The 55,626-nt window shown below is 60.6% G+C and carries 56 protein-coding genes (1 of these 56 only partly in view); 43 read left to right on the top strand and 13 right to left on the bottom strand.

Annotated features, from left to right (window positions below; genetic code table 11):
- On the top strand, positions 1–195 hold the 3' portion of the coding sequence (locus AC1DZ8_RS00280) for a 5'-methylthioadenosine/S-adenosylhomocysteine nucleosidase (protein ID WP_477400254.1). Its footprint begins 441 nt before the window's first position; only the last 195 of its 636 coding nucleotides appear in the window; its start codon lies beyond the left edge, outside the window; it ends in the stop codon at positions 193–195.
- Between the two features lie 9 nt (positions 196–204).
- Here the strand turns inward: AC1DZ8_RS00280 and AC1DZ8_RS00275 are convergent, their stop codons facing one another.
- The gene (locus tag AC1DZ8_RS00275; RefSeq protein WP_477309880.1) at positions 205–522 is read right to left on the bottom strand and encodes a hypothetical protein; all 318 of its coding nucleotides are present in this window, start codon (positions 520–522) and stop codon (positions 205–207) included.
- Positions 523–606: 84 nt separating this feature from the next.
- Between AC1DZ8_RS00275 and AC1DZ8_RS00270 the strand changes: the two genes are divergently transcribed.
- From AC1DZ8_RS00270 to AC1DZ8_RS00260, 3 genes are all read left to right on the top strand, one after another.
- A complete protein-coding gene (locus AC1DZ8_RS00270) occupies positions 607–1,089 on the top strand; it encodes a MarR family winged helix-turn-helix transcriptional regulator (protein ID WP_477309881.1) in 483 nt (160 codons plus the stop codon).
- A gap of 55 nt (positions 1,090–1,144) precedes the next feature.
- Positions 1,145–2,707: a glutamine-hydrolyzing GMP synthase gene (gene guaA / locus AC1DZ8_RS00265; RefSeq protein WP_477309882.1), complete on the top strand. Its 1,563-nt coding sequence runs from the start codon at positions 1,145–1,147 to the stop codon at positions 2,705–2,707.
- A 293-nt stretch (positions 2,708–3,000) separates the two neighbouring features.
- Entirely contained in the window at positions 3,001–4,257 is a 1,257-nt protein-coding gene (locus tag AC1DZ8_RS00260) for a tyrosine-type recombinase/integrase (protein ID WP_477309883.1), read from the top strand.
- Here AC1DZ8_RS00260 and AC1DZ8_RS00255 read toward each other — a convergent pair.
- Entirely contained in the window at positions 4,211–4,507 is a 297-nt protein-coding gene (locus AC1DZ8_RS00255) for a helix-turn-helix transcriptional regulator (protein ID WP_477309884.1), read from the bottom strand. The genes AC1DZ8_RS00260 and AC1DZ8_RS00255 overlap by 47 nt on opposite strands.
- Positions 4,508–5,227: 720 nt before the next feature.
- On the opposite strand from AC1DZ8_RS00255, the gene AC1DZ8_RS00250 reads away from it, so the two are divergent.
- The 13 genes from AC1DZ8_RS00250 to AC1DZ8_RS00190 all read left to right on the top strand — a co-directional run bounded on the left by AC1DZ8_RS00250 (position 5,228) and on the right by AC1DZ8_RS00190 (position 15,308).
- Complete coding sequence (locus AC1DZ8_RS00250; RefSeq protein ID WP_477309885.1) at positions 5,228–5,392, top strand: hypothetical protein; 165 nt, start codon at positions 5,228–5,230, stop codon at positions 5,390–5,392.
- A 1,069-nt stretch (positions 5,393–6,461) separates the two neighbouring features.
- Positions 6,462–6,788: a DUF736 domain-containing protein gene (locus AC1DZ8_RS00245; protein ID WP_477309886.1), complete on the top strand. Its 327-nt coding sequence runs from the start codon at positions 6,462–6,464 to the stop codon at positions 6,786–6,788.
- A 196-nt stretch (positions 6,789–6,984) separates the two neighbouring features.
- The gene (locus AC1DZ8_RS00240) at positions 6,985–7,245 is read left to right on the top strand and encodes a DNA -binding domain-containing protein (protein ID WP_477309887.1); all 261 of its coding nucleotides are present in this window, start codon (positions 6,985–6,987) and stop codon (positions 7,243–7,245) included.
- A 20-nt stretch (positions 7,246–7,265) separates the two neighbouring features.
- Positions 7,266–7,709, top strand: a complete 444-nt coding sequence (locus tag AC1DZ8_RS00235; RefSeq protein WP_477400253.1) for a transcriptional regulator domain-containing protein — start codon at positions 7,266–7,268, stop codon at positions 7,707–7,709.
- Positions 7,630–8,148 carry a DUF2285 domain-containing protein gene (locus AC1DZ8_RS00230; RefSeq protein WP_477309889.1) on the top strand — a complete coding sequence of 173 codons (519 nt, stop codon included), beginning with the start codon at positions 7,630–7,632 and terminating at the stop codon, positions 8,146–8,148. Before AC1DZ8_RS00235 ends, AC1DZ8_RS00230 begins: the two co-directional genes overlap by 80 nt.
- A gap of 111 nt (positions 8,149–8,259) precedes the next feature.
- Positions 8,260–8,541, top strand: a complete 282-nt coding sequence (locus tag AC1DZ8_RS00225) for a helix-turn-helix transcriptional regulator (protein WP_477309890.1) — start codon at positions 8,260–8,262, stop codon at positions 8,539–8,541.
- Between the two features lie 84 nt (positions 8,542–8,625).
- Complete coding sequence (locus AC1DZ8_RS00220) at positions 8,626–9,144, top strand: DUF2840 domain-containing protein (protein ID WP_477309891.1); 519 nt, start codon at positions 8,626–8,628, stop codon at positions 9,142–9,144.
- Entirely contained in the window at positions 9,141–9,686 is a 546-nt protein-coding gene (locus AC1DZ8_RS00215; protein ID WP_477309892.1) for a S26 family signal peptidase, read from the top strand. The genes AC1DZ8_RS00220 and AC1DZ8_RS00215 overlap by 4 nt, the downstream gene beginning before the upstream one ends.
- A gap of 68 nt (positions 9,687–9,754) precedes the next feature.
- Positions 9,755–10,090, top strand: a complete 336-nt coding sequence (locus AC1DZ8_RS00210) for a DUF736 domain-containing protein (RefSeq protein ID WP_477400252.1) — start codon at positions 9,755–9,757, stop codon at positions 10,088–10,090.
- Between the two features lie 3 nt (positions 10,091–10,093).
- Positions 10,094–10,864 carry a lytic transglycosylase domain-containing protein gene (locus AC1DZ8_RS00205; RefSeq protein WP_477309894.1) on the top strand — a complete coding sequence of 257 codons (771 nt, stop codon included), beginning with the start codon at positions 10,094–10,096 and terminating at the stop codon, positions 10,862–10,864.
- A gap of 243 nt (positions 10,865–11,107) precedes the next feature.
- Positions 11,108–12,847, top strand: a complete 1,740-nt coding sequence (locus AC1DZ8_RS00200) for a relaxase/mobilization nuclease domain-containing protein (protein ID WP_477309895.1) — start codon at positions 11,108–11,110, stop codon at positions 12,845–12,847.
- A 23-nt stretch (positions 12,848–12,870) separates the two neighbouring features.
- On the top strand, positions 12,871–14,859 hold the full coding sequence (locus tag AC1DZ8_RS00195) for a conjugal transfer protein TraG (protein WP_477400251.1): 1,989 nt from the start codon (positions 12,871–12,873) through the stop codon (positions 14,857–14,859).
- A 5-nt stretch (positions 14,860–14,864) separates the two neighbouring features.
- Positions 14,865–15,308, top strand: coding sequence for a CopG family transcriptional regulator (locus AC1DZ8_RS00190; protein WP_477309897.1), 444 nt, complete (start codon positions 14,865–14,867; stop codon positions 15,306–15,308).
- 158 nt (positions 15,309–15,466) lie between these two features.
- Here the strand turns inward: AC1DZ8_RS00190 and AC1DZ8_RS00185 are convergent, their stop codons facing one another.
- Entirely contained in the window at positions 15,467–16,792 is a 1,326-nt protein-coding gene (locus tag AC1DZ8_RS00185; RefSeq protein ID WP_477400250.1) for a type II toxin-antitoxin system HipA family toxin, read from the bottom strand.
- Positions 16,792–17,046: a helix-turn-helix domain-containing protein gene (locus AC1DZ8_RS00180; protein WP_284276439.1), complete on the bottom strand. Its 255-nt coding sequence runs from the start codon at positions 17,044–17,046 to the stop codon at positions 16,792–16,794. The genes AC1DZ8_RS00185 and AC1DZ8_RS00180 overlap by 1 nt, the downstream gene beginning before the upstream one ends.
- 384 nt (positions 17,047–17,430) lie before the next feature.
- On the opposite strand from AC1DZ8_RS00180, the gene trbB reads away from it, so the two are divergent.
- The 11 genes from trbB to AC1DZ8_RS00125 are packed head-to-tail and all read left to right on the top strand — an operon-like array spanning position 17,431 to position 27,053.
- Entirely contained in the window at positions 17,431–18,414 is a 984-nt protein-coding gene (trbB, locus tag AC1DZ8_RS00175; RefSeq protein WP_477309899.1) for a P-type conjugative transfer ATPase TrbB, read from the top strand.
- On the top strand, positions 18,411–18,743 hold the full coding sequence (locus AC1DZ8_RS00170) for a TrbC/VirB2 family type IV secretion system protein (protein ID WP_477309900.1): 333 nt from the start codon (positions 18,411–18,413) through the stop codon (positions 18,741–18,743). The genes trbB and AC1DZ8_RS00170 overlap by 4 nt, the downstream gene beginning before the upstream one ends.
- The gene (locus tag AC1DZ8_RS00165) at positions 18,743–19,024 is read left to right on the top strand and encodes a VirB3 family type IV secretion system protein (RefSeq protein ID WP_477309901.1); all 282 of its coding nucleotides are present in this window, start codon (positions 18,743–18,745) and stop codon (positions 19,022–19,024) included. The genes AC1DZ8_RS00170 and AC1DZ8_RS00165 overlap by 1 nt, the downstream gene beginning before the upstream one ends.
- Before the next feature lie 10 nt (positions 19,025–19,034).
- Complete coding sequence (gene trbE / locus AC1DZ8_RS00160) at positions 19,035–21,488, top strand: conjugal transfer protein TrbE (protein WP_477309902.1); 2,454 nt, start codon at positions 19,035–19,037, stop codon at positions 21,486–21,488.
- Complete coding sequence (trbJ, locus tag AC1DZ8_RS00155) at positions 21,485–22,243, top strand: P-type conjugative transfer protein TrbJ (RefSeq protein WP_477309903.1); 759 nt, start codon at positions 21,485–21,487, stop codon at positions 22,241–22,243. Before trbE ends, trbJ begins: the two co-directional genes overlap by 4 nt.
- Positions 22,244–22,254: 11 nt before the next feature.
- Positions 22,255–22,575 carry a putative entry exclusion protein TrbK-alt gene (gene trbK-alt / locus AC1DZ8_RS00150; protein WP_477400249.1) on the top strand — a complete coding sequence of 107 codons (321 nt, stop codon included), beginning with the start codon at positions 22,255–22,257 and terminating at the stop codon, positions 22,573–22,575.
- 2 nt (positions 22,576–22,577) lie between these two features.
- Positions 22,578–23,933, top strand: coding sequence for a P-type conjugative transfer protein TrbL (trbL, locus tag AC1DZ8_RS00145; protein WP_477309905.1), 1,356 nt, complete (start codon positions 22,578–22,580; stop codon positions 23,931–23,933).
- Between the two features lie 3 nt (positions 23,934–23,936).
- A complete protein-coding gene (trbF, locus tag AC1DZ8_RS00140; RefSeq protein WP_477309906.1) occupies positions 23,937–24,626 on the top strand; it encodes a conjugal transfer protein TrbF in 690 nt (229 codons plus the stop codon).
- Positions 24,623–25,675, top strand: a complete 1,053-nt coding sequence (trbG, locus tag AC1DZ8_RS00135; RefSeq protein WP_477309907.1) for a P-type conjugative transfer protein TrbG — start codon at positions 24,623–24,625, stop codon at positions 25,673–25,675. The genes trbF and trbG overlap by 4 nt, the downstream gene beginning before the upstream one ends.
- On the top strand, positions 25,672–26,820 hold the full coding sequence (locus AC1DZ8_RS00130; RefSeq protein WP_477309908.1) for a TraB/TrbI/VirB10 family type IV secretion system protein: 1,149 nt from the start codon (positions 25,672–25,674) through the stop codon (positions 26,818–26,820). The genes trbG and AC1DZ8_RS00130 overlap by 4 nt, the downstream gene beginning before the upstream one ends.
- Positions 26,821–26,828: 8 nt before the next feature.
- Positions 26,829–27,053 (top strand): DUF2274 domain-containing protein, encoded by a 225-nt coding sequence (locus tag AC1DZ8_RS00125; RefSeq protein WP_477309909.1) that lies wholly within the window; start codon positions 26,829–26,831, stop codon positions 27,051–27,053.
- A gap of 76 nt (positions 27,054–27,129) precedes the next feature.
- On the opposite strand, the gene AC1DZ8_RS00120 is transcribed toward AC1DZ8_RS00125, so the two are convergent.
- Complete coding sequence (locus AC1DZ8_RS00120; protein WP_477309910.1) at positions 27,130–28,047, bottom strand: LysR family transcriptional regulator; 918 nt, start codon at positions 28,045–28,047, stop codon at positions 27,130–27,132.
- Positions 28,048–28,216: 169 nt separating this feature from the next.
- On the opposite strand from AC1DZ8_RS00120, the gene AC1DZ8_RS00115 reads away from it, so the two are divergent.
- The 8 genes from AC1DZ8_RS00115 to AC1DZ8_RS00080 all read left to right on the top strand — a co-directional run bounded on the left by AC1DZ8_RS00115 (position 28,217) and on the right by AC1DZ8_RS00080 (position 34,698).
- Entirely contained in the window at positions 28,217–28,450 is a 234-nt protein-coding gene (locus AC1DZ8_RS00115) for a helix-turn-helix domain-containing protein (protein WP_477309911.1), read from the top strand.
- Between the two features lie 268 nt (positions 28,451–28,718).
- Positions 28,719–29,372 carry an ABC transporter permease subunit gene (locus AC1DZ8_RS00110; RefSeq protein WP_477309912.1) on the top strand — a complete coding sequence of 218 codons (654 nt, stop codon included), beginning with the start codon at positions 28,719–28,721 and terminating at the stop codon, positions 29,370–29,372.
- Between the two features lie 12 nt (positions 29,373–29,384).
- Positions 29,385–30,134 carry an ABC transporter permease gene (locus AC1DZ8_RS00105; protein ID WP_477309922.1) on the top strand — a complete coding sequence of 250 codons (750 nt, stop codon included), beginning with the start codon at positions 29,385–29,387 and terminating at the stop codon, positions 30,132–30,134.
- Between the two features lie 51 nt (positions 30,135–30,185).
- Entirely contained in the window at positions 30,186–31,034 is an 849-nt protein-coding gene (locus tag AC1DZ8_RS00100) for a transporter substrate-binding domain-containing protein (RefSeq protein ID WP_477309913.1), read from the top strand.
- Between the two features lie 69 nt (positions 31,035–31,103).
- Positions 31,104–32,357 carry a CapA family protein gene (locus AC1DZ8_RS00095; RefSeq protein ID WP_477309914.1) on the top strand — a complete coding sequence of 418 codons (1,254 nt, stop codon included), beginning with the start codon at positions 31,104–31,106 and terminating at the stop codon, positions 32,355–32,357.
- A gap of 39 nt (positions 32,358–32,396) precedes the next feature.
- On the top strand, positions 32,397–32,882 hold the full coding sequence (locus AC1DZ8_RS00090; protein ID WP_477309915.1) for a helix-turn-helix domain-containing protein: 486 nt from the start codon (positions 32,397–32,399) through the stop codon (positions 32,880–32,882).
- Between the two features lie 795 nt (positions 32,883–33,677).
- Positions 33,678–34,409 carry an ABC transporter transmembrane domain-containing protein gene (locus AC1DZ8_RS00085; protein ID WP_477309916.1) on the top strand — a complete coding sequence of 244 codons (732 nt, stop codon included), beginning with the start codon at positions 33,678–33,680 and terminating at the stop codon, positions 34,407–34,409.
- Between the two features lie 64 nt (positions 34,410–34,473).
- Positions 34,474–34,698, top strand: coding sequence for a hypothetical protein (locus AC1DZ8_RS00080; protein ID WP_477309917.1), 225 nt, complete (start codon positions 34,474–34,476; stop codon positions 34,696–34,698).
- Between the two features lie 61 nt (positions 34,699–34,759).
- Here the strand turns inward: AC1DZ8_RS00080 and AC1DZ8_RS00075 are convergent, their stop codons facing one another.
- The 3 genes from AC1DZ8_RS00075 to AC1DZ8_RS00065 all read right to left on the bottom strand — a co-directional run bounded on the left by AC1DZ8_RS00075 (position 34,760) and on the right by AC1DZ8_RS00065 (position 38,256).
- The gene (locus AC1DZ8_RS00075) at positions 34,760–36,160 is read right to left on the bottom strand and encodes a hypothetical protein (RefSeq protein ID WP_477309918.1); all 1,401 of its coding nucleotides are present in this window, start codon (positions 36,158–36,160) and stop codon (positions 34,760–34,762) included.
- Between the two features lie 8 nt (positions 36,161–36,168).
- Positions 36,169–37,278, bottom strand: coding sequence for an MFS transporter (locus tag AC1DZ8_RS00070; protein ID WP_477309919.1), 1,110 nt, complete (start codon positions 37,276–37,278; stop codon positions 36,169–36,171).
- 186 nt (positions 37,279–37,464) lie between these two features.
- Positions 37,465–38,256 carry a helix-turn-helix transcriptional regulator gene (locus AC1DZ8_RS00065; RefSeq protein WP_477309920.1) on the bottom strand — a complete coding sequence of 264 codons (792 nt, stop codon included), beginning with the start codon at positions 38,254–38,256 and terminating at the stop codon, positions 37,465–37,467.
- 374 nt (positions 38,257–38,630) lie between these two features.
- Here AC1DZ8_RS00065 and AC1DZ8_RS00060 point away from each other — a divergent pair, with 374 nt between their 5' ends.
- Together AC1DZ8_RS00060 and AC1DZ8_RS00055 are read left to right on the top strand one after the other, a co-directional pair.
- Positions 38,631–39,617 carry a class I SAM-dependent methyltransferase gene (locus AC1DZ8_RS00060; RefSeq protein ID WP_477400248.1) on the top strand — a complete coding sequence of 329 codons (987 nt, stop codon included), beginning with the start codon at positions 38,631–38,633 and terminating at the stop codon, positions 39,615–39,617.
- A 109-nt stretch (positions 39,618–39,726) separates the two neighbouring features.
- Positions 39,727–40,668, top strand: a complete 942-nt coding sequence (locus AC1DZ8_RS00055) for a LysR family transcriptional regulator (RefSeq protein ID WP_477400247.1) — start codon at positions 39,727–39,729, stop codon at positions 40,666–40,668.
- A gap of 1,345 nt (positions 40,669–42,013) precedes the next feature.
- On the opposite strand, the gene AC1DZ8_RS00050 is transcribed toward AC1DZ8_RS00055, so the two are convergent.
- Positions 42,014–42,154 carry an EncA/B family entericidin gene (locus AC1DZ8_RS00050; protein WP_477310459.1) on the bottom strand — a complete coding sequence of 47 codons (141 nt, stop codon included), beginning with the start codon at positions 42,152–42,154 and terminating at the stop codon, positions 42,014–42,016.
- Positions 42,155–42,350: 196 nt separating this feature from the next.
- Positions 42,351–42,539: a glycosyl hydrolase 108 family protein gene (locus AC1DZ8_RS00045; protein ID WP_477310457.1), complete on the bottom strand. Its 189-nt coding sequence runs from the start codon at positions 42,537–42,539 to the stop codon at positions 42,351–42,353.
- A gap of 371 nt (positions 42,540–42,910) precedes the next feature.
- Between AC1DZ8_RS00045 and AC1DZ8_RS00040 the strand changes: the two genes are divergently transcribed.
- The 4 genes from AC1DZ8_RS00040 (at position 42,911) to AC1DZ8_RS00025 (ending at position 47,433) form a co-directional block, all read left to right on the top strand.
- On the top strand, positions 42,911–43,078 hold the full coding sequence (locus AC1DZ8_RS00040; protein WP_477310455.1) for a hypothetical protein: 168 nt from the start codon (positions 42,911–42,913) through the stop codon (positions 43,076–43,078).
- A gap of 91 nt (positions 43,079–43,169) precedes the next feature.
- The gene (locus AC1DZ8_RS00035; protein ID WP_477310453.1) at positions 43,170–44,024 is read left to right on the top strand and encodes a PilZ domain-containing protein; all 855 of its coding nucleotides are present in this window, start codon (positions 43,170–43,172) and stop codon (positions 44,022–44,024) included.
- A 266-nt stretch (positions 44,025–44,290) separates the two neighbouring features.
- Positions 44,291–46,438, top strand: coding sequence for a putative bifunctional diguanylate cyclase/phosphodiesterase (locus tag AC1DZ8_RS00030; RefSeq protein ID WP_477310451.1), 2,148 nt, complete (start codon positions 44,291–44,293; stop codon positions 46,436–46,438).
- Between the two features lie 71 nt (positions 46,439–46,509).
- Positions 46,510–47,433 (top strand): GGDEF domain-containing protein, encoded by a 924-nt coding sequence (locus tag AC1DZ8_RS00025; RefSeq protein ID WP_477310449.1) that lies wholly within the window; start codon positions 46,510–46,512, stop codon positions 47,431–47,433.
- A 481-nt stretch (positions 47,434–47,914) separates the two neighbouring features.
- Here the strand turns inward: AC1DZ8_RS00025 and AC1DZ8_RS00020 are convergent, their stop codons facing one another.
- Positions 47,915–49,222, bottom strand: coding sequence for an epoxide hydrolase family protein (locus AC1DZ8_RS00020; protein ID WP_477310447.1), 1,308 nt, complete (start codon positions 49,220–49,222; stop codon positions 47,915–47,917).
- Between the two features lie 668 nt (positions 49,223–49,890).
- On the opposite strand from AC1DZ8_RS00020, the gene AC1DZ8_RS00015 reads away from it, so the two are divergent.
- Positions 49,891–50,466 (top strand): ATP-binding protein, encoded by a 576-nt coding sequence (locus tag AC1DZ8_RS00015; protein WP_477310445.1) that lies wholly within the window; start codon positions 49,891–49,893, stop codon positions 50,464–50,466.
- Positions 50,467–51,199: 733 nt separating this feature from the next.
- Here the strand turns inward: AC1DZ8_RS00015 and AC1DZ8_RS00010 are convergent.
- A complete protein-coding gene (locus AC1DZ8_RS00010; RefSeq protein WP_477310443.1) occupies positions 51,200–51,460 on the bottom strand; it encodes a DUF4242 domain-containing protein in 261 nt (86 codons plus the stop codon).
- Positions 51,461–51,510: 50 nt separating this feature from the next.
- Positions 51,511–55,065, bottom strand: coding sequence for an adenylate/guanylate cyclase domain-containing protein (locus AC1DZ8_RS00005; protein ID WP_477400246.1), 3,555 nt, complete (start codon positions 55,063–55,065; stop codon positions 51,511–51,513).
- Positions 55,066–55,626 lie beyond the last annotated feature (561 nt).

The following is a 55,626-nucleotide window of genomic DNA, read 5'->3' as shown; positions in this document are numbered from 1 at the left end:
GAGACCTTCGCCTGCCTGCGCGCCTGCCAGCTGTTCGATATCCCGTTGATTGGCCTGCGCGGCATTTCCGACGGCGCCGCTGACCTGCGGCATGTCGGCGACTGGACCGAATATCTGCATGTCATCGACGAGAAGCTGGCCTACGCGGTCGGGCGGCTCGAACACGCGATAAGCGACGGTTTGGTGGGCGCCTGACTGTACCGGTCAAGCCGCCAAGCCCGCAGGGTCGCCGAAATCGATGCGCGAGATGCGCCCGCGCACCGTGCCGGTTGCATCGAGATAGTCGATTGCGCCGGTCGTGTGCTCGAGTTTCCAGGAACCTGCGGGGCCATCCGCCCATTCGACCTTGTAGCCGTCGTCCAGCAGGTCCCATTGTCCATGGAAGCGGGTGCCGTCCGGCAGCAGCATGTGTGCCTTTTCAGTGGTTTCGTAGTGGATGAAGGCGCTCTTGCCGCCCATGTCGATGACATGCGTCGTGCCGATCATGATAATGGCCAGCGTGTCCTTGTTCAGAATTGTCATGGTCCGAGGTCCCAGATTTGAGTTCGAAAGCGCTCGACGCGATGGATATCGTCAAGTATCTTGACTATATGGAGTGTCGATAAGATGGTCAAGGAGATTGACGAAAAAAGCAAAGCACTGCCCGATCACGTCGGCTGGCGGCTGTGGCAGGCAAGCCGGGCCTGGCAGGCCGAATTCGCCGCCGCGATGCGCGCCGCCGGCCATGGCTGGTTCACGGAAGCACGCGCCGGGCTGCTGGGGCACATCTCTCGCGACGGGATTCGCCAGGTTGCTCTGATCGATCGCTCCGGGATTTCCAAGCAGGCAGTCCAGCAATTGCTCGACGGGCTGGAGGCAGAAGGCGTGGTGCAGCGCCTGCCCGATCCGCGAGACGGGCGCGGCAAGCTTGTCGGCTACACAAGCAAGGGCCTGGACGCCTTGCGCGACGGTGACCGCATCAAGCTTGAGATCGAGCGGCGCTATGTCGAGCGCATAGGCAAGCAGCGCTTCGCGGCACTGATGGATGCGTTGCGAGCCCTCGATGCAGACTCCTCGAATGCCGGTGACAAAGACGCCGAAGTTCCGTAGCGGTGCGGCCTCGCAACCCATTGCGTCGACTCATTTCTTTCTCTAAAGGCTCGCCATGACGACAGCCAATCATCCCGACACCGTCCTGATTGTCGATTTCGGCAGCCAGTTTACGCAGCTCATCGCCCGGCGCATCCGCGAGGCTGGCGTGTTTTCCGAGATCGTGCCGTTCCAATCGGCCGAAGCTGCCTTCAAGCGCATCAATCCTAAAGCCGTGATCCTGTCGGGCGGTCCTGCCTCGACCACCGACATTGGCAGCCCACGCGCGCCGCAGATCGTTTTCGATGCCGGCGTGCCGGTGCTCGGCATCTGCTACGGCCAGATGGCCATGTGCGTGCAGATGGGCGGCGTCGCCGAAAGCTCCGACCATCGCGAATTCGGCCGCGCCTTCGTCGAGATCGAAAAGGACAGTCCGCTGTTCGAAGGCCTGTGGGCGCCCGGCCAGCGCCACCAGGTGTGGATGAGCCATGGCGACCGCGTCATCTCGCTGCCCAAGGGTTTCGAGGTTTTCGGCAAGTCGGAAGGCTCGCCCTTCGCCATCTTCGGCAATGTCGCGCGCAAGATGTACGGCATCATGTTCCACCCCGAAGTGGTGCATACGCCTGATGGTGCCAGGTTGCTCCGGAACTTCGTCCACAACATTGCCGGCATTGAAGGCGACTGGACGATGCGCGCCTACCGCGAGCACGCGGTCGAGGCGATCCGCAAGCAGGTCGGCAAGGGCAAGGTGATCTGCGCACTGTCGGGTGGCGTGGATTCCTCGGTCGCAGCACTTTTGATCCACGAGGCGGTCGGCGACCAGCTGACCTGCATCCTCGTCGACCATGGCCTGATGCGCAAGGACGAGGCTGCGGGCGTGGTGGCGATGTTCCGCCAGCACTACAATCTGCCGCTGATCCTGGTCGATGCCTCGGAAAAATTCATCTCCGCGCTGGAAGGCGAGTCGGACCCGGAGAAAAAGCGCAAGACCATCGGTCGCTTGTTCATCGAAGTCTTCGAGGAAGAGGCGAAAAAGCTCGGCGGCGCCGATTTCCTGGCGCAGGGCACGCTCTATCCCGACGTCATCGAAAGCGTCTCCTTCACCGGCGGCCCGTCGGTGACCATCAAGTCGCACCACAATGTCGGCGGCCTGCCGGCGCGCATGAACATGCAGCTGGTCGAGCCGCTGCGCGAACTGTTCAAGGATGAGGTGAGGGCGCTAGGCAAAGAGCTCGGCCTGCCCGAAAGTTTCATTGGCCGCCATCCGTTCCCCGGTCCGGGCCTAGCGATCCGCTGCCCAGGCGGCATCACCCGCGAAAAGCTGGAGATCCTGCGCGAGGCCGACGCCATCTATCTCGACGAGATCCGCAAGGCCGGCCTCTACGACGCCATCTGGCAGGCTTTTGCCGTGCTGCTTCCAGTGCAGACCGTTGGCGTGATGGGCGACGGCCGCACCTATGAATTCGTCTGCGCGCTGCGCGCCGTGACCTCGGTCGACGGCATGACGGCGGATTTCTACCACTACGACATGGCCTTCCTCGGCGCCGCCGCCACCCGTATCATCAACGAGGTCCGCGGCATCAACCGCGTCGTTTATGACGTGACGTCGAAACCGCCAGGGACGATCGAGTGGGAATGATTCAGGCTCATCCGAACGCCGCCGAAATTACGCCAATCTCCGACGTAACCATTTGATAAAAATATAAATCCTTTCAGAGACAATCGGCGACAATCGGCACGCAGAGATTGGCTGTGACGGACCCGCTAACGGGTCGCATACATATTGCCCACCCGAAATTTTCTGAGTACCGTCACAGTCAATGAGGCTAGTGACGGTACTTTTTTGTCCCATAAGGCATTGAAGAGAAAAGGAATTTTCTGCCAAAAAGCCTCAAAATTGTACTGACGGTACTTTTTCAGGAGGCAGTAGGCATGCTGACGGATGCCGCCCTTAAGGCGCTGAAACCAAAACAGAAAATCTACAAGATTGCGGACCGTGACGGCATGTACGTCCGCGTCATGCCCAGTGGCGCGATCTCGTTTCGGCTCGATTACAGGCTCAACGGGCGTCGCGAGACGGTCTATCTAGGCAGGTATGGGCGGGACGGAATCTCGCTCGCCTTGGCTCGAGAGAAGTGCATCGATGCGAAGCGCGCTATTCGCGAGGGACGATCGCCGGCCATCGAGAAGCAGCGCGAGAAGCGCCGCTTGAAGGAGGCCAAGAGTTTTGGCGAGTTCGGGGAGAAGTGGCTCACAGCCGCGCCGATGGCCGACAGCACGCGTGCCATGCGGCGCTCGATCTTCGAGCGGGAGCTTCTTCCGGCCTGGCGCAATCGCCTCCTGACAGAAATCACCCCGGACGATCTGAGAGCCCACTGCGGTAGCATCGTCGAACGTGGTGCTCCGGCGACCGCTATCCACGTGAGAGACATCCTGAAGCAAATCTACGGCTTCGCGATTTTGCACGGGGAGAAGGTGGCCAATCCTGCTGACGAAGTTGGGCCCGCGTCAATTGCTACTTTCGTGCCGAAGGACCGCTCGCTTTCGCCCTCAGAAATTCGCGTGATGCTGAAGCAGCTGGAGCACGTCGCCACAATTCCCACGATCCGTTTGGGAATGCGGCTTTATCTGCTCACCATGGTGCGCAAGAGCGAGCTGCAGGACGCGGTGTGGGACGAGGTCGATTTCGAGAATGCGGTCTGGACGATCCCGAAGGAGCGGATGAAGCGCTCGAAGGCGCATAACGTCTACCTATCGCGTCAGGCCCTCGACATCATGATTGCCCTGAAGACTTGTGCGGGAAATTCCAGATACCTTCTTCCATCGCGGTACGATGCGGACGCCCCGATGTCGCGTGCCACGTTTAATCGGATCACCTACGCAGTCGTCGAACGGGCGAAGGCGAACGGACTGCCTCTGGAACCGTTTACGGTTCATGACCTACGGCGAACGGGCTCGACCCTGTTGAATGAGCTTGGCTTCAACAGCGATTGGATCGAGAAATGCTTGGCCCACGAGGACGGGCGCTCATCGCGAGGTGTCTACAACAAGGCAGAGTATGAGCTACAGCGCCGCCATATGATGCAAGAGTGGTCAGACATTGTCGATGCATGGGTAAACGGTAAGAAGCACATCCCGGCGCTCATCCCGCCGTCGATGCCGCTCTTTGAACCTGATCCAGGACTTTGACGGGGCGGGTTTGGCGTTGGGTCACGTTGGGACCGGCAGCGCGCAGAATTGGCGTCGAGCGACGGGCCGCCAACCAGGCCTGAACCTCGCTCAGATCCCAAACGACGCATCGCGGAGTCAAGGCGAAGCGTCGAGGAAATTCCCCCCGCTGCTCCATCTCGTAGATTGTGCTGTCGGCCAGAGGCACGATGTTCCGCAATTCCTTACGCCGAATCGTCCGACTCATTGTCGTGTCTTTCTTTGAAATCATGAAAACCTCCTGTCCGAGCGTTCGAAGAGTCTGGATTCAATCGATCATCAAGAAAAGGCGCATTTGGGAGGCGTCGTGGAAACGGCGAAAATTGAGTACAGACAGGACATACACGCGTCACCGAGCACTCCGCTGCGTCCTCTTCCTGCTTGTCGAAATGCATGGACTGGCCGCGCATTATTGCCAATGTCAGGCGTTTGCCGGAGCGGACCGCCGCGGTCGGGGACAGTCGGTCCCGCGTCCCGGCCTGCGGCCGTCGCTATGCTGACGCTCCTACGGCTGTCCCGTTAACCGCCCGCGGCGGGGGCGAATTTCCTCCCTCCAACGCGCGACAATTGTCCGCTATTGCGGACGCGCGCAGGACTGCGGTTTATACGCCGTTTTTTCATTGGGCGCCGACTGTCGTCGGCGCGGATCGCAAGACAACGCTGGTCGGTCGCCGGCGCATATCAGTGCATTTTGAGCAGGTCGCAGACAAATGCCTGACGCGGCGACACCCACATGGTGCCATTGACTCTTTGCCGGGAAGAGAACAAATGAGGAACATACCACAACCATTTCGCGTTCAAGGACAGATGAGTGCATTGGCGCCAATTGCTGCGATTTCAACCTTCGAGATCGCATTGCGGGCCTGAAGGCGGAAATCCGCGCGAGCGAGCGGTACTCCCTTTCGGCATAGCCTTGATCGATAGACATTTACCCAGGGGGTGGCGTGGCGCTTTGCACGAGGTTGCCGCCGGCGGCAACGAGGCGATCGACGGTGCCGCCGCCTCATTGTTTGCCGCCGGAATTGCGGCCAGGACGCAAGGCAAGGTGCTATGGTGCGTGACGCGCCAGGATCTCTTTGCGCCGGCAATCGCCCACGCCGGTAGGCAGGACTATTGAGCGATCGTTGGGTCCATCAGTAGATCCGCGAAAGCGCGAGACGGCAGAAGATGATGGCATGAATTTCCCTGAAGGGGTCGGGCAACGCCTACGCGACCGGCGCCGGGCACCGAATGAACGTGTCCGTCTTATCTCTCAGAAACAGGCCCTCTACGTGGTGGCCGGATCCTTCGACAAGACTGCGCGCGTTCAACGGGAGCTCGCGAAGGGACCGGCGAGTGTCGTCGAGCTCAATCCGGGGTATCCGTTTCAGGCGGGTCAATACGAACGACGTTGTTCTTCCCGATAAGGAGGTAAGCTTGGCCAAGTGCGTTTTTAGACTGAGCACGAGCCCCATGAAGGGTCGGACTAAGCAATGCGTGCCGCCGTTTCGGCTTCGCCTCCACGGTGATTGCGGCCCTCGGCCGGACAGCTCTTCGTGGTACTCTTCGCCATAAGGTGAAAGATAGCGATCTTTTGTGCCCGTCGCCACCCTCAAAACCGCGAAATCGCTTCGTGGACGGCATCCATTCCATCTTGAAAACACCGCGAGACAGGATCGCGAGAACCCTACGGCTATCATCGTGGAGGGCAGCAATAGTCGGGGGGTGGCGCGACTAAGCTTGATATCGGTATCCGGCCTGGTTGGAGTCACTAATGATCGGCGACATCAGCAAAGCACGCCTGAGACCGGTCAAGCACCGGCACGCTCATTGGCGGGCGATCGGTAATGCGAGAATGCGAGCCAGAGGCAGAGCATGATCTCGTCGACCGTGACAAGGTTGGGCTGCGGGCTGCCGTTCTCCTCGAACGATTCCTGTCGTGGCGAGCACACCGAAGCGGTCTCATCGATGGGTGTTTCTGGTCTGAAGAACGGCTTCGCCTCGGTCGCCTGTGACGCAACGGCGCTTCGCGACTTTCTTCCCCTGCCGGCTGCGCCGTCATTCCTCGCGTTACAACAAAGTCTCTCCCGCGCCATCCTCCGCCTCGCTTCGGCCCATGGGTGCGCCGGCGATCGCCTCCGACCTCTAGACCACCATCGAGCCCGCAATGGTGCGGCTCGAAACAATCAGGATCAAGGAGAACTATCATGGCTACCATCGGCACCTTCAAGAAGTCCGGCAACGAAGAATTCACTGGTGAAATCGTCACGCTCAGTGTCCAGGCCCGCGGTGTTCGCATCATCCCCGAAACCCGCGCCAGCGGCGAGAACGCCCCCAGCCACCGCGTCTTCGTCGGCCGAGCAGAGATCGGCGCCGCCTGGGCCAAGCAGTCCAACGAAGGCCGCAACTATCTGGGTCTCAAGCTCGACGATCCGAGTTTCACCGCCCCGATCTTCGCCAACCTCTTCGACGACGAAGACGGCGAGGGTTATAGCCTGATCTGGTCTCGCCCGAGCCGGCGCAACGCTGAATAACACCGACGGCCAAGCCCCGCCCGATCCATTCGGGCGGGGCTTTCATGATCCAGCCGGCCGCAGCTTTCCGCATCGCCCGAATAGACTGAGCGATGCCGAGATGGCATCGCGCAATGCTCCCAGCGCCCCTCCGCCGGCAAGATTCCGCCTATAAGATTACCCTTCACGTCTCGTCTATCGAGGGTCAGGGCAGCCGATGATTGAGCCATTTGACGACACCGCACCGGCTGGCGACGATCTCACCGACTACGATCGAAGCCACGTCAAGCTCTACATGCGTCTGTTCGACGCCGACGCCGATGGCGCCGATTGGCGCGAAGTGGTCAAGGTCCTGTTTGGGATCGATCCGACAAGGGAACCCCAGCGCGCTCGACAGGTCCACGACAGCCACCTGGCGAGGGCCCGCTGGATGACGCGCACCGGCTATCGCCAACTTCTGCGCCAGACTGATACCTAGCCAATCTTATCCCTCCAGTGATGCCGAAAAGGCATCAGGCACTGCCTCGCAGTGGCCTTCCGCCAATCGCCGGAAGCCGGAATCGATTCGAGCAAGACTTACCTTTCGCAGGGAGCTGCCCGATGAAGCCGAACACGTCGCGTTGGCGGGACAACAACAGTTACGAGTTCTTTGACAGCCTGCCAGTCGAGGGCCTTGCCTGGGAATGCTTGCGCCGCTCAAAGTCTTATCAACGGCATTTTCTGGCGCTCGTTCGTTCGGGGAGTGAAAAAAATCCCCTGCCAAGAGACGCCCAGCAACTCTGGGGGCTGCGATTTCCCGGCCCGACCCGATTTGTCCGCTTTATCGCAAGACGTACTCTGGTCGCCTCTTGCCGATCCAGCGGTGCTCACTATCGTGCCGTCACCGGATTTCTTGTCAATCGAGCCTTCTGCAGCGTTCGTGGGACTCGGCCCGCTTCATGATAGTCCGGAGGGTTCTCATGCCGTCCATGGAAATGGGATCGCTACACAGCTTCTCCTCCATCCCGGCAGCGAAACGGAAGGTCCTCTCGCGGCTCTGATCCCGCTGGATTCCCAAACGCTCGGTCGGATCGAGGCTCTCGTGCGTTTCTGGCGTGGCTATCACAAACGGCCGGTGCCGCGCGACACGCGGGTGACAACGCAGCAACGGCGTCGCTTGCGCCTGATGATGCAGGCCACCGATGGCCGCGCCAATGGCGCGAGCTACCGCGAAATCGCGACCGCCTTTTACGGGACAGCGCGTGTTGGCGCCGCTCCGTGGAAAACCTCGTCGCTGCGCGCGGCCGTCATTGGTCTCGTCAAGGGCGGAGCCGCCATGATTAGCGGCGGCTATTTGCAGCTGCTGCGCCACCGCACGCGTCCCTCGCGCCTGGGGTGGTGATATCACGCCCCCCAATCTTCCTCATCCCTGCGAAGCCGCCTTTCCGCCACCGTGATCGCTGTTCGCCGCTGAACGCCGGCGGCTCGCTTCAGCTCCACGGAGGCCCGATACATGCAACCAGATCTCGCCGCTCTGCCGCCGCGCTTTCTTCGCACCAAGGAGGCCGCCGAATTCCTCAGCCTGTCATCGCGCACGCTTGAGAAGCATCGCACCTATGGCACAGGCCCTGTTTACCGCAAACTGGGCGGTCGCGTCGTCTACGCCATTGACGAATTGCAGGCCTGGGCCGGGCGCGGGACCGTAACCTCGACCACCGATCCCCGTGGCTCCGTGCTTCCCGCAAAGCGCCATCTGGTCGCGCCTTCGGTCCAGACTGGACGGCATGGGCGCTGACCTCGCGACGGCCGCAGCGAGATCGCGCTGTACCGCCGTTTGCTCCGCTGGCCAGGCTTGGGTCCGAAAATCAGGAGACAGACGATGACCGATACCGGGGAAGTTCTTCCGGGTGAACCAGCGCACGTCGCGTTGCAGAACAACAATCTTACTCGTGTCGAGCTGACATGGGTGGCGAAGAAAATCGAGTTCTGGATTCGCTTCGGACCGGTCAATCGAGAGGAGATTCTTGATCGCCGCCGCCGCGTCGTTTGGTTTCGGCCCGGCGCTGCATTTGCTTTCGTGCGCTGGGCATCGAACGGCGTTGGCACGGTCATCTCGCGGATCGATATCGTGCGCGCAGTCGCCTCGGGACAAGCCTATCAGACTCTGCCTTTCGTCCGGCCGGGTGGCGACGTCCTGCTCACGATGCAAGGTTGGCAAAATGTCGAGCGTGTTTTGCAGACGATCGACGCGATCGAGCGTCTCGGGATCGATCCCGCGGCAGTCTCGCCGGCTCATTGGCAGCATGTCCACCACCGGATGACTGCCGGCCAGCAGCCTCGTCCCTATACGACCGATCTGCATCGCGCCTTTCTGCTGCGGCAGCGGGTCCGGCCATGAGGCGATCCGCAATTCTCCTCGCGATGGCATTGGCCAACATGGCTGTGCTGCTTCCAGGTCTCACGGCTGTGCCTTCGAAGCTTGTCTGGAATGCGTCGGCCAGCGTGCCGATCGGCTTCTACTGGATCAACAGCGACCGAGTCTTTTCGACAGGCGATCTCGTCGCCGCTAGGCCGCCCGAGCCGCTGGCAACGTTCCTTGCTGATCGCGCCTATTTGCCGAAGAGCGTGCTGTTGCTGAAGCGCATTCTGGCAGTGTCCGGTCAAACCGTTTGCCGACAAGGCCGGCGCATTGCCGTCGATGGCGTCGAGGTCGGCACAGCCCTTGAGCGCGATCGCGCCGGCCGCGAATTGCAGCATTGGCAGGGCTGCCGACCCATCCCAGTCGGCACTGTTTTCCTGATGAACAGGTCGGTCAGGGACAGTCTCGACGGTCGCTACTTCGGCCTCATCTCGACCGACCGGATTATCGGCCGCGCCGTCCCGCTGTGGACAGACGAGCAAGGCGACGGCCGCTTTGAATGGCGCGCGCGAGCGCGGTGAGCGCGCCGCGGCGGCCCTTTCGGGCCGTCCCGACATCACCGCCGAACAACTGCGAAAGGAGACAGGACATGCCACAGATCGGACAATTCATGCGCAACCAGACCGGCTATTTTGGGCGCATCAGGACACTGAGCCTCGAGGCCGATGTCGCGATCGTCGAAGCCGATGCAAGCGATGCGGAGAACGCGCCTGATTATCGCGTGCATGCTGGCAGCGAAGACGGGCCCGCGATCGGCGCCGGGTGGAAACGCTCCGGTGAAAAGGCCGGCGAGTTCGTGTCGCTTCAGATAGACGACCCGACCTTCACACAGCCGATCCGCGCCAATCTGTTCCAGAACGGCGACGACAAGAGGACCTGGTCGCTGCAGTGGTCGCGTCCGCGCGAGCGCACCGAGAAGGACTGAGTGATGTCCGCGCGCCGTCGGTTGACGAACCATCTGGAGCCACTCGCATGGCTTCGCGTTGGTCGACGCAACGCGTTCGTTCGGCTCGCCGGGCTGTGCGTCTTCTGCATCGTTCCCGCGTTTGCACTGGCGCAGACCCCGACGATCGTCACCCCGTCGGTGCGCAACGACCAGGCCCACATTGCGGAGGCTGCGAAGCGCTTCCGGCTTCCGCCTGCCTGGATCCGTGCCGTTCTTGGCGCCGAGAGCGCCGGCGATCGACACGCCATCTCGCGAAAAGGCGCCATGGGCCTGATGCAGATTATGCCGAAAACCTGGTTCGAACTGCGCGCCCGCTACCGGCTCGGCAGCGACCCGTATGATCCGCACGACAACATCATCGCGGGCTCGGCTTATATTCGCGAGCTGTTCGACCGGTTCGGATCGCCAGGCTGGATCGCGGCCTATAATGCGGGTCCCACGCGCTATGAGGCGTCGCTGCGGGGGCGCCGGCTGCCGCGGGAAACCCGCGCCTATGTTTCCGCCGTTGCATCCGCCATCAGCAGCGGCGGCACGGTGAAAACCAACAGCCCGGCGTCCCCTGCGTCGCTTGGCTGGCGAAAAGCGCCGCTCTTCGTTGCGCAACCGGTCGGCCCACCCGCCGCTGATTCCAAGCCTGTCGAACCTTCGCGTGATGGCGCTCGGAGCGCGTCGGCCGGACGCGTAGCATCCGACGTCGCACCTCGGTCGACCGGCCTGTTTGTCGCGAAAGCAAGCGACGAGACCGAGCCATGAGCCGGTTCAGCACTTTTCGGGTGATTGTTGGCTCCTGCGTGCCATGGCGTGCGCAAGGGATGGTGACAGGGAACACGACCGAAGGATGGCAGGATAAAAGGGCGCACATTGCGCGGCGGTCGGGTGGTTGTTCTTGCTTGAGTTTCTGGTGCATTTCGCACATTGCCGGCCACTGGCGCAATGTGTATGAATCAGTCAAGCTATTGTATTTGTTTTTCTTTTTCCACATTGCGGTGCCGCGCCATGGCCGATGAGCGCGAGTTTCGCATTCGACCTGGGCGCATCCGCTCCACGCGCGCCCAGCAGGCCAGGCCCTTTATCGCGCAGGTGTTGGCCGCGGCGAAAAAGGCCGGCGGCGGTATTTCGCGCTCAGGCCGGATTGGACAGGCAAACCGCTCGCGCTTTGGTCACGGTCAGCGCGCCAGCATCCAGGCCAACCGCCTCATCACCTCGCGGTCGCGTGGCACCGTCGTCAAGGCGCGGGTCGTCCGCCATTCCGTGCGCACCGCCCCACTTGGCACCCACCTCAACTATCTGAGGCGCGAAGGTGTCAGCCGGGACGGGGAGAAGGGGCGGTTGTTTGGGCCGGGGACGGAGAGCGCCGATGGCGCGGACTTCGCCGCGCGCGCCAAGGACGATCGTCACCATTTCCGCTTCATCGTCTCGCCGGACGACGCTCTCGATATGGCGGACCTCAATTCCTTTACCCGCGATCTGGTTGGACAGATGGAGAAGGACCTCGCCACCCGGCTCGACTGGGTGGCGGTCGATCACTGGAACACCGAGCATCCCCACATTCACCTGATCGTGCGTGGGGTTCGCGAAGACGGCCAGGATCTGGTTATCGCGCGCGACTACATCAAGGAAGGCATGCGCGACCGGGCTCGCGATCTGGTCACACAAGAACTGGGTCGGCGCACCGATCTCGATATCCGCCACACGCTCGAAAGCCAGATCCAGTCCGAGCGGTGGACGCAACTCGATCGGCAGTTGCTTCGCGACAGCCGTGACAGCGGGATCATCGATCTCGCGCCATCTCCCCAAGGGCAACCGGACGAGTATCGCGCTTTGAAGATCGGCCGCCTGCGCAAGCTCGAGACCCTTGGTCTTGCCCAACAGGCGGGGCCTGGCCAATGGGCAATCGACGAACGGGCCGAAGCGACACTGCGCGAGCTTGGCGAGCGCGGCGACATCATCAAGCGCATCCACCGCGCGATGAGTGCGGCTGGCATCGAGCGTGGCTCAGCCAATTATGTCCTGGCCGCGGAGAGCCTGGAGACGCCGGTTTTCGGCCGGCTGGTCGAGCGTGGGCTCGATGACGAACTGATCGGCACGGCCTATGCCGTGGTTGACGGCGTCGACGGACGCACCCATCACATCAAGCTCTCCGATCTGGAGGCGGCCGGCGACAGCGCACCGGGATCGATCGTCGAGCTGCGCAAATTCGATGACGCGCGCGGTCAACGCCGGGCCGCACTCGCCGTGCGTTCCGACCTTGCTGTGGATCAGCAGATTACGGCGTCGGGTGCGACGTGGCTCGACCGTCAGGCAATCGCGCGCGAACCTGCCGCCCTGGCCGAGGCCGGCTTCGGCGTCGAGGTTCGCGACGCCCTCGACCGGCGCGCCGAACATCTGGTCAAACAGGGGCTCGCGGAGCGGCAAGGCAGACACATCACCTTCACCCGAAGCCTGCTCGATACACTGCGGCGGGCAGAACTGGGAACGCTTGGCGACAGGCTAGCGGCCGACACTGGGAAGCCTTTCAAGCGCGCCACCAGCGGAGAGTTTGTTGCTGGCGCCTATCGCCAGCGCTTGTCACTCGCCTCCGGCCGTTTCGCCATGATCGACGACGGGCTCGGCTTTCACCTCGTCCCCTGGACGCCCTCACTTGAAAAGCATCTTGGCCAGCACGTCTCCGGTGTCGCGCGTGGCGATGGCGGAATCGAGTGGAGTTTTGGCCGCAAGAAGGGGCTCGGCCTCTGAAAACCAGATGAAAGGAGTACGCCATGTCAGCCACGAAAATCCTGTGGGGCCAGATACTCACGGTCTTCCTGATCGTCCTGGCGACGACCTGGGCGGCGACGCAATGGACCGCATGGCAACTCGGTTTCCAGACCGGTCTCGGTCCACCCTGGTTCGAGATCGCTGGGCTACCTGTCTACTATCCGCCCGCTTTGTTCTGGTGGTGGTATTTCTACGATGCGTACGCCCCTTCTCTCTTCGTCGAAGGCGGCTTGATCGCCGTGTCCGGTGGCTTCCTGTCAATCATCGTTGCCATCGGCATGTCGGTGTGGCGGGCCCGAGAAGCCAAGAATGTCCAGACCTACGGGTCGGCGCGCTGGGCCGAGAAGCGAGAGGTGGAGGCTGCCGGCCTGATCGATAACGATGGTGTGGTACTCGGGCGTTACGATCGCCATTATCTGCGTCACGATGGGCCAGAACACGTGTTGTGCTTCGCCCCGACGAGATCCGGCAAAGGCGTCGGTCTGGTGGTGCCTTCGCTTCTGACCTGGCCGGGCTCGGCGATCGTCCACGACATCAAGGGCGAGAACTGGCAGCTCACTGCTGGCTTCCGCGCTCTGCACGGACGTGTGCTGCTTTTCGATCCGACCAATTCGAAATCGTCAGCCTACAATCCTCTTCTGGAAGTCCGCCGTGGAGAATGGGAGGTCCGCGACGTCCAGAACATCGCCGACATTCTCGTCGATCCGGAAGGGAGCCTGGAAAAGCGCAACCATTGGGAAAAGACCAGTCACGCGTTGCTGGTCGGCGCGATCCTCCATGTTCTCTACGCCGAGCCGGACAAGACGCTTGCCGGCGTCGCCGCCTTCCTCTCCGATCCGAAGCGCCCGATAGAATCGACGCTTGCCGCGATGATGAAGACCGCGCATCTCGGCGACGCTGGCCCGCATCCGGTTGTCGCCAGCGCTGCCCGCGAGCTGCTCAACAAATCCGACAATGAACGCTCGGGCGTGCTGTCCACCGCGATGTCCTTCCTCGGTCTCTACCGCGATCCGGTTGTCGCCGGGGTGACCCGGCGCTGTGACTGGCGGATTTCCGACATCGTCGGTGGGAGGCAACCGGCAACGCTCTATCTCGTCGTGCCGCCTTCGGACATCAACCGGACCAAACCGCTCATCCGCCTCATCCTCAATCAGATCGGTCGCCGCCTCACCGAGGACCTGCATACCAAGACAACCCGCCACCGGTTGCTTCTCATGTTGGACGAGTTCCCGGCGCTGGGCCGCCTCGACTTCTTCGAGAGCGCGTTGGCTTTCATGGCGGGCTATGGGCTGAAGAGCTTTCTCATCGCGCAGTCGCTGAACCAGATCGAGAAGGCCTACGGTCCCAACAACTCGGTCCTCGACAACTGTCATGTCCGCGTCAGCTTCGCCACGAACGATGAGCGGACTGCCAAACGCGTGTCCGACGCACTCGGCACGGCAACCGAAATGCGGGCGATGAAGAACTATGCCGGTCACCGGCTCTCGCCCTGGCTCGGACATCTCATGGTGTCGCGGCAGGAGACTGCCCGTCAGTTGCTGACCCCTGGCGAGGTCATGCAGCTTCCGCCGACCGACGAGATCGTCATGGTGGCAGGTGCCCCGCCGATCAGGGCCAAGAAGGCGCGCTATTACGAGGATGCCGGTTTTCGGGAGCGCCTGTTGCCGCCACCCGAATTGGCGCGATCCGGAGAGGCCAGCCCTGACGATTGGAGCCAGTTGCCGGTCCTGGCTCACTCTGAGGTCACGCAAGCTTCCGGCATGCTGCAGCAGGACGATGGAGATCCGACGGGATCTGAGCGCCGCCTGCAAGCCGAACTCAATCGGGCACAGGCGGTCGAGAAGGCAGCGCCCATTGACAATGAATTCGAGCTGGAACCGGCCGACGATGCCGACGATGATGATGCCATCCGCAACCGGCGCCTCGCGCGCCTCATGCAGGGTGTTGCGCGGCAGGTCTCCCTCGACCCCGATGACGGCATGGAGTTGTAGGCGCCATGACGGCGCGCAAAAGGAAAGTGCAGATTTCCGTCTATCTCGATCAGAGCATCATGACGATGCTTGGCGATTATGCGGCAAGGCGCGGTCAACCCCAATCCATGATTGCAGAGGCAGCACTCGCTTCGTTCCTGTCGCCGGATGCCGATGAACGCCGCGAGGCCGCTATCGCCAAACGCCTCGACCAGGTCGATCGCCGCCTGGCCAGGCAGGAGCGCGATATCGGCATTGCGGTCGAGACACTGGCGGTGTTCGTCCGCTTTTGGCTCGCGACAACGCCGGCGTTGCCCGAGCCTGCCGCCCAGGCCGCACGCGCCAAGGCGGCCGCACGCTATGAAGCCTTCGTCACGGCCCTGGGAAGGCGTCTGGCGAAGGGGCCGAAACTGCGGCAGGAGATTTCCGAGGATATCAATCCGATGGACAACAGCGAAAGCCCGCCCTGACGGATCGCAGGCCAATCATCGGCTAGCTCTGATGGGCATGTTCATCATGATGATGACAATATTCGACGCCTCTGGCGGTCACGCGATGACAATGTTGGCGGACCGATGACGACGATGATGATCAGCCGCGGCAACAGGATGGGCGAGCAAGTCCTTGATCAATCGATGGCATCAGCCTTGTTATCGGCGAGGAGAGCCGTCCGCTTGCCGATGGCTGACTTCAACGAGTCGACGAGCTGTTCAGGAAAACCGCGGGGCAGCGAGATGATCACCTCGTCGGCCTGCTTCTCTACGTTTTCAGCAATGTCATCGAAAATTCTGCGCATGACTGGGGTACCCACACCGGCAATGTCAGCGGTCTGCAGGAAGTGGCGTGGCATGATGTCAGGCACCGAATAGTGCCTGTTCTTGCCGACCGACATTGCCAATTTGAATTTTTTGCGCGGGATCTGTCCGGTATCAAGGCTGGGCTGCGCGGTCAGCACGTCGTAAAGCGGCGTCATGCGGAATCGTCCGCCAGGGCTGAGAAAAATACTGAAATTCTTGGCGTGGCCGTCGGTAGCGCCAATCAGCCAGAACAAGATGCAGGTGCGCAAGAAGGTGGCAATGTCTTCATCGGGCGTATCGCTACCCTTCAAGAGCTCGACAATCTCCCGCATGCCTGGACCGTCATCCGACTGGTACTTACGCGTCGGCGGCACCGACAGCGCTTGACATATATCCTCCTGCGGCAGGCGCAGGAGGCGGCCGTCGCGGGCCCACAGCCGGTCGAAGCGCTCTACGATAAGGGTACGGCGCTCACCGAAGTCAGCGATCTTCGCCTTGGCGGCGGGAACGCCAAACGCTTGCAACAGCTTGAGGCACAGATACTCATTCTCGACGCTGTTGGAGAGATCGATGCCGTTTGGTAGCCGGCCGATCTGGGGCTTCAGGATATGGGTTGTCGCTGCCGTGCCGATCGGTTTGAACCAGCCCCCGTCCTTGCGCAGCAGCGCGGTCTTTTCCTGAGCGCCGGCAATCGAGATGCGAAAGTCCTCATCCTCGCCCAGGCCTAGCGGAGCGGCAGCAAGGTTCTCGATTATTTCGGCGACGTCCTCGTCGCTGACCGGCTTGCCTTCGACACTGCCGGGAGCGCCCGGATCCATGCCATCGGGCAGGAATTGCAGCGCGCCGACGCAGTCATGACCCAGCGCAGCCAGCATGCTGTAGGCGTCCGTGCCGTCGGCGCCGACGCGTTCGGCAACACGCCTGCGTATGGCGTCATTGTCCGGAAGCAGGTTATCGAAGACGTTGGTCACTGGCGTGCCGATATAGCGGTCTTCCCGCAAGGGAAGCGAGAGCGAGATCGGGAAGGTGCCGCGCCAGTCCAGCCATTCGCGCGCGTATTGGAAGTCGATGGCGCCCGTCGATTCCCTGCGCAGTACACCCACCAGGCGCCCGTTCAGGTAGACATTCAAGGGGATGTGAGCCCGGCGCCGTGCCATCAGAACAGGTCCTCGATATCAGCAGAGCTGCCTTTGCTGCGCGCGCGCACGACGAGTTCAAGGTCGAGGGCGGATAGGGCGGCCATCAAGGTGCGGAGTTGCATCGCGGGCTCGCCGGCCTCGAGGCGGGAGACCGTACCCTGGCGCAGGTGGATCTGGTTGCTGAGCGAGCCTTGCGTGAGCCCAGCGTTCTTGCGGGCGCGGCGCAGAATGGCCCCGAGTTGTTTTTCGTTGCGAGCGATCTGGTCTGTCATGATGGGTCTCCAACGTCTGCAATATACGCGATCGCGTATTAACAGTCAATATACGGATGCGCGTATAAAAGAGAGGGATATACGCGATCGCGTATACAGAAGAGATATACGCGATCGCGTATAATGCCGACGCGTCAGCTGGCAAGCGTCAGTCTGGTGCTCCAGGCATGTGATTTGGATCGAGCCAGCCCCCTGCCGAGACTCACGGTCGATCCAGAAAGCGTCCTGATCCGAACGAAGGCAACAGCGAAACCGCCGTTCACCTGTATTTGCACGCCACGCTACGATGAGATCTGAAAGCTGTTGAATCAGCCTGCTTTCTGGCTCTTTTGATCTTCCCCGAGCGGGGACCGACTGGGTGTTCCCGAGCGACACGGGAACATGATGATGGCTTCGCATAACAACACCGAAGGGCGCGCACGCAGTTCGCGCATGCTGCGCACTGCGCTTGGGGTCGCCATCACCCGGTTCCTGGACGATCCGGCCATCATTGAAGTGATGCTTAACCCTGACGGTCGGATCTGGGTCGACCGGTTGAGGGAAGGTCTGGCCGAGACAGGGGAGAGCCTCCCGGCGGCTGATGGCGAGCGCATCATACGCCTGGTCGCCCATCATGTCGGCGCCGAGGTGCATTCGCGCCTGCCGCGTGTTTCGGCCGAGTTGCCCGAGACCGGGGAACGTTTCGAAGGGCTGCTGCCGCCGGTCGTTACCGCGCCGGCGTTCGCCATCCGCAAGCCCGCCGTCGCTGTATTCTCGCTCGAAGATTATGTCGCGGCAGGCATCGCGACCGCCAGCCAGGCGGCGACGCTGCGCGCTGCTGTCGCCGCCCGCACCAACATCCTTGTCGCCGGAGGCACATCCACCGGCAAGACCACGCTGACCAACGCCCTGCTTGCCGAGGTCGCCAAAGGCGAGGATCGCGTTGTCATCATCGAGGACACGCGCGAGCTGCAGTGCGCGGCGCCCAACCTTGTCGCCATGCGCACCAAGGACGGCGTCGCGACGCTCTCCGATCTGGTTCGCTCCTCACTGCGCCTGCGGCCCGACCGCATCCCGATCGGCGAGGTCCGTGGCGCCGAAGCGCTCGACCTCTTGAAGGCATGGGGAACCGGACATCCAGGCGGCATCGGCACGATCCACGCCGGCTCCGCAATCGGCGCTTTGCGCCGGATGGAGCAACTCATCCAGGAAGCGGTCGTCACTGTCCCCCGGGCACTGATTGCCGAAACCATAAACCTCGTCGCGGTGCTCGCCGGGCGCGGCGCGGGGCGGCGGCTTGTCGAACTCGCGCGCGTCGAAGGGCTTGGCTCCGACGGCGATTACCGCATTACCCAAGCCAACCCGAACGAAACAGGAGACCTGTCATGAGCCGGATGCTCTCTCGTATCAGCCGCCACCTTGCCAACGCCGCCACGACGCTTGTTATCAGCCTGATGTTGGCCCCGGCCGGGCATGCGGCCGGCTCGTCGATGCCATGGGAGCAGCCGCTCGAGAAGATCCTTCAGTCGATCGAAGGTCCGGTTTCAAAGATCATCGCCGTCATCATCATTATCGTCACGGGTTTGACGCTTGCCTTTGGCGATACGTCGGGAGGTTTCCGGCGGCTGATCCAGATTGTCTTCGGCCTCTCGATCGCCTTCGCGGCTTCGAGCTTCTTCCTGTCGTTCTTCTCGTTCGGCGGCGGGGCGTTGATCTGATGTCAAACGCTTTCGAACAGCTCGACACGGTCCCCGGGTGGTCGGTCCCGGTTCACAGGGCGCTTACCGAGCACATTCTGCTCGGCGGCGCACCGCGCTCGATCGCCATTCTGAACGGCACACTTGCAGGCGCGGTAGGCCTTGGCCTGCGGCTCTGGCTGGTGGGCATCATCATCTGGGCGCTCGGGCATTTCATGGCGGTGTGGGCGGCCAGACGCGATCCGCTCTTCTTTGAAGTGGGCCGCCGGCATCTGCGCATTCCATCTCATCTGTCGGTTTGAGGAGGCGGCCATGATGAACCTTGCCGAATATCGCCGCACGACCAGCCGCCTTGCCGACTATCTGCCATGGGTTGCCCTCGCTGCGACAGGCGTTGTGATCAACAAGGACGGCAGCTTTCAACGCACCGCGCAGTTTCGCGGGCCAGATCTCGATTCCGCGGTCGCGGCCGAACTGGTCGCCGTGGCATCGCGCATCAACAACGCCTTCCGTCGGTTGGGCTCAGGCTGGAGCATCTTCGTCGAGGCGCAGCGGCACGAGGCGGCGAGCTATCCTCAGAGCCTGTTTCCCGATCCGGCATCTGCTCTGGTCGATGCCGAGCGCAGGGCCGACTTCGGGGAGGAGGGGGCCCACTTCGTATCGAGCTACTATCTCACATTCCTCTATCTGCCACCGTCCGAGGAAGCCGCCCGCACCGAAGGTTGGCTTTACGAGGGGCGCGACCGCTCCGGCGTAGACCCGCATGAGATCCTGCGCGCCTTTGCAGACCGCACGCAGCGTGTGCTGTCCCTGCTCGATGGCTTCATGCCGGAATGTATTTGGCTCGGTGACGAAGACACTCTGACCTATCTGCACTCAACGATTTCGACCAACCGCCATCGCGTGCGCGTTCCCGAGACGCCGGTCTACCTCGATGCGCTGCTGGCGGACCAGCCGCTGACCGCCGGGCTGGAGCCACGCCTTGGCAGCCAGCACCTTCGTGTCCTCACCATTGTCGGTTTCCCGACCGCGACGACGCCTGGCCTGCTCGACGACCTCAATCGGCTCGCCTTTCCCTATCGCTGGTCGACACGCGCGATCCTGCTCGACAAGACCGGCGCCACGAAGCTGGTGACCAAGATCCGTCGGCAGTGGTTTGCCAAACGAAAGAGCATCGCCGCGATCCTTAAAGAGGTGATGACGAACGAAGCGTCGGTGCTTGTCGACACCGACGCCGCCAACAAAGCGGCCGATGCCGATATCGCCTTGCAGGAACTCGGCGCTGACGCATCCGGCATGGCCTATGTCACCGCCACCGTCGTCGTCTGGGACGCTGACCCGCGGGTTGCCGACGAGAAACTGCGCCTTGCCGAGAAAGTCATCCAGGGCCGGGATTTCACGGCCATGATCGAAACCGTCAACACCGTCGATGCCTGGCTGGGCTCATTGCCTGGGCACGCCTACGCCAACGTGCGCCAGCCACCGGTATCGACGATCAATCTCGCCCACATGATCCCCCTCTCTGCCATGTGGGCGGGGCCGGAACGGGACGAGCATTTCGGTGGCCCCCCCTTGCTCTATGGCAAGACCGATGGCTCGACCCCGTTCCGGTTGTCATTGCATGTCGGTGATGTCGGCCACACCCTCGTCGTCGGCCCCACAGGCGCCGGCAAGTCCGTGCTGCTCGCGCTGATGGCCTTGCAGTTTCGCCGCTATGCGCGTTCGCAGGTTTTCGCCTTTGACTTCGGCGGGTCGATCCGCGCATCGGCCCTTGCCATGGGCGGCGACTGGCATGACCTGGGCGGCGGCCTCACCGACGGCGCGCAGGCCTCGGTCTCGCTTCAGCCGCTTGCCCGTATCCACGACACCTACGAGCGCGCGTGGGCGGCGGACTGGGTGGTTGCACTCCTTCTGCGGGAACGCGTTCCAATTAACCCGGATGCCAAGGAGCTTATCTGGACCGCTTTGACGTCGCTGGCTTCGGCACCCATCACCGAGCGGACTATTACTGGCCTCAGCGTGCTGCTGCAGGCGAACGATCTGAAGCAGGCGCTGCGGCCCTATTGTGTCGGCGGCCCCTACGGCCGGTTACTCGATGCCGAGGCCGAGCATCTGGGCGTCGCTTCTGTTCAGGCCTTCGAGATCGAGGGTCTCGTTGGGACCGGCGCCGCGCCAGCCGTTCTGTCATACCTGTTTCATCGCATCGCCGACCGCCTCGACGGGCGGCCGACGCTGCTCATCATCGACGAAGGCTGGCTCGCCCTTGACGACGAGGGTTTCGCAGGCCAGCTGCGCGAGTGGCTGAAGACGCTGCGCAAGAAGAACGCCAGTGTGGTCTTCGCCACCCAGTCGCTTTCCGACATCGACGGTTCGCCCATTGCGCCGGCGATCGTCGAAAGTTGCCTGACACGGCTGCTGCTGCCAAACGAACGCGCGATCGAGCCACAGATCACGGCCATCTATCGCCGCTTCGGCCTCAATGATCGCCAGATCGAGATCCTGGCGCGGGCGACACCCAAGCGCGACTACTACAGCCAGTCCCGGCGCGGCAATCGGCTCTTCGAGCTTGGCCTGTCCGAGATCGGCCTCGCGCTTTGCGCCGCATCTTCCAAGACCGACCAGGCGCTCATCGGCAGTGTCTTTGCAGAACATGGCCGCGACGGTTTCCTCGCCGCCTGGCTGCAGGCGCGCAATGCAGGCTGGGCCGCTGACCTCATTCCCAACCTTCCCATCATCCCTCAAGCTGAAAAGGAGCCTCAATCATGAACACGTTTCGACGCCGCTCACGTGCCCTTCTGCTCGCCGCCGCCATGCTCGCCCCGCCGCTCGTGTTCTCGCCATTGGTGGCAACCCCTGCGCTGGCGTTGATCGTCTTTGATCCCTCGAACTATGCGCAAAATGTGCTGACGGCCGCGCGTTCGCTGGCGCAGGTCACCAATCAGATCACCTCACTTCAGAACGAGGCGCAGATGCTGATCAACCAGGCCCGCAACCTCGCGAGCCTGCCCTTCTCCTCCCTCCAGCAGTTGCAGCAATCGGTGCAGCGTACGCAGCAGCTGCTCGGCCAGGCGCAGAATATCGCCTTCGACGTCGGGAAGATCGACCAGGCATTCCAGCAGCAATATGGCGCCGTCTCGCTCTCAGCGTCGGACCAACAGCTCGTCACCGATGCACGCTCGCGCTGGAGCAACACCGTCGGTGGTCTTCAGGACGCCATGCGCGTGCAGGCCGGCGTTGTCGGAAACATCGATACCAGTCGCTTGCAAATATCGGCGCTGGTCGGTGTCAGCCAGTCCGCGACAGGGGCTCTGCAGGCGACGCAAGCCGGCAACCAGCTTCTTGCGCTTCAGGCCCAGCAACTTGCCGACCTCACAGCTGTTGTCGCCGCCAACGGTCGCGCGCAGGCATTGACCGAAGCCGAACGTGCCGCCGCCGCCGAGCAGGGCCGCGAACAGCGCCGCCGCTTCCTTGCCCCTGGATCCGGATATCAGGCGGGCAATGCCACGATGTTCAACCGGTGAGGAGCAAGGCTATGGACGGCAAGATTCTTGCCCGCATCGTTGCCGTCATCCTCGTCGCGGTCGCCATCACGGCGACCGCGATCGGGATGACCCGGAAGGAAGACAGCGCAGGGAGTTCGGCGCCCGGCGAGTCAGCGGTCTCTGTTCCGAATCCCGATCGCGAGGCGCTTCGTCGCTGCCAAGGTCTCGGCGCAGCGGCCTTGCGTGACAATGATTGCCTGCTGCTGTGGACGCGACAGCGCGATCGCTTTCTTGGCCTTGACGCGCCATCGATGCGTCCGTCTTCCGGGCCTGTTGTACCGCAGTCGCCGGCGATGCCGGAGGCCCGATAGACATGGGCAATACAGGCGTCATCGACCAGTTCCTCGCCACCTTCACCCGCTACATCGACAGCGGCTTTGGCCTGCTTGGCGGTGAGGTGACTTTCGTCGCCACCACGTTGATCGTCATTGACGTGACGCTTGCCGCGCTCTTCTGGAGCTGGGGCGCCGATGACGACATCCTCGCGCGGTTGGTCAAGAAGACGCTGTTCGTCGGCGTATTCGCTTATCTAATCTCCAATTGGAACGGTCTTGCCCGCATCGTCTTCGAAAGCTTCTCCGGTCTTGGGCTGAAGGCGAGCGGTACCGGCTTTTCGGTCCAGGATCTGCTGCGTCCCGGCAAGGTGGCACAAACCGGGCTCGACGCAGGACGACCGCTGCTCGAATCCATCTCCGGCCTGATGGGCTGGGTCTCCTTCTTCGAAAACTTCATCCAGATTGTCTGCCTGCTCTTCGCCTGGGCCCTGGTCCTGCTGGCCTTCTTCATCCTGGCCGTGCAGCTCTTCGTTACGCTGATCGAGTTCAAGCTGTCGACGCTCGCCGGCTTCGTGCTGATCCCGTTTGGCCTCTTCGGCAAGACAGCCTTCATGGCTGAGCGCGTGCTCGGCAACGTCATCTCGTCCGGCATCAAAGTTCTCGTGCTTGCGGTGGTCATCGGCATCGGCTCGACACTCTTTGGCGAGTTCACCCAAGGCTTCGGCGGTGAGAATCCTACGATTGATCAGGCAATGGCCATCGTGCTGGCTGCGCTGTCGCTCCTTGGTCTCGGCATCTTCGGCCCCGGCATGGCCAACGGCATCGTCTCCGGAGGGCCGCAGCTCGGCGCGGGTGCCGCCGTTGGCACAGGTCTCGCCGCCGGCGGTGCCGTGGTCGCCGGTGGTGGGGCTGCGGGTCTTGCAGCGCGGGGCGGAGGGAGCGCATTCTCCGCAGCGGCTTCCGCGACAAGGAGCGGCTCGTCTTTTGCAGGCGATGCGTCGAGTTCTCATGCCCTTGGCTCCGCTGGCCATACAGTTGCGGCCACTGCCGCTCCCGGTCTGAACGCTACTGCCTCAGGAGCGACCTCGCCGCTCAGGCGCGAATCCGCAAGAGTTGATCCATCTCCGAAGTCGAACTCCGCATCGGGCGCCAACCCTGCGGGCGAGAATGGCAGCGGCTCCGGCGCGGCCGGAGGCGCCGCCGCGCCTGGCAACGATCCATCATTCGGCCCTGCCGGCAAACGCGGCGACGCGATTGAAAGCCCGCCTCAGTGGGCCAAACGGATGCAGCGATCTCAGCGTCTGTCGCACGGCGTCCAGACCGCTGCCCACGCGGTGCGCGCCGGCGATGCGCACGGCAGCGGAACCTCCATCTCTCTTTCGGAAGGCAAGTGATCCATGAACATCTTTCGACGGCCCGCCGTCCACTACGGCAAGACACCGCAACCGGAGACCCCCTATCAGAAGGCATCGCAGATCTGGGATGAGCGTATCGGCTCTGCTCGCGTCCAGGCGAGAAACTGGCGCGCCATGGCCTTTGGATCGCTCATCCTGTCGACCGGCCTTGCCGCTGCTCTTGTCTGGCAATCAGCCCGCGGGACCGTCGTGCCCTGGGTGGTGCAGGTCGACAATCTAGGGCAGGCACAGGCGCTTGCGCCTGCGACAGCGGACTATAAACCGACAGATCCGCAAGTGGCGTGGCATCTCGCCCGGTTCATCGAGCAGGTCCGCTCGATCCCGTCCGATGCGATCATCGTGCGTCAGAACTGGCTGCGCGCCTATGAATGGACCACCGACCAGGGCGCCGCGGCCCTCAACGACTATGCCCGTGTCAACGAACCCTTCGCCAAGGTCGGCAAGCAGGAGGTCGCGGTCGACGTGTCCTCGGTCATCCGCGCCTCTGCGGATTCGTTCCGCGTCGCCTGGACGGAGCGTCACTATGAAAGCGGCCAACTGTCCACCACCGAGCGTTGGACCGCGATCCTCACAATCGTGATCCAGCCGCCGCGAGATGCCGAGCGGCTCAAGGCCAACCCACTCGGCATCTATGTCAACGCAATCAACTGGTCACGGGAGATGAGCCAATGAGCCCCGCAATGCGTGGTACTGCCACGCCAGCTTTTCGAACATCCACGCTCGTGGCCGTGTTGCTTTCGGGATCACTGCTTGCCGGTTGCGCCACGCCCAGGAGGCCGCCGCAGATCGCTTATGACGCCTACGTGCCGCCCTTGCCCGCCGCTCCGGCTGCTGCTCGTGATGAGAAGCCCAAACCGCTCCATGTACCACCGGGATGGGTCACGGCACGTGGTGGCGAAGCCGGCGACACGCCGACGGCGCGCGTCGAGAACGCCAATGCGGCGGCCCGAATCCAGCCGCGGCGCGAAGGCTATTACAACGCCATCCAGATCTATCCCTGGAGCGAGGGGGCGCTCTACCAGATCTACGCAGCGCCGGGACAGATCACAGACATCGCGCTTGAAGCCGGAGAGAGCCTGACGGGTGAAGGCCCGATCGCAGCGGGTGATACCGCGCGCTGGATCATCGGCGACACGGAAAGCGGCTCCGGCATCACCCGCCGTGTCCACGTGCTGGTAAAGCCTTCGCGCGCCGACATCAGCACCAATCTCGTCATCACCACCGACAAGCGCAGTTATCTCATCGAACTGCGGTCGGGCGAGAAGCCTTATATGCCTGCGGTGGCTTGGGCGTACCCAGCCCTGCGGGCAGGGCGGCAGCAAACGATCCCCGCCGCGCCGGCGATGCCGGATGTCGCCGCGCGCAACTATCGTTACAGTCTCCCCGGCGACGCGCCTTGGAAACCCGTGGCCGTCTATGACGACGGCCGGCGCGTCTATGTCGAGTTCCCACGCGGCATCGTGCAGGGCGATATGCCGCCCCTCTTTGTCATCGGGTCGGACGGCGAGGCGCAGATCGCCAACAGCCGTGTCTACCAGAACACCCTGATCGTCGACCGTCTCTTCGGGGCGGCCGAATTGCGCCTTGGCGGCGGCAAGCGCCAACAAACCATAAGGATCATCCGCACCGATGGGCAGAGGAGGGGCCCGTGGATGTCAAGTTTTAGCGCGGGGTCGAACTCGACCGACACAAGGCGGCAAAGAGGAGGGGAACAGTCATGAACGACACCGAAATCGCTGCCGCGCCGATGCGGCTTCGCGCCGACCCGCCCCGCGTCACACGGCTGTCCCGCAAGGTGATCGCTGGCATCGGCTTCGCCGCGTCGGTCGGCATAGGTGGCGCGCTGATATACGCTCTTCAGGTGAGCAACAAAGGCACGCGGAGCCAGGAGCTATACTCGACCTCCAACAGGCAGCCCGCAGATGGCTTGGCCAGCCTGCCGCGCGACTACGCCGGCCCGGTTCTTGGGCCGCCGCTTCCTGGCGATCTCGGCCGGCCGATTCTCGACGCCCAGAACAAGGGGCAGCCAGTCGTGCCGCCACCGATCGCCACACCCATGGTCGATGAGGCTGAGCAACGCCGGCGGGCCGAGGACGAGGCGGCCAGAACCTCGCGCGTTTTCTTCCAGACGGGCCAGGCACAAGCGGCGCTGGCCGAAATGCCTGCTGGACTTGCCCCGCAGAGCCTCGCCGGTTCCGACCTTGCGGGTCAGATCGGCCAGCCGAACGTGCAGGATCGGCAGGTTGCTTTCCTGAATGCGGCCGCTGATCGCCGCACTGTGGCACCGGATCGCGTCATGCCGCCGGCGTCGCCCTATGTCTTGCAGGCGGGCGCCGTCATCCCGGCTGCGCTGATCACCGGCATCCGTTCCGACCTGCCTGGCCAGATCTCCGCGCAGGTGACCGAGAATGTCTACGACAGTCCGACTGGCCGCGCGCTGCTGATCCCGCAAGGCACACGCATCGTGGGGCAATACGACAACGACGTTGGTTTTGGTCAAAGGCGGGTTCTGCTTGCCTGGAACAGGCTGATCTTTCCCAATGGACGGTCGATCGTTCTGGAGCGCCAGCCCGGCGCCGATGCTCAAGGCTATGCCGGCGTCGAGGATGGCGTCGATTACCATTGGATGGAGTTGTTCAAGGCAGCGGCGCTGTCGACCATTCTCAGCGTCGGAGCGGAGGCTGGCTCGTCGGGCCAGGAGAGCGACATCGTGCGCGCACTTCGACAAGGTGCGTCGGAGAGTGTCAGCCAGACCGGGCAACAGATCGTCCAGCGCCAGCTCAACATCGCACCGACACTGACCATACGGCCGGGTTTCACCTTGCGTGTCGTCGTTACGCGCGATCTCGTGCTCGAGCCCTATTGAGACTGAAAATGGCCAAGCTGAAGCTCAGTCCGATTGCCGACGACAAGCCCGTCAAGGTCACGGTGGAACTGCCGGCGCCACTGCACCGCGATCTGTCGAGATATGCCGAGATCCTAGGACGCGAGTCGGGGCAAGGCGCCACCGATCCTGTGCGCTTGATCGTGCCCATGCTGGAGCGTTTCATCGCGACGGATCGCGGCTTTTCCAAAGCCAAGCAGGAGCGGAAGGCTTAGATCGAGCGATCGTGGAGCGGGGCGATCTACACCGCCGCCAGCGCAATGTTGCACCACAGGCAGTGGCCTTTGATTGTTACGCGGCGGCGGACATTGTCGGCTCAAAGGCAGACACGATCGCCTCGAGTGAAACATGCAAGGCGTTTGAGAATGTCCTGCCTTTCTGCCAAACCGCCACGTAATGATAGAGCGCGGAGGGTTCCACTGGTTTTATGCCAAGGTTAAACGCTGCATATTCACGCGCGATAATCTCGTTCGTGATTGCGATGCCCAGCCCTGCGGAAACGTAGCCCGCTTCGTGCCCGTTGCAGTCGAATTCCACCAGTATGTTTGGCTCAACACCCTCGAAGCGCAAGGCGTTGAAGTTCATTTGATGGGAGGCGAATTGAGGATCGATGTCGACTATCGTTTCTCCGGCGAGGTCATGAGCCTCAATGCGTGACCGTTTTGAGAAGCGATGGTCCGGATGAAAGATGCATACGTTGCGCGCCGAACCCAGGGCCGCCCATTCGAACAGCTGGGGATCAAGAGGCAGCCTTGAGATTCCAAGATCTGCCCGTCCGGCGAGGATGTGCTCTCCGATCTGGTCGTGGCTCCCCGAGATCGATCGGACATTCGAAGCGGTTTTTGAATGAATAGTTGCCACAACCCTGGGCAAAGTCACGAAACCGAAGACCGAAGGCGCGGCAATCGCGATCCGATGTCTTTCCTCGTTCTTCATGGCGAAGATCGACGTTTCCAGCCGATCGAGCGACGTCAAAGCAAGTTCGACGTTTCGTAGTAACTCCCACGCTTCCTGCAACGGAACGATGCGGTTCGACGACCTCTTAAAAAGTGTGATGCCAAGCGTAATCTCGAGCTGCTTAACATGTTGGCTGACTGCCGGTTGGCTGATCCCCAGCGACCGTGCGGCCTTGCGCGTGGAACCGGCCCGCAGCACCTCGCGAAAAACCTGCAGTTGTCGGAGCTTCAAGCCGCTTTGCAGCAACTCCATTCTCTTGCATTCCTTTCCTGCTCCGTGACGAGGCGACCGTCGATTGGTTGTCTCAGGCCGCGATGGTTCGAGACCAATGATCCGGATCATCACGCAAGGATTGAATCCACTATAATATGGTCATTATAGTGACTGGTAAAGCGGGTCGTTTGCTTATCGCTATGCGCGCATGCGTCTGGCGGAGATTTTTGGAGCGAACGTTCGCAGGGTCCGCCTGAAACGCGGCATGACCCTGGAATCCTTGGCTACGGAAGCAAGGCTCGCGTACAGCTATATGGGCGGCATAGAACGAGGGCAAAGAAACCCTAGCCTCGACGTAGCCGAGAGGATCGCAAAGGTATTGGACACTGATCCGGTGACGTTGTTCAGCTCAACTTCGTCAGGGCAGCAGCTTGCGAAATAGCAGCAGAACAGGGCTGGCGTCGGGATCCAGTTTGACCCCCTGTATGCCAACGATCTGCGTCGATCGCGGTTCGATCCTATAACGGTCAGTTATAGGGCAAATCTTAAAAATTATAGATTGATCGAGTGACTGTAGGGTCTATTTTGACTCGAAGCGCAAATGACCTTTAGGGCGCTGCTAAAACAATTTGCCACTCTAAGTAATCATCAGAATTAACACCGCTGAAAAATCCACGCGCTGCTCGAATTGCTGGCTGAAAAGGTGCGCCATGAACGGTTTTGCTGCTCAGTTTCTTATCGCATTCACGGTCACGCTCAGCCTTGCGCTTGTCAGCGGGTCTGTGGTGTTCGGGCTGTTGCTGGCCATTTTCAAAAGCGCGGCCGCGCCACGGCTAAGACGGGTCGTGACGGCCTACACGACTGTGGTTCGTGGTGTGCCAGAACTTATCATTATCCTGCTCATTTATTTCGGAGGAACCACGTTCGCCAGCATGGTCGCTGGCCGTTACGTCGAGGTGAACGCGTTCACCGCAGGGGTGATCGCGCTCTCGGTCGTATTCAGCGGATATGCGACCGAAGTGTTTCGGGGTGCGATTGCCGCCGTGCCAACGGCGCAAACGGAAGCGGCCAAGTCGCTTGGGTTGAATGCCTGGCAGCGCTGGGCCTTCATTGTCGGTCCGCAGATGCTGCGGTTGGCGCTGCCAGCCTACGGCAATCTTTGGATCTCGCTCTTCAAGGATACCGCCTTGGTGTCGATCGTCGGCCTGACCGACATCATGCGCGTTGCTTTTGTCGGCGCCGGATCCCTACGCGCGCCGTTGGCGTTCTATCTCGCGGCCTCTGCCCTCTATCTCGCTCTTACAACGATAACGCTGCTGTCGATCCGGTTGGCAGAGCGTCGCTACCCCGCATTCGGTCAATAGGAGGAATTGTTGATGAATCTCCAATTGATGCTCGATGCGGTGGTGCTGCTATCCTCAGGAGTTGGGCTCACCCTGACGCTCACGGTGCTGTCGTTGATGACGGGATTTCTACTATCGGTGCCGCTGGCATTCATTCGCGCATTTGCACGCCCGAGCCTTTCAATGGCGGTGTTGGGCTACACCTATATCGTCCGCGGCACGCCCATGCTGGTGCAGCTTTTCTTGCTGTATTATGGCCTCAGCCAGTTTGAAGCTGTGCGGGCGAGCGTCTTTTGGGTCTTGCTTCGCGACCCGTTTTGGTGCGCCTTGCTGACGTTCTCGCTGAACAGCGCGGCGCATACGACCGAGATCCTATGTCGGGGTCTTCAATCCGTGCCGAAGGGCCTTATTGAGGCTGCCAAGGCCCTCGGTTTGAAACGCCTGCAAACCGCCCGCCTTGTCACCTTTCCGATCGCTTTCAGAATCTCGCTTCCGGCCTATGGGAACGAAGTCGTGGGCATGATCAAGGGTTCATCCCTGGCGAGCACCGTGACGCTTCTTGAGGTCACCGGCATGGCGAGACAGATGGTGTCGACTACATTCGCCCCCTTCGAAATCTTCATCGTCGCCGGCGCGATCTATCTGTCGCTCACGACCTTCGCTGTGAAAGCAACTCAGTTCCTTGAGTGGCGGCTCTCAACCGACGGTCCTCCCCGTGGAAGACGCAGGCTGCGGCCGAAGCCGGCGCTCTGCGAACCAGAGATCACGACACTCACGCCGTGACCTTGCAGCCTTCCGGCCGCATCCCATCAAAACCAATGAAAGAGGTGCTCCATGCGCATACCCTTGGCTGTTGCTATTTCTGTCGCGTCAATGATTTCGATCCTGCCGGTTCGAGCCGAAAGCGAGCGAGCGATATCGATCGCGACGGAAGGCGCCTCGCCCCCATGGGACGGCACCGACGCCAATGGCGAACTATACGGCTACGACGTCGATGTAGGGCGCGAACTGTGCCGCCGCATCGCTATCAAATGCAGCTTCGTGGCGCAGGATTGGGACGGGATCATCCCGGCGCTGGTCGTTGGCAAGTTCGACATCATCATGTCCGGCATGGCGATCACCGAGAAACGCAAGCAATCGATCGCGTTCTCGGTCCCCTACGCCGGCGGCTTCAACCAGTTCGTGGTGCGCAAGGAACTGGGGCTCGAGCCCGGCGACACCAAACAGAGGGTCAACCTCTCGGCGGTCGGGGACAAGGAAAAGGCAGCCATCGACCACGTCAGGACCGCGCTCACCGGCAAGGCCATTGGCGTACTGCGCTCATCGAATTCGGAGGCTGTCCTGAAGGATCTCCTTGGCGATGTGGTGAGCATTCGCAGCTATGACAGCCTGGACAATCTGAAGCTCGATCTTGCCGCAGGGCGCGTCGACGGCGGGCTTGCCGACTACTTCACATGGCGGGACTTCCTGGAGACTCCTTCCGGTTCGATCGCGGCGTTTTTTGGTCCGGAACTGAAGGGCGGCCTCTGGGGGCCGGGCGTCGGTGCCGGCATGCGCAAGGACGATGCGGAGTTGATCGCAAAGTTCAACGCCGCCATCGATGCGGCCACCAAGGATGGGACGCTCTCCGCCCTGAGTGTGAAATGGTTCAAGACCGATATCGCGCCTGCCGTATCGAAGTAGCGACGCCGCCGACATCGACATGGCGCTGGCCGAGGCCGGCCAGACTTATCATCCCCTGAGGCGAGTACTATGAAAGACCACTTTTGCGCGGTCGTAACCGGCCAATCTCTGATCACCCATGACATCCGCACTATTCAAGATGAACGGTTCGGTGACGTGGTCCGCTTCCTGCAGCAAGGCGACCTCGTCTTCACAAACTTCGAGTCGACGATCCTCGGCAAGCAGGGGGGTTGGCCGACAAAGGGCAAGTACTTCGGCTACTCCACGGCTGCGGTGCTGGACGCTTTGAAGGCGCTCGGCTTCAACGCACTTGCCCTCGCAAACAACCACGCCTTCGATCTTGGTCCTCAGGGCGTCCTGGCAACCCTGGAGGAGGTGGAAGCGCGCGGGTTCCTTCATGCCGGGCTGGGTATCGACGAGGCGGATGCCACGAGACCCGGCTGTCGCCATTTTGGAGCGCGCCAGGTGTCGCTTCTAGCCCTCGACGCGGGTCCCGGCCCCGCCAACATGTATGCCGAAAATGGCACGTCGTTCCGCCCCGCTCGCCCTGGCGTCAACCGGCTGAAGGCTGTTCGCAAGATCGGCGTGCCTGACGGGCATCTTCGGAGATTGGAAAGGCTCGGCAACCATCTGCAAAGCTCTCCTTTCGATCTGGCAAACTATGCCCAGCCGGAGGATCCGCCGGAGGTCGCGAGAGGCAACGAACTCAATTTCTACGGTACCGTGTTCGCGCAAGCCGCCAACTTTGGTTGCCTGATCGAGGTCGATTCTCGAAGCGCGAACGTCCATTTGTCGGCTATCCGCTACGCTGCTGCGCAAGGCGATTTCGTCGTGGCCTACCTGCATCATCACCATTGGGAACCAGGTTGGCAGGATGTGCCGCGCTGGGTGCAGACATTCGCTCGATCGTGCATCGACGCCGGCGCGGACCTCTTCGTCAGCCACGGCGCACCCGTGCTTCAGGCGGTGGAAATCTACAATGGTTCGCCAATCTTCTACGGCCTCGGAAACTTTCTCTTTCATGTGCACCCCGATGAAAACGAATGGGATCCTCCGGAAGTGTGGCAAAGCATCGTCGCCGCGTGCCGATACGGGGCGAATGGATGCCTTGAGCGCATAGATCTTCTGCCGGTGGTTATCGGCGCAGCAGCTCAGTCCCCTGGATCGTCTTCGGGCAGACTGGTTCCAGTGCCGGCCACTGGAAACGTCGCGCGAGATATCCTGGGAGGCTTCGCGGCCCGCTCGCGGGCGTTTGATGTCGAGATCGATGTGTCCTCGTCGTCTGGCCGCATCGCTGTGCCTGCCGCCAGAAAGTTCGGCTGACACGCGTCCGGACAAACTCTCTATCGGTGGGACTTGTAGATGCAGCATCGAAATGCCGTGTCGGAATCGAAGCGACAAAGTGTCCCGCGGGTACAGGCAAAGGCTGGAACTCAGACCAGTTCTCATCCCGCCGATCTTCATGTCGGCCGACAGGTTGCAGTGGTACGTGTGCAGTCAGACGTATCGCAGGCGCGGCTTGCCCGATCGATAGGCATCAGCGTTCACCAGCTCCAGAAATACGAGAGCGCTAAGAACCGCGTGAGCGCCTCTATGCTCTACGAGATAGCCGTAGCGCTTGAAGTTCCCGCCGGCCGATTCTTCGAAGGCCTCCCAGGCAATCAAACCAGCCCTGACGCTCTGGCTTGTCCAGTTGATGAGTGCATGGATTTCATTGCCAAGGCCGAAGGCCGACGTTTGGTTGAAGGGCTGATGCAATTGCATCCGTTGGTGCGCGGCCGAATCTCGGCACTGATTGCAGTCTTGGGACAGGAATTGCCACTCCTCGACGCGAGCAAGGATGGCTAGCAGGTCTGCGATTTGCGCAGACACCCAATACCGCGCAATAAGCGCAGCCGGGGCAGGTGAGGTGTATGCGAGAGGCGTCCGCCGCTTTGCGCCTCATGTCGGTCATTGAGCAGACCATAGCCGCATCACAAAAGCTGACATCCTAGCGAACAGGTGAGATGGCACGGTTGCGCTGCTTTTCTGCCTTCGAGGATTTCACAGGCGTTTAAAGACCGCGCCCGCAGGCTTCATATCAATTCTAGCACCCTAGGCGACGCGCTCCGGCAGGACTGTGGTTCCGGTTCGCGCAACACTCTGAGCGCTCCAGCGCATACATTGGCGCGGCCTGCCTGTTTCGGTTCGAATCGTAAACTCCCCCAGCCTTGATGTCGATCAAGGGGGCTCGCGACCTTCTTGGCTATCAAACTGTAATGATCGAGAACCCAGATTCCCAACGTGGCGCTGCGTGGGCGAACCCTACTGGTCGCGACCGGTTGTCGAGGTGGTGCAGGAATGCCGCTCTCGCACTGCCGGTTGACTTCGACCGAGGCGCGCAACGGGGTTTCGCGCCGCGGGCCAAACGCGTTCGCCGATCATCGGCGAGAACAAGCGCCGGCGGTCCCGTTACTGCCGCAGTTTTGCAATCCTCCGGTTCTGTTCCTGATCGTCGCGTCTCGCGGGCTTCACCGACAACGGCGCGCAAGGCATTAGCGACAGTCGGGGCCCGGTTGAGAATGCGCGTTCAGATGGTCACTCACAGGGTGAGTTGCCCTTAGCGGCTGGACTGGAATTGGAGGCGACGGAGGGCTACCGAAGGTGAGCAGAATTTTCGCGACAATTGCAGGGCGCTTCACCCCGTTTGAGCCGATGGCCGACGCGATGCGCCCTGGCGAGAAGTTTACCAGTTTTGTCCGGCGCGCAAGCGGCAAGCATCAGGTCTATATCAGCGTGATCGCAATTTCGGTTGCCCTGGCCAACTTTATCCCCATCGACCTGCAGAGAAGGGTCGTCGATGTGGCGATTGCCGACAGGGACGTACGAGCACTTCTGATGCTCGGCGGCCTGTATCTTACGGCTATACTGCTGCATGCGGGGCTGAAATACGCAATGATCGTCTATCAGGGCTGGGTCGGAGAGAGCGTGGTGAAGACGGCCCGCGACCAACTCGCTCTCGTCGCCACGCAAAGGTCCGCGCGAGACCACGCAAGGAGTGGTCAGACCGCCAGCATTATCGGCAACGAGATCGACTATGTTGGCGGATTTGTCGGCACCAGCATCTCCGAATGCGTAGTCAACGTCACGATCATGATCTCCGTCGTATCTTACATGATCTACATGCAGCCGGTGATCGCTCTGGTCAGCGGCATGTCACTCCTGCCGCAGATCCTGCTTGCGCTTTACATGCAGAAGGACCTGAACACACTCGTGGAGCGGCAGGTCGCGCTGGTCCGAAAGCTTGGCACAAGCAGTCAATTCCTTCGCCAGCCACTCGCCGAAGCGGCGAGTAGCCTTTCGCACCATACGCACGATCTTCAGCAATCGCATTGAATCCTATTTGTTGAGATTTGGGCTAAAGACGTTGCTGAATATAGCCAACGCGGTGGGGTCCCTGATGGTCCTGATCGTTGGCGGCTACCTTGTGATCCGCGGGCAGACGACGATCGGCACGGTGGTCGCCTTCATTTCGGGCTTCCAACGATTGTCGGAACCCACAGGAGAACTTCTGGACTTCTATCGCACGTATTCGGAAGCGAAAGTGCAATTCCGGATGATCGTTCAGTGGGTTGACGGCGATCATCCCGCGCAAACCGGACATTCCACGCACAGCCAGAATTGATCGATGTCTTGCCAGCCAGCTCATTCGCGACTTAGCCAGCAATGGCGGAGCATGCTTCGGCTTAGCTAAAAGCCCATTCCGCATCGGTCGGCGCTATCATCCCTCGCAGCAGCCGCTTGCGAAGATCCTGCCACGACGGGTCCGTCACGAAGCTGCTCATGTTTCCACATGCATTGGTGAAGGGGACAGAAGCGAAGCGGTCGATGATGCTTCTGGTGCCGCTGTTCCTGCCATCTAGGAATAGCTTGAAGGGATCATCGGAACACTCGATGACCCGGTGTCCCCAGGCTCCCGGCAAGTCGTCCGCTACAAGAGCCTGGCGAAGATCCTCGTCGACGCCCGCCGTCTGTAGAGCCTGGCAGACGACATAACGCATCAGGGGAAAATAGATCGGCTGATAACTGCCTCCAAGGGCGCGCATGCCAGGCAGGATCGACGAGACCAGGAACATCAGCAGCAGATTGGGGATCAGGCTGCGGTCTGCCAGGCGCTCGATTATGTCGCTGGCCTTGAAGCGGGCTACCTTTGTGCCGGTCGCCGGATGAACGAGGTCTCCGTCAATCAGACGCAGCGGAAGGCGTTTGCCGTTCTCATAGAACCAAAAGAAATCAGTGCCGCGCGTGAGCCAGCCATTCCAGGGGCCGGCGGCCAGACTGTCGAGCCCGGCAACAATATCGGATGCAAGCGTCGGGTGTTCCAGCAGGCGCGTCCGCAGCCAGGAGTCATCGTCGCACAGATGGTCCGCCACCAGGTCTGCTATGTCCTCGTCGTCAATCTGCAGGAAGGCAAAGCTGCCCCCGAACAGTTTTGGCCAGAGCATGAGATTGGCGGCCTTGATGGCATGCGCCGGTCGCTTGAACGGCGTCTGAGGCAGAAGGCTGCGAAGCTCGGTGAGGGTGTCTTCCCTGGTGTTTGGCTCCGCCGGCACCAGCTCAAACCGATAGGATCCCGGCCCGCTCAGAAGGCTGTATCCGATCATCCGGCTTCGGCTGAGGCCAAACACGTTGATCGGCTTCCCGTCGACGGTGAACCAGCCAGGCCCCTTGCGCGGCTTTTCAACAAGGCTCACCGTCGAAACGGCATAGGAGACGTAGGTCGAGCAGTTGTGTGCTGACAGGCCAAGCAGGCTCAGGATGTGCGTATAATACGCTTCCGGTTCCAGGAGGAGAAACAGATGCGGGCCTGTCTGAAGGACCCGGCGCTCTTCGAGGTCCCAGCAGATTTGTGAGACGGCGTTGACAGGCAATCCGTTTCGCTTTCCCGCGTTCCTGATCGTGTCGAGCAACTTCGTGAGGGCGCGACAGCGTATCTCCGGCTCGGCTTTCTGAAGCGGCGCCTCGAACAGGCGGCACGCATAGTCTCGGACCGGGCGGGAATAATAGGGCCGCATCCACGGGTAGAGCGTCGCTAGGGACCCGAGGATTGCCTGTTTCGTGTCTGCGTCTGCAGCTAGCTCGTCCACCTCACGATTTACCCTCGCTGTGCCATCCCGATGCTCAATGTGGGAATGCTGATGAGAAGCAACACTCCGAAGCTGAAGAAGACCGTCGACGGAAATACACTGTCGCCTAAAACGGTCGCAGTGCTGAAAATGAGCAATCCGAGTGCGACCGCAAGGCTGTGCATGGCGCCCTTGGCTCTGCCCAATACACTATCGACGACACGCGACTGTAATGTGACCTCAATGCTCACCCGACCCAGATTGTAGAGACATCCAAGCGCGACGAAGACAACCAACGTCCAGGGCGCGCGCAAAGCAATCAACGACATCAGCGCGAGCGCAGTTGAGCCCAGAAGCATGAGATGAAGTATAGGCGCACCTACGGCTCGTGTCAGGCTGACGACGAGAAGCGCTCCGATCAGCGAACCTGCAGACCACGCTGCCTCAAGCCGGCCGAAGTCCGCGGCCGTGCCATTTTGTTCTTCGAGGATGAAGCTTGATCCCAGGACCGTGACCAGCACCGCTCCTCCATAGAGAAGTGCATACGCGGCAAAGAGACGACGAAGGCGTGGATCAATGGTGAGCGCCAAGCTTTTTGGCCTGGCGGCGTCTTGCGGGATCGGGTCTAACCGCATCGCGGAGAGCGAGCCCGCTGAAACCAGGAAGAACAGCGCAGGCGTGGCGAATGCAGGGGCAGGGGAGAGCTGACTCAGCAGAGGCCCGGCAAGCAATGCTGCCCCGAGACTGCCAAGCTGCATGACGAAGAAAACGCTCGAATTTGAGGTCGCGCGATTGGCACCGCCCGTCGCGAGCGGGATCGTGGCCTGCGCGGCGGTAAGAGCCACACGATCGCAAATCGAAAACGCGACCGCCGACATGCACAGTGTCGGGAGTATCTCCAGGTGGAGGAGCGAAAGGGCTGTGGCAATCACGGCGGCGAAGCGCCCGACATCTGCCACGATGTTCAGTCTTCTTCGATCGAACCGATCTGCCATTGAGCCGGCCAGAGGGCTTGCGACGAGTTCGACGACGCTGACGATAGAAAGCAGAGTCGCCACGCCGGCGCTGCCGCTTCCTGCTTTGACGAGAACCCAGGCGCAGGCGATGTAGTAGCCGTTTCGTCCGATCGAGGCCGACAATGTGCTCGCTAGAAACCAAGGCAAAGGGCGTGGCTGTGCGGCCGGCTGTTTGTCACAGTTGATGCGGATTGTGTTTGGCACGGGCGGGGGATCCAATTGCCGCTCTTCCTACATTCTGTCCGGGATCTCGCTTAACAATCATCTGTGGTTTTTCAGATACTTGCTGAAATCGGCAAACGTTCTGATTCAAATTCTGCACCGGCGACGAAACTCTGTCGGGTTCACCCCGTAGGCCCGCTTGAAGGCCGTCGTGAGATGGCTTGAGCTGCTGAAGCCGCATTCCATCGCGATCTCGGTCGCCGACTTGTTGGTCGATCGAAGCATATCGGCAGAGCGCTCAAGACGACGCTGCGCGATGAACGCATGCGGTGTCATGCCCATCGACTGCTTGAAAGCTCGGCTGAAATGGAAGCGGCTCACACCAACCTCTTTTGCCAGTTCGGCCAAAGTGGGCATGTCGTCCGGTGACGATTCTATCATGGTGATCGCGCGTTTGAGATCGAAGGAGGAAAGCCCCCCTTTCGCCGGCTCATGATGGGTGCCGTTGAGCCTGATCATTTGAACAAGCAGCTGCATGGCCTGGCTCTCGACCATCGTTACGCTGATTGGGTCGGGCTGCTTGAGCTCAGCGACGATCCGCTGCAAGGCCATTTCCACGGTTGTGTCGCGAAATCCGATCGAAGCGGGCAGGTCGCCCGAGCGATGGCGCACAACTCCCCCAAACGCTTCGTCGGGGAACCCCTTTTCAATGGATACGAGCAGGTAGGCGGCTGTCGGGTCTCCCTCATCCCACCCGGACCAATCCCTGCCTGCAGGCATATGGATTACCGAACCGGCGTGCCGCGGGGAGAAGGAGATCCGACGCCCATCGACGAAGTCTTCACCGCGGCTCGCGGCGCCCTTCAGGTTCATCAGGAATATATGGCCGGGGAAGGAGACGCCCGTTTCCTGGCGGGCCAGACCAGTCCTCTTGATCAAGTCTGCCCGCACGTTTCCCCAACACTCATGTTGGTGCGCAAACGTCTGATGCCGTGAGCGGCGCAACTCGTTGGGGTCGAGGCATAGATTATCCACGCGGAGAGCAACCTTCGTGCCAACAGCAGCCCGCCCTCCCATGGTTGTGCATAACCGTGGGTTGCTAGACAAATCAATAATAACTCAGGATTGGCAGAAGATGTCACTTTAGTAAAAAAACGGCAATCGAATGAAAGCCGCTGGTATTGTGCCAGCCTACCAGTGCCTCGCCGAAGACTCGAACAAGGCTGAAACATTAGGTCACTCTTAAATTAGTGGCGTTTCCCCATCGAGTTCTTGGCATCTCACCGAAGCAACGGTGTGGGAGGCATATTGCGATGCGTGGTCTCGACGATTTCCTGGCCGAGTGTAATCAGGGGCCGCGGATCAATGAACTCGCCGGCTTTTTCGCGGAGACCGCCGCTGGCAGAAGCGGTATGCCCGTCCGCAAGCCCGTGGTGGACGCCCGTCTCCTTCCTGCCGACGAATTGCTGCGCGACCTCATTCGCCTCCAGGCCGCACGGCAAGGTTTTTTCGACCAGCACTACCACGGCAGCATTCCTTACAGACTGGAAGAGGAGTGCCGGATGGCCTACGCAATTCTGAAATATGCCCGGCACTGCAGCGCTCCGATATCGTTGTACAGCCTTGGAACAGCGGAAGGCACCATGGCCAGAACGTTGTCGGAATTCTCCGGCGGCCAGATCTTGTCGCTCTCGTGCAGTCCGAACCCGGAGAACTACAAATCCTTCATGGCCTATGGTGAGCCCCCTCACGCCGAGTTCTTCGTCGGACCCTTCCACTGGTTGACCAGGGACGCTCTCGCATCAGATCGCAAGCTGGCGAAGTTCACGCAAGGCTTCGATCTGATCCTGGAGGACACCACCTTCCAAATGTACTCGCCGAACAGACCCAAGCAAATCGAATTCGTGAGCCAAAAGCTGAAGGAGGGGGGTATTTTCGTGTTCGTCGAAAAGTTTCGGGCGGTGGACGAAGACGACTACCAGCGGCGCGAGAACCAGAAGGACTACGGTTTCAAAGCGCGGTACTTCCCGCATGAGGAAATCGAAAGAAAGAAGCGAGCCGTCCTCGGGACGATGTTCAACAACGAAGTGACGGTGCAAGAGATGGCCCGCGCAGTGGGCGGGCATTTCAACCACTGCATCATGACGTGGAATAGCGGCAATTTCTGCAGCCTTGCGGCGAGCAACAGCAAGGAGAATCTCGAGCTCTACATCTCACAAATGCCAGCCCCAGCCATTCCGCATGAGTATGTCTATGAGCCCGGCCTGTCCACCATCGCGACGACGGAAGGTCCGCTGTGACGCTTCGATGTTGTGCATCAAATGAGCGCGCCCATTTTCCGATGACGATCCGGGCGCAATGAGGTGAAGGCGGGATCATCCGTGGTTATGTTGAAAAGGCTCAGGTGACATGACGCGCAACGGCAACGCTGTGCAATTGCTGACCTATGCCTTCGCGGCAATGGACCACGGCAGCCTGCGCCGGGCAGCAAGGGCGCTGCGGGTCCAGGAATCTTCTGTCAGTCGAAACGTGGTCAAGCTCGAACAGCTTCTCGAGATGCAACTCTTCGACCGCAACGTGCGCGGCGTTCGCTTGACAGACACCGGTCGCGCCTGGATCGAAGTTGTGCGCGCTCACTACGAGGGGCTGCTGGAGGCCTTCGCCGAGCGAGTCCGCGACAACAACGATGCAAAGACGCTGCGAATTGGGTTGTGCTGGGTGACGGGAGGCGCGTTCCTGAAGGGCCTCATCGATCGTTTCGGCGAGAAGTACCCGGACGTCAGCCTGACCATTGAAGATCTCCCATCCGGGCAGTGTCTGGCAGCCATACGCCGCAGGCACTTCGACATCGTCTTCACGCACGATATCGGCGACACCAGATCCTGCAGCAGCGAAGTGTTTTGGCGCGAACGTCTCTTCGTCCTCCTGCCGTCGTCTCATGCCCTTGTCGAGAAGGCCTTCCTCACCTGGGCCGACCTTGTCGATGTGTGCCTGCTGGTCCCGGTCGGATTGGAAGGAGCGCCCCTGGATTTGCGCTTGCTCGAACGCATCGCGGCCGACGGCGGCCCGGCCGTTCAAACTTGCCGCGCCAACCAGGCCACCGTCATCTTTCAGGTGCAATTGGGGCAAGGCGTCACTTTGGCCGAGGCGAGCTATGCCAGGACCGTCGCGATCGATTCCGCTGTCTGGAAACCGATTGGCGGGAAAAACAGCGTCAGTTCGATCAGGGGCGTCTGGCTTGAGTCGAACCCCAAGCGCGCCGTCCTGCGCCTGCTGGGGCTTGCCAGAAACATGGCGGCGGCAAGTCGACCACGGGACACGCGGCGCCCCAAGGCGCCACAGCGCTCTTGACAAATTATGCTCGAAGGCGCCCGCCATCGGGCTCATCTCCGCCGCTCGCCCCCACCACGTTGGCAACATCACGTCAGATCGACGTGACAGCGGCGACCCCCTTGATGATCGCTCACGCTTGCGGGCGCACTAGCATGAACCGGCGGCGGCCTCCTGCTGATCAAGCGAACACGTCCTCCATCAATATCGATATCGGTCGTCAGCATCCGCCGCTTGAAATCCGTTGGACCGGTCATCGGCTTTGGAAATCAGGAATGTAGAAGATGACGGCGATAGAGCAAATGCGCGTCGGTTCTCCCCTGTGCGCCGTGTCGTGAGAGCGCATCAACCGCCGCTGATCGTCGAAAATGCCATTCCCGAACCTCAGGCTTTCGAGATGATGTCAGAGAGATTCCCAACTCAACGACAGCAAAAACCGACGCGCTCAAGGCAGCTTCACCGCCATAATGCGGCTCCAGGCGGGCTCTGTCGTCAAATGCACGGCTGCCTTGTGTTGCGCCGCCCTGACGTAGGCAGAGACAACTTCTGCTGTTAAGGGCATCAATGCGAAGCGACGGCGACTGGAAGCCGAAAAGTGGAATTGACGGAACATTCGCTACCTCTAATAGTTGAACCGTGCGGCAATTGGTGCCCTCCACCAGTGGCCGAAGATCGGGCCTCCGGTCGGCCCGCGGCTCTTGGCGGAGAGCGCGGGTTTTCAAACTTGCTCTGGAGTTCGAATGACTGACAAGCCGACCGTAGTAGGCCTTTACCGATGTCCAGGAAATCCGCCGTTTGCCTGTATTGTGCAGGGCGCTAAAGGCAGTTTCGTCACCCAGGACAGCTATCGCGCAGCCAAGCACAAGCCCGACTTTGACGCGTTGCCGTGGGAGGCAGAGTTCAGGGCAGCCAGTCACAAGTCCTAAGTCAACCGCGAGCCGGCAGAATCAGCACCGCGGCGCCGAGCGCGGCCAGCAGGACGCAAGCGGCCACGCGCCCAACATATCGCGCTGCCGGTAGCGCGCGGCGCCAGCAGGAATTAAGGCCTTGCTGGGCTCCGACGTTGCCAAGTCACGATTAGCCCGGCATCGATCAAATGAGGACAGCTCGTCACTCGGCTTCTGGATTGTTTTGCTTTCGAACGCACCAAGTGCGCCTTTTTCGTGACACTCGAACCAAGATGCTTGAGTGGCTTGCCGATGTGGCAAAAGTGACGCCGGCCTGATTGGGGGTCTCTTTGCGGTCTGGGCCATTACCCAATATGCCGAAGTCCTTTGGCTCGGTGCCGGCCGTGCAGGTTAAAGCGAGGCGGCACGGCAACTCCCGAACCGCTACAGCACGGCTTGGGAAATGCCCGCCGCATTGCTCAGGGATTGTTGACGGTATCGTCAACGGCGTTCGCCGTCGACTTGACGTCCCTCCCGACACCTCGAACGGTATTGGCGCAAGCGGAAAGAGCCAGGGCGCAGGCAAGAATGGCGATGGGGGCAAGGTGTAACAGCTTCATTGCGACGTCTCCTCTTAGTGACGTAACCCCCAGATCCGCATCAAGTTCCAATCAAGTAGGAGAACTAGTCAAAAGGCTTAGGGCAGGGCCCAACGCCTAGACGAGCAAGCTTATCAGAGAAAGCACGAGCAATCRCCACCCCACATGTACGACTCGTTTGGCGTGGAGGATCTCGTCCGCCTCTTGATCTTGGTGGTCAACCCGCGCTTTGCAACAGGGGCGGCGGCCATTCAGAGCTAAGCGGCCTCATAGGAAGGTATGGGTGCCGGAAGGGTCCGATGGTGACACCCTTCATGGTGGCGCCGCCCGGATCGGCCGGGTTGTCTACCCAGCCGGCCTCGTATTGGAGCGTCGCCGTAAACGCAGCTGCAAAATTGCTGTACATCGCCTTGCGCCTTCCGTCTTCGATCGGTGAGGACCATACGGACGGGCGGCTGGGCGCCGCAAAGCACAGGTTGTGGCAACTGAGGTTGTGGAGCTGATCAATCGCCGCTAGAACGCGGCCAAATATTGGATTGCGGCATGAACAGCGAAAATGCAGGGCGAAAGACCCAAACTGCCGCGCAGGCGGAACTGCCGCGGCTTCATGGATACCGCAGTGAAATAGACGGCCTGCGAACCATCGCCGTCCTCAACTGAGGGCACTCGATATGCGATTATTGATGAGATGGAGATTCTCGCCTAAACGAGATTGAAGTCATCATCCGGGGCCCAAAGTGGCCCCTTTTTCATGTCAAAAGTTGGAGAACCATCCCGATGCTCAAGGGCATTGCGGGCTGGCTCGACGTGGCGACTGCGATCGCGATCGTCCGCCTCATTATTGATCTCGTGAATCTGTTCCGTTCGGCTCGCGCTAAAAAGGCGCCCGCCGGACCGCGTGCGAGATTCAGGCGGACGCGCAAGCGCCATCGGCGTCGTGGCTGAGCGCCCACTTCCTCGCAACAAGTCCAGATTTCGATAACTCGGCGCAGATGGGCCGTTCAAGCGCAGCAACGGCTTACATTTCCTCGATCGCATGAGCCTCATCGAGAGCCTGCTTCACTGGACGGCCTCCTATCTGTTTCGGATTGCCGGCCTGGTGATCCCGATCCTCTACCTGCTCTTCGACGTCCAGGCCGTGAATGTTGGAACCGCCGACGGCATCGCGCACTTCGTTCCTTACTATCTTGCCCAGGTCGGCGTGATGGCATGGCTCTCGGGACAACGGGTGCTTCCGGTGATGTCCGACGTGTCACAGCTCCTTGCCGCGCGTGAGGTCCTGTCGGCAGCCGCGATCGGGCTCTTCCGTCCGAAGGGGCAAAGATTCAAGGTCACAGCCAAGGGAGGAGATCGAAGCGAGACGGTGATCCAATGGCGGATGCTAATCCCATTCAGTGTGCTGCTCTGCCTGACCATCCTCGGTATTCTTGTTTCCTTCGGCGGCGACGGACCACTGCAGGATTCCAGCGTCGTTGCACTCTATTGGTGCTGGTACAATATGCTCATCCTTATCTCCACCATTGCCGTCTGCATCGAGCGACCGCGACTGCGGCGCAACGAGCGGCTTCGCAGTGCACTGCCCGTTATCGTGACGATCGGTGCCCGGTCTCATGTGTATCAGACTGCGGACATTTCGCTGGGTGGAATGCGGCTGGTGGGCATGGTGCACGCACCGATTGGTACGGAAGTAGGGGTTCAGATTGGTGGTGCTCGGCTCAATGGACGCATCGTCAGGAGCTCTGGCCACGACTTCGCGGTCGAGGTCGAACGAAGCATCGGTGCTCGCGCCGCAATGGTCCGGCAAGTCTATTCGGGAGGCTTCGTTTCGAGCGTGGGCCGTGTGCGACCGCGTCAGGTCGCCGGCAAGGTTCAGGCGCGACTTTTCAAGTGAGACGCGCTTGCGGCATTTAGCTCTCGCTATCATGGATTTGCTCGACGCTGATGACCCCGCCAACACGCATCCCGGGATTCCGAGCAGGATTCAGTTTTACTGAATTTGCCGCGACCGCCAAGTGCCACAGCATTTGCTCGGCCTCTGCAACGGCTAGGTAACTATTAACAAATATAAATGGCAACTATTAGCCGTGTAGACCGTTGAAGATTCGGGAATTCGGCAAATAAATCTCATCGAAATCTGGCGAGAGGGTTAGTGGATCAATGTCCCAGTTCACATCGGTGCGTGGGCGATTGACTTCGTATTATTTGCTGTCAGTCGCGCTGCTGATCGGCATCAGTGTGTACGCACTTGTCCAGATGGCGGCGCTCGATCAACTTACGAAATCGCTTGATCGCAGGTGGGTGGTGGGCACCCGCGTCCTCGGAGAGATGGCGGATCTCCTCTCTGAGACCCGTCTGGCTGAAACGTTTCTCGCACTCGCCACGGATCAGGAGCAGACAGACCGTGCATTGGCCGCGGCCGATGGGTACATGCGTTCGATAGGCTACCAAAGAGCCGCATATGGCATGTTGGACAAGACCGACGAGGAGTTAAGCCTCCTGAAAACCTTCGATCAGGAATGGGGCACTTGGGCGGCCGAACATCGCGCATGGATAGCGCTCGGTCATGACCGACGCCTCGCCGCTTCGCCGGCCTTTCAGCTTCGTGCGCATGCATATTACAGGATCGCTGACGACGCTGTTGACGCGCTCAGTGATGTCAATGCGGCGGGAGCGGCCGCCGCCGGCACGCGCGCCGACAACATTGTCAACACCTCCGCCGTGTACTTCGCGATCGTCGTCGCCTGCGCTCTTCTCCTGGCGAGTTGGGTGACCTGGGTTATCCACGCCGGAATATCCCGGCCTCTCGCCTCCATCACGAAGGCCCTTTCCGATCTCGCCGCCGGAAATCGCGACATCATCCTTCCGCAAGTCAATCGCCAGGACGAGATCGGCAGCTTGGCTGCGGCCTTCGAAGTTTTCCGAACCAGCGCCGTCGCCCTGGACTTTGCGGAGCAGGAGGCTCGCAAGCTCGCATGGCACGATACGCTGACTGGTTTGCCGAACGTTCGTAACTTCCAGGAAAGGCTCGACGAATGTCTGCGTGCCACCAGCGCCGCTGATCAAGCGGCTGTGCTCCTCCTTGACCTAGATGGCTTTCAAACCGTCAACGATACATACGGCCATAGCATCGGAGACAAGACGCTCGGTGAGTTTGCCCGCCGGGTCTCAAAGGTTATGCGTACCGATACCCACTTTGCCAGGATTGGCGGGGACGAATTCGCAATCATCAAGCCAAAAATCGCATCCATCGAAGACCCCGCCAATCTGGCACGTCGTATTGCAGCAGCTATCGACGAACCCTTTTCAATTGACAATGCAAGCATCGAAATAAGCGTTGGAATTGGTATTGCTATCGCGCCAGTGGACGGCGTTCGTTCCGACGAATTGTTGCGGCACGCCAATCGTGCCCTTAATCGCGCGAAGGCCGCTGGCAGATCCAGTGTTAAGTTTTTTGAGCCCGAGATGGACGTGCACTTCGAGCGTCGTATCTTGCTTGAGCGAGAACTCAAGGCCGCAATCGCAGCCGACGCCCTTAGGCCATACTATCAGCCGTTGGTCTCGCTCGCCGATGATCGCATTGTCGGGTTCGAGGCTCTGGCGCGTTGGGAAAGCGGGCCGTTGGGGCACGTTCAGCCTGCCGAGTTTATTTCGATAGCGGAAGACACCGGTCTCATCGTAGCACTTGGAAATCAGCTTTTTCGCCGCGCATGCTTGGATGCCAAAGCCTGGCCCGAAACGCTGACGCTTGCTTTCAATGTCTCGCCGGTCCAATTGCATGACCCCACGCTCGGACTGCGAATTCTATCTACCCTGTTGGAAACTGGATTCAGTCCATGGCGTCTGGAGATAGAAATTACCGAAAGCGCGCTGATCGAAAGTAACGGAGTCGCGCAGGCCGTGGTTGACGAGCTACGTCAGGCTGGGGTCCGCATCGCGCTGGATGATTTCGGAACAGGGTATGCCACTCTGAGCCAGCTACTGTCCTTCAACCTTGACAAGATCAAAATTGACCGGAGCTTCGTATCGCGGATTGGCCAAGGCAACGACGGCCAGGTGATCGCTGACGCGGTTCTCGGCATCGCAAAGGGATTTGGTTTGACGACCACTGCCGAGGGCGTCGAAAACGCGACGCAGCTGGCATATCTGAAAGCCAAAGGATGCAGTCAGGGACAGGGTTATCTGTTCGGCAAAGCCGTCCCGGCTGCCGACATCGCGAAATTGCTTAGCCAAGACAAGTTCACGTCTGCCGCAGTTCGAGGGGGGGTGCCGCGTCGTGGCCTTCGAATTCAAACGTCTGCTCTTTGACATTAACAACGCTACCCGAATGATCTGATGCGACGGCCAAACCCGTTATAGGCGCCGCAAGGAGGTTCCGAATGGAAGTGCCAGTTCTTCAAACCCCCGGCTTCGCCGCTGCGGTGATCGACGCCCTAGCATCGCATATCTGTATCATCGATCAGAATGCCACGATCATTGCGGTGAATCGGGCTTGGCGCAATTTCGGTGCGGCGAACTCGCCAGCGTCATACGCTTCAGATATTGGCAGCCAGTATCTTGAGATCTGTAAAGGGGCAAAAGGCGCCGGATCCGAAGAGGCGGAAGGTTTCGCCGTGGGGGTTCAGTCAGTTCTCAAAGGCGACACTGAATTGTTCCAGATGGAGTATCCGTGCCATTCGCCTGCAGAATTGAGGTGGTTTCTGGGGCGGGTAACCCGGCTGGATGTCGCGCAAAGGGGCGCTGTGATTTCCCACTTGAACATCACCGACCGCAAGTTCCTGGAGATTGATCTCGCGAGACTTGCCGCCACGGATCCACTAACCGGGCTGCCGAACCGTCGCCACTTCCTAGAGGCGGCCAACATCGAGGTTGAGCGCGTCCGACGGTTCGGTGCATCAGCGTACGTCTTGATGATAGACCTCGACCACTTCAAGGCCGTGAACGACACATATGGACATACGGCTGGTGATCAGGCCTTACGCAGTCTCACACAAGCCTGCAACGAAGGGGTCCGAAAGATCGACCTCCTTGCTCGAATTGGCGGAGAGGAATTCGCCGTCTTGCTCCCAGGGACCGTGTTGTCGGGCGCAGCGAGCGTCGCGGAGAAGCTCCGTCGATTGGTATCGGAGACTCCTGTGGAGTGCGAGAACCACATCATCCATCTCACCGCCAGCTTCGGCTTCGCGCAAGTGTGGGCAAGCGACGACGGGATCGGCGATGCCCTGGCGCGCGCGGACTCGGCACTATATGAGGCGAAGCGGTCTGGCAGGAATTGCGTCAAGGGCTTTGCCGTCGTTCACTAGGTCTTGCCAGGCGCAAACGCGCGCAGCAGTGGCAGCCTCCGCCCTTTGAGGTTCAAGCGCCCATCCCCGCCTGGCTGCCTCGCCACCATCCCTTCACTGAGAACCCTCCTCAGGGCCCCGGGGCGTCATCCATGCAACCCGCCTCAACCTCCGCTAAGGCCGTCTGCCGAATGGCAGCTATCCGCCGAGTTCGCGCCGACAGCGGACCGACGGGTTCCGATCCCATTTCGGCCATTCGCTAGTCCAAGCGACTAGCGGCTACTGTCTCTCGAAGCCAATGACTAATCTCGTTCATTGTCTTTGGGTTCGCCAGACCATACGAGAGAATACGAAGGAAAGGGTTGGCGAACCATCCGCTAACGTATTGATTTCCTGTAGAAAACGTTGACCCTCAGCGACTAACATAAGCGTTATTTATCAATATGTTACGAACCGGCTCGCCGAGTCGATTCAAGATGCCATTCTGGCCACCTCTGGTCCGTCATTTGCGCAATGATCTGAAGGCTGCGCGTACCTCTTCTGAGAACAGCTTCGGCTCCTCCCAGGCGGCGAAATGTCCGCCACGTTCGACTTCGCTGAAGTAGGCGAGGCCGGGGTACATAATCTCGACCCAACTTCGGGGCGCAGCAAAAATTTCGCCCGGGAACGTGGTAAATCCCACGGGAACCGTGACCGCCGGAGGAGACTTGCCTGCCGCGCGGGCTGCCGCCTGTCCGGCCTCCCAGTACCACCGTGCGGCCGAGGTCCCTGTGCCCGTCAGGCAGTACAGCGTGATGTTGTCGAGGATACTGTCCCGGGTGAGATTGCCTGCGGGCTTACCCTCCACGAACGCTCGGGAAATCTTGTAGTAGCTGTCCGTGTCATGGTCGAGCATCCAGCTCGCGAGCCCCAGGGGTGAATTCAGCAAGGAGTAGCCGATCGTCTGTGGCCGCGTCGACTGCTCCAGGAAGTAGCCGAAGCCAGTCGCCCTGAACGTCGCGGCCGCCTTCTGCGCCGCTCGTTCCTTCTCAGATTCTGCCGGCAGCTTGTCGGACATGGCCGCCACACCCGCGAGCAAGTTGACGTGGATCCCGAGAAGCCCCTTGGGTGCCTGGCGCCCCATTGCATCCGTTACTGCCGCCCCTACGTCGCCACCCTGGGCGACATAGCGCATGTAGCCGAGGCGACCCATCAGCACCGCCCACGCACGCGCAATGCGGGCGGCGTCCCAGCCGAGTTCGGTCGGCTCACCCGAGAAGCCGTAGCCAGGCAAGGACGGCAGCACCAGGTGGAATGCATCGTCGGGAGTGCCACCATACTTGGTCGGGTCGGTCAGGGGACCGACGGTATCGAGGAGTTCGATGACCGAACCAGGCCAGCCGTGCGTCATGATGAGGGGCAGCGCGTTCTCATGCCGGGACTTGACGTGAATGAAATGGATCTTCACCCCGTCGATCTCGGTCGTGAACTGTGGCAGCGCGTTCAGCCGTGCCTCGCACTTGCGCCAGTCGTACTCAGTCGACCAGTAGCCGCCGAGCGCCCGCATCGTCGCCAGCTGCACACCCTGCGACCGATCCTCGACGAGTTCCTTGGTGGGCCAGCGTGCCGCCGCGAGGCGCCGGCGGAGATCGACGAGTTGCTCCTCCGGGATTTCGACTTTGAAGGGCCGGATGTCATCCCGGGTCGCCGCTAATGCCGAATTTGTGGGAAGCCAACTGGCCGCACCGGCAAGGGCAATCCCCGTGGCGGTTGTCTTCAGAAGACGACGACGATCGACGTCGAGGGTTTCAAGCGGATTAGTCTTGACCATGAGACCTCTCCCGTATCAGCCAAATCCAAACCGGATCGGACGGGACACACAGATCAACCGCCGGCCGGGGCAAATCTATTGCACTATGGTATGGAGCATACCATGGTTTTGGTGGGTTACGGAACTCCATGACAGTCTGCGGAATTTTAGTCGTGCGTCTCACGGAACGGCTTGGCACACAACAAGTTGTACCAACGGAGTGGCGCGAAGCGCTGGTCAACCTCCCGAGGGCGCACGACTAGCAGGGTGAGGATCGCACCTCGGATGTATCAAAGCTGGATCGGCTCGAAACGTTGATGCACTTTAGCGCCTTCGAGCTGGTCTAGCGGCACGTCTCTTTGGACGCTTGGGCTTTCATCTGCCTGTGGGACCTTTGGCGACCTTGCTGGCACCATACTACCGGAGTTCGACCTGCAGGGTGTCGCCCGTCGTCCAACGCCAATAGACGTCTCTGTTGTCGATTCCGGTCAGTGGCTGTGTCCGAAAGGGTGCCCGTTCCATACGTCGGCATAATAGCGCCCCGGACTTGCTCTGTTGTTGGCTTGCCATCGAAGCAATTTCAGAACGGTCTCCGGGAGACAACCATGCGAGAACATACGTCCTCCCAATTCAGTCACGACGGTCCAGATGGGCCCGTTCCTCCTGATGCGCGGATGGACACATGGCCGTTGTCATCGATCGTCCATGATTTCAACAACCTGCTCACGCCTGTTGTAGTCGTCCTGGAAGACTTGCAGCGCCGCCGCGCCGGTACGTCGAGAGAACTCGGAAAGATCGATGCTGCGATCTACTGCGCGTTTCGTGCGAAAGTCCTCGCACGGGAACTTCTCGAACTTGCGGACGCGCGACCGGCTCGGCCTGAGCCGACCGATGTTCGCCAGCTGCTCGAGGAGTTCCAAGTCGTACTTGCCAACGTCCTCTCGCCAAATATCACGTTGACTCTGCACGTCGCAGGCAGCCTCTCATTGGCCTTCATCGACCGGGAGCTGGTTGAACGTGCACTCCTCAATCTCGTCCTAAATGCACGCGATGCAATGCCCGGTGGCGGCGATATCTCTATTGCCGCCGCTCTAGAGTTTCCGCCTTCGAGCAAAAGGGTTCGACCAAAACGGATGATCCGCCTGTCCGTCTCTGACAACGGTGCCGGGATGGATGACGCGACACTCAAAATGGCAGGTCACAGGAATTTCTCGACAAAGGCGAACGGCAGCGGTCTTGGCCTGGAGATCGTCAGACGTTTATGACCATCGAAGCGAGGGATGGTAGGACAGTCTAGGACGCCACGCGCGGTCGTATGGCGATCTCAAGGACCCCAACAAAGCCGCCGACCCTGCAGAAGGCGGCGCGGACCTGGCCGGGATTTTCCTGAGGAACCGGAGCACTGGCCGGCAATTGCATTCCTTGTAAGGGTGGCCCATCGTCGCCATTGCCCTAAAATTGCGGGCGGCAACGGCTGCGAAGCTGTGAAGAACTGTGGGCGCGCGCGCCTATACCAGTCACATGATCGGGCCACATTGACCGGAGCCGACGGAGTCGAGAGATTACGGCTTTCGCGCGCCGCCCTGTGCTTCCAGGGCGCTGAAACCTGTCCACGATGGCCACCGCCGGTGTCCAGTTGTTCCGGCTTCGAATCGGCATAGTTGGCTGCCAATGCCCTGAGTGTGAAAGTCGCACCTCAGATTCTCGGAAAGTTCGAGGGAATTTTGACTTCTGCTTTTGGGAACTTGCATAACGATCCGCAATGACTGACATGAGGCGCTTAGCGGACCTAAGGCTAACCACGGCTGGACGACTGCTTTGCGCCGCGTTTCGGTCGTTGATCAATCCAAAGCCGCATCCCAAAAGCGGAGATCCGAGCAAGCAGGCGAGACGGCATATTTGTGTGCCAAGAATAGACGTTCCTATCCTTCGGGCAAGCCAAGCTTGAAAATCGTCAACGTTTGGCTGGCTTGCGGCGTTTTGCCGGGCGACATTGGCCTAAGCGAACATATTCGGACCGATCTCGCCACCAATTTCAATGATCGCATCTACGGGGATGTTGTTGCGTCGTGCCGCAGACCGAATAGCCTCCGGGTTAGGCGCCTCGTAAAGGCAATAGCTCTTTTTCTTGTCGGCGCTAAGGAAGGAGAAAATCCACTGCACGCCTTCCTGATCGTTGATCAAATTGACATTCTCAATGCCCTCCTTTGTGAGGTTGAGTTGTTCCGCGAACTCCCTTTCGATGACGTAGCGTGGCATGAGCATGCTCCTTCTCAACCGTGGTGATCCAGCGAGGCATGAGAGCCTACCTAGTGAAGCGTTGTCTCCAGCCTCTTCTGCAAACGGACCATACCAAGTTCAGCCGCGGTCACCGAGGCTTGCTCCGAAAGTGACATTGCCCTCTCAATCGCTTTCTTGCTACCTCTTTTTATAAGCAAGTTCGCATATTCAGCCTGCGAATGCGCCAGCCAAGGCCGTGATTCGCTGGCTGCGTTCATATCCATCGCATGCTCGAAGTGCTCGGCGGCTTTCCCAAAATCGCCCAGCGATGCCGACAACATCCCCAGATAGCGACTTGCCGCTCCAAAGCAGACAGTTGCGACTCCTGCCGTGATCGTCATATCCTTGTAGGCGAGCATAAGGTTGTAGATTGTCCGTGCCGCCTCCGTGTCGCCCAAGCTAACAGCAACTTCAGCCACGAATGAGAGCGATGCGCTTCGCTTTCCATCCGGCGGCATTGCGAAATGAGCACGCGCTAGTTCATTCAACCTGCGTTGCGCTGCATCCCGATATCCCAAATCGGCCGCGACCAGCGCAAACCCTGGCAACCATGTGGTGTCATCCGGACTTTCATCGATAAGATTCTTCATCACCGGAGCCACCTCTGACAGGCGATTCTGTTCGCGTCGGATCGTGAACATCTGCATGCCATAGACCCCTTCGACTTCCGCGCCATGCGTCTGTCTGCCCAGGGTCAACGCTTCTCCAGCCAGCTTCTCGGCGGTGATGAACCGTCCATCGAGGATGGCCATCATCGCCCTCGCGTTCCACGCAAGCCATAGAATGTTGAGCCGTTGGCGCAACGTTCCCAAGTCTTCCAGCCCGGCCACGGCTTGATCGGCGCGCGCGCGGTCGCCAAGCTCAGTCGAGACGTAGACGTCAAGCGCGAGAGCGCGGCCGCGCAGATCATCGTCGTTGATGCCAGCCGCGAGGCGCTTTATCTCATCAACACGCGCAACTAGTTGAGTTGCCTCTGCCGCGGACTTCACTGTTCTGGGCGTCAAGAAAGGCAGGACAGACAGTTCAAAGAGCGAAGCTTGGTCGCCTAGTTGCCGAGCCAATTTGACCCCTTCTGCGTGACATTTGGCGCTGTTCTTGCTGTCGCTGAGGTAAAAATATGCACGCGTGAGGCGGCTGAGGAGCTGGCTGCGCGACCTCTGATCATCGGGCTCGAGCATACCCATTGCTTCAGTGAGCAGCTGGAGCGATTCGTCTAGTCGCTTCGAAGACAGGAACTGGGCGCCGTCAAAACCAAGAGCAGAACGAACGAACGCCTTGGTGTCATGGGTCTCGCGAGCCAAGTGCGCGGTCAGCTTGTATTTTGCCACCGAGTCCGACAAGCGGCCTGCGGCACTCAGTGCCTCGCCGAGCTTTAGGGTCGCCTCGAGAACTTCCTTTTGCCGGGCCGGTCCTCCCGGTAGGTGCTCGGCGATGGAGACAGCGTTCTGAAAGTGATCGACCGCCTCATAGTTGGCTGACTGCCCTAGCGCCCGTTCGCCGGCCTTCATCCAGTATGGCAGCGCGAGCGCACCTTGCTGTGCCTTGACATAATGCTGGGCGATGAGCTCGGGTTGGGTGACGATGAGATCCGGATATGCATCGATCAGCGCATTAGCGATGGCTTCATGATATTGGCGGCGCCTTTTGCTGAGCAGCGATTGGTATGCCGTATCCTGAATGAGCGCATGTCGGAATACCAGCGCGTCTCGCACCACACCGCCGACGACAACGAGTTGGGTAGACATGAGCTCATTGAGCGCTTCGCCGAGAGTTGGGTCATCGAGACCGGCAACCTTGGAAAGTAGGCCGCGGTCAAATTCCCGGCCTATGACAGAAGCGATTTGCGCCACCTCTTTGGCTGCCGCTGTCAAACGGTCAAGTCGGGCCATGAGGGATCCCTGCAGACTGTCCGGAATCTCAACATTGAGAGACGCCGCCTTTCCGCTTTCCAGAATCGAACGTGTCAATTCTTCCACGAATAGCGGCACACCGTCAGTCCGCTCTACGATCCTGTCGGCAAGCTGATCCGGAACGTCTGCGAGCATCGAGTCGATCAGCTCGCGCATCTGTTGCTTCGTCAGCCGACCAATGGCCAGCGTCGTCACGTGCTCTAACCCCGTGGCCCAGGTCGGCGCCCATTCGGGCCGGTGCGTTACTACGACAAGAACGGCCGCGCCATGCATGCGACGGACGACCTCTGTGAGAAACTCATTGGTCGACGGATCGATCCAGTGAGCATCCTCAACAACAAACAGAACGGGCGCCATCTTTGCCGCAAGCAGCACCCGGTTCGCCAGTGTGCGTACGATGAGTTCTTTGCGCTGTTGGGCGGAGAGATCGAGCGGAGTGAATTCACTGGCTAGGTCCAGCGAGAGCAACTCGGCATATATCGAGCCTACTTCTGAGGGATCTTCGCCGTACCGTTGAACAATTGCGCGCAGCTTCTCGGCTCGCATCAGAGGTTCGTCGGCAGCTGAAAGACCTGCCAGCCGGCTCAGGCGCTGAATGATGGGATAGAAGGCCGAGGTGGAGTGATAGGGCGAACATTGCAGTCGTATTAACTCGGGCTGGTTCTCCTGCAACCGTTCCTCAAGCGCATCGACGAGGCGAGATTTCCCGATTCCCGCCTCTCCCGATACAAAGACCGCTTGGCCTTGGCCGTTTTTAGCTAATTCCCAGCGATCCAGCAGCATTCCAATTTCACTGCTGCGGCCAACGAATTTTGAGAGCGCACTGGTTTGCGCGGCATCGAAACGACTTTCCACTTCTCGTTCACCGTGGACCGCAAACAAGGCAATAGGCAATCGAAAGCCTTTCAATTCCTGCGCGCCGAGACTCTCGATCTCGAAGGATTGCCCAGCGAGCCGCCGCGTAGCGTCTGCCACCACGATCTGACCAGGCGCAGCAGCAGCTTGCAGGCGAGCTGCGAGATTCGGAGTATCTCCTGCGATTGAGGCCCGCTCATTCGCGCTGCTGCCGGCGATATCGCCGACGACCACGTGCCCCGATGCAATGCCGATCCGCGCCTTCAATTGCTCGCCGCTGGGGGACTGGAAGGCCTCGACTGCAGCGAGGGCCTCGATGCCTGCGCGAATGGCGCGCTCAGCATGGTCCTCGTAAGCCATGGGCCATCCAAAGTATGCAAGCACGCCGTCCCCTAGATATTTCGCGACGTAGCCTCCAAAGCGCGTGATCGCGCCTGCAACACTATCCTGATAGCGCCGCGTAAGCTCATGCATGTCTTCGGGGTCGAGTTGGGCAGATAGCGCAGTCGACCCGACCAAATCACAGAAGAGCACACTAAGCAGACGCCGGTCTGCGGTCGGTTCCTGAGGGAGGTCGCTGGCCTGAAGTTCCGAACCCGCAGGAGAAGGTGAGGGGACCAGGGACCCGGTCAGATTTGGCTGAGCAAGCCCGGTGACAGCAGCCAGGATAATTTTGCGATGCCCCAGTGAGACACCAAGCTCCTGGAGGTCGCGTTCAGTGACATGAGGGAGCGCTCGCAGGTCGACGTCGTTTTGGACGAACGCCTCCAGGTATTTGCCGAGGCCGAGCTGGCTCAGCCAGTCTTCGATCGTCTGCATCGAGCGTTTGCCCATGTCACCATGCTAAACTAGCGCGAAGGTAGCCGTAGCACCATGCCGCACTAAGGATCAGCTTAGTGCGATGAGGCCTCATTTCACGAATTCCCTTGGACCAAGCGCTAATTTTCGGGCAAACTAGGCGTTATTCGTGAGCGACGGGTGCCGGTCAACATTGTCAGCTAGGCGGGCCGTGCAGGGGGCGCGCAATGATCGCCGCTCAGAAGCGTCCGCTAAGCGCCTCAAGTCGGTCATAGAGATGAACTTGTCTCCGCCCAGAAGGAGACGTCATGGATGGCCATGCTGTAGGTCGTGGTCGCGCCACCAGCGGACATTCGCCGCTTGTGGCAACGATATAGGACCTAGGCACGAGCGAGTTATCTCGCGTCCAGTTGACCAGTAATGAAGCTACGCCAAACCCGCGCGACGGGCGCCTTCTCTGATCGCAGCAATGGCGACAGGATTGGTAACCGGATAGGTGCTGATAAACACTTCGGGTGTGAAGTCCGGGAACTCGGACTTCAGTCGCGAATTGATCCTGGCGACCTGAGGCGTTTCATTGAG

This window comes from Mesorhizobium sp. P2_F7, from assembly GCF_056403695.1.
This window is presented reverse-complemented; position numbering and strand designations above follow the sequence as displayed.

Coding starts and splice junctions, on each gene's coding strand:
- AC1DZ8_RS00220 (WP_477309891.1), top strand. CDS start 8,626: ATGACCGATACCGGGGAAGTTCTTCCGGGTGAACCAGCGCACGTCGCG.
- AC1DZ8_RS00245 (WP_477309886.1), top strand. CDS start 6,462: ATGGCTACCATCGGCACCTTCAAGAAGTCCGGCAACGAAGAATTCACT.
- trbJ (WP_477309903.1), top strand. CDS start 21,485: ATGAACACGTTTCGACGCCGCTCACGTGCCCTTCTGCTCGCCGCCGCC.
- AC1DZ8_RS00225 (WP_477309890.1), top strand. CDS start 8,260: ATGCAACCAGATCTCGCCGCTCTGCCGCCGCGCTTTCTTCGCACCAAG.
- AC1DZ8_RS00200 (WP_477309895.1), top strand. CDS start 11,108: ATGGCCGATGAGCGCGAGTTTCGCATTCGACCTGGGCGCATCCGCTCC.
- AC1DZ8_RS00165 (WP_477309901.1), top strand. CDS start 18,743: ATGTCAAACGCTTTCGAACAGCTCGACACGGTCCCCGGGTGGTCGGTC.
- AC1DZ8_RS00120 (WP_477309910.1), bottom strand. CDS start 28,047: ATGGAGTTGCTGCAAAGCGGCTTGAAGCTCCGACAACTGCAGGTTTTT.
- AC1DZ8_RS00055 (WP_477400247.1), top strand. CDS start 39,727: ATGACGCGCAACGGCAACGCTGTGCAATTGCTGACCTATGCCTTCGCG.
- trbK-alt (WP_477400249.1), top strand. CDS start 22,255: ATGGACGGCAAGATTCTTGCCCGCATCGTTGCCGTCATCCTCGTCGCG.
- AC1DZ8_RS00105 (WP_477309922.1), top strand. CDS start 29,385: ATGAATCTCCAATTGATGCTCGATGCGGTGGTGCTGCTATCCTCAGGA.
- trbG (WP_477309907.1), top strand. CDS start 24,623: ATGAGCCCCGCAATGCGTGGTACTGCCACGCCAGCTTTTCGAACATCC.
- AC1DZ8_RS00050 (WP_477310459.1), bottom strand. CDS start 42,154: ATGAAGCTGTTACACCTTGCCCCCATCGCCATTCTTGCCTGCGCCCTG.
- AC1DZ8_RS00130 (WP_477309908.1), top strand. CDS start 25,672: ATGAACGACACCGAAATCGCTGCCGCGCCGATGCGGCTTCGCGCCGAC.
- AC1DZ8_RS00010 (WP_477310443.1), bottom strand. CDS start 51,460: ATGCCACGCTACGTCATCGAAAGGGAGTTCGCGGAACAACTCAACCTC.
- AC1DZ8_RS00100 (WP_477309913.1), top strand. CDS start 30,186: ATGCGCATACCCTTGGCTGTTGCTATTTCTGTCGCGTCAATGATTTCG.
- AC1DZ8_RS00035 (WP_477310453.1), top strand. CDS start 43,170: ATGAGCCTCATCGAGAGCCTGCTTCACTGGACGGCCTCCTATCTGTTT.
- AC1DZ8_RS00180 (WP_284276439.1), bottom strand. CDS start 17,046: ATGACAGACCAGATCGCTCGCAACGAAAAACAACTCGGGGCCATTCTG.
- AC1DZ8_RS00190 (WP_477309897.1), top strand. CDS start 14,865: ATGACGGCGCGCAAAAGGAAAGTGCAGATTTCCGTCTATCTCGATCAG.
- guaA (WP_477309882.1), top strand. CDS start 1,145: ATGACGACAGCCAATCATCCCGACACCGTCCTGATTGTCGATTTCGGC.
- AC1DZ8_RS00255 (WP_477309884.1), bottom strand. CDS start 4,507: ATGATTTCAAAGAAAGACACGACAATGAGTCGGACGATTCGGCGTAAG.
- trbL (WP_477309905.1), top strand. CDS start 22,578: ATGGGCAATACAGGCGTCATCGACCAGTTCCTCGCCACCTTCACCCGC.
- AC1DZ8_RS00025 (WP_477310449.1), top strand. CDS start 46,510: ATGGAAGTGCCAGTTCTTCAAACCCCCGGCTTCGCCGCTGCGGTGATC.
- AC1DZ8_RS00110 (WP_477309912.1), top strand. CDS start 28,719: ATGAACGGTTTTGCTGCTCAGTTTCTTATCGCATTCACGGTCACGCTC.
- AC1DZ8_RS00205 (WP_477309894.1), top strand. CDS start 10,094: ATGTCCGCGCGCCGTCGGTTGACGAACCATCTGGAGCCACTCGCATGG.
- AC1DZ8_RS00030 (WP_477310451.1), top strand. CDS start 44,291: ATGTCCCAGTTCACATCGGTGCGTGGGCGATTGACTTCGTATTATTTG.
- AC1DZ8_RS00275 (WP_477309880.1), bottom strand. CDS start 522: ATGACAATTCTGAACAAGGACACGCTGGCCATTATCATGATCGGCACG.
- AC1DZ8_RS00045 (WP_477310457.1), bottom strand. CDS start 42,539: ATGTACAGCAATTTTGCAGCTGCGTTTACGGCGACGCTCCAATACGAG.
- AC1DZ8_RS00125 (WP_477309909.1), top strand. CDS start 26,829: ATGGCCAAGCTGAAGCTCAGTCCGATTGCCGACGACAAGCCCGTCAAG.
- AC1DZ8_RS00020 (WP_477310447.1), bottom strand. CDS start 49,222: ATGGTCAAGACTAATCCGCTTGAAACCCTCGACGTCGATCGTCGTCGT.
- AC1DZ8_RS00095 (WP_477309914.1), top strand. CDS start 31,104: ATGAAAGACCACTTTTGCGCGGTCGTAACCGGCCAATCTCTGATCACC.
- AC1DZ8_RS00185 (WP_477400250.1), bottom strand. CDS start 16,792: ATGGCACGGCGCCGGGCTCACATCCCCTTGAATGTCTACCTGAACGGG.
- trbE (WP_477309902.1), top strand. CDS start 19,035: ATGATGAACCTTGCCGAATATCGCCGCACGACCAGCCGCCTTGCCGAC.
- trbB (WP_477309899.1), top strand. CDS start 17,431: ATGATGGCTTCGCATAACAACACCGAAGGGCGCGCACGCAGTTCGCGC.
- AC1DZ8_RS00240 (WP_477309887.1), top strand. CDS start 6,985: ATGATTGAGCCATTTGACGACACCGCACCGGCTGGCGACGATCTCACC.
- AC1DZ8_RS00060 (WP_477400248.1), top strand. CDS start 38,631: ATGCGTGGTCTCGACGATTTCCTGGCCGAGTGTAATCAGGGGCCGCGG.
- AC1DZ8_RS00005 (WP_477400246.1), bottom strand. CDS start 55,065: ATGCAGACGATCGAAGACTGGCTGAGCCAGCTCGGCCTCGGCAAATAC.
- AC1DZ8_RS00170 (WP_477309900.1), top strand. CDS start 18,411: ATGAGCCGGATGCTCTCTCGTATCAGCCGCCACCTTGCCAACGCCGCC.
- AC1DZ8_RS00235 (WP_477400253.1), top strand. CDS start 7,266: ATGCCGAAAAGGCATCAGGCACTGCCTCGCAGTGGCCTTCCGCCAATC.
- AC1DZ8_RS00040 (WP_477310455.1), top strand. CDS start 42,911: ATGCTCAAGGGCATTGCGGGCTGGCTCGACGTGGCGACTGCGATCGCG.
- AC1DZ8_RS00270 (WP_477309881.1), top strand. CDS start 607: ATGGTCAAGGAGATTGACGAAAAAAGCAAAGCACTGCCCGATCACGTC.
- AC1DZ8_RS00080 (WP_477309917.1), top strand. CDS start 34,474: ATGGTCCTGATCGTTGGCGGCTACCTTGTGATCCGCGGGCAGACGACG.
- AC1DZ8_RS00115 (WP_477309911.1), top strand. CDS start 28,217: ATGCGTCTGGCGGAGATTTTTGGAGCGAACGTTCGCAGGGTCCGCCTG.
- AC1DZ8_RS00195 (WP_477400251.1), top strand. CDS start 12,871: ATGTCAGCCACGAAAATCCTGTGGGGCCAGATACTCACGGTCTTCCTG.
- trbF (WP_477309906.1), top strand. CDS start 23,937: ATGAACATCTTTCGACGGCCCGCCGTCCACTACGGCAAGACACCGCAA.
- AC1DZ8_RS00210 (WP_477400252.1), top strand. CDS start 9,755: ATGCCACAGATCGGACAATTCATGCGCAACCAGACCGGCTATTTTGGG.
- AC1DZ8_RS00215 (WP_477309892.1), top strand. CDS start 9,141: ATGAGGCGATCCGCAATTCTCCTCGCGATGGCATTGGCCAACATGGCT.
- AC1DZ8_RS00260 (WP_477309883.1), top strand. CDS start 3,001: ATGCTGACGGATGCCGCCCTTAAGGCGCTGAAACCAAAACAGAAAATC.
- AC1DZ8_RS00090 (WP_477309915.1), top strand. CDS start 32,397: ATGCAGCATCGAAATGCCGTGTCGGAATCGAAGCGACAAAGTGTCCCG.